Source organism: Mongoliibacter sp. (assembly GCF_007692705.1).
GTDB lineage: Bacteria > Bacteroidota > Bacteroidia > Cytophagales > Cyclobacteriaceae > Mongoliibacter.
The window spans coordinates 1-41,901 of the sequence record NZ_REBN01000159.1 but is presented as its reverse complement, the minus strand read 5'-3'; the positions used below and the strand labels follow the sequence as shown (position 1 = coordinate 41,901).

The 41,901-nt window shown below is 39.2% G+C and carries 42 protein-coding genes; 21 read left to right on the top strand and 21 right to left on the bottom strand.

Annotation, left to right across the window (positions count from 1 at the left end; translation table 11 throughout):
* The coding region (locus EA341_RS10280; RefSeq protein ID WP_293013771.1) for an alpha-L-fucosidase at positions 1 to 762 on the bottom strand (762 nt) is incomplete at its 3' end.
* A 165-nt stretch (positions 763 to 927) separates the two neighbouring features.
* On the opposite strand from EA341_RS10280, the gene EA341_RS10275 reads away from it, so the two are divergent.
* On the top strand, positions 928 to 1,725 hold the full coding sequence (locus EA341_RS10275; RefSeq protein WP_293013768.1) for an endonuclease/exonuclease/phosphatase family protein: 798 nt from the start codon (positions 928 to 930) through the stop codon (positions 1,723 to 1,725).
* Between the two features lie 145 nt (positions 1,726 to 1,870).
* Entirely contained in the window at positions 1,871 to 2,704 is an 834-nt protein-coding gene (locus EA341_RS10270) for a DUF1080 domain-containing protein (protein WP_293013779.1), read from the top strand.
* Between the two features lie 22 nt (positions 2,705 to 2,726).
* On the opposite strand, the gene EA341_RS10265 is transcribed toward EA341_RS10270, so the two are convergent.
* The 6 genes from EA341_RS10265 to EA341_RS10240 all read right to left on the bottom strand — a co-directional run bounded on the left by EA341_RS10265 (position 2,727) and on the right by EA341_RS10240 (position 7,947).
* A complete protein-coding gene (locus EA341_RS10265; protein ID WP_293013765.1) occupies positions 2,727 to 3,614 on the bottom strand; it encodes a dienelactone hydrolase family protein in 888 nt (295 codons plus the stop codon).
* Positions 3,615 to 3,772: 158 nt separating this feature from the next.
* Positions 3,773 to 4,714 (bottom strand): DUF4097 family beta strand repeat-containing protein, encoded by a 942-nt coding sequence (locus EA341_RS10260; protein WP_293013763.1) that lies wholly within the window; start codon positions 4,712 to 4,714, stop codon positions 3,773 to 3,775.
* 11 nt (positions 4,715 to 4,725) lie between these two features.
* On the bottom strand, positions 4,726 to 5,550 hold the full coding sequence (locus EA341_RS10255) for a hypothetical protein (protein WP_293013761.1): 825 nt from the start codon (positions 5,548 to 5,550) through the stop codon (positions 4,726 to 4,728).
* 21 nt (positions 5,551 to 5,571) lie between these two features.
* On the bottom strand, positions 5,572 to 6,609 hold the full coding sequence (locus tag EA341_RS10250) for an outer membrane beta-barrel protein (RefSeq protein WP_293013759.1): 1,038 nt from the start codon (positions 6,607 to 6,609) through the stop codon (positions 5,572 to 5,574).
* A 23-nt stretch (positions 6,610 to 6,632) separates the two neighbouring features.
* Positions 6,633 to 7,385, bottom strand: a complete 753-nt coding sequence (locus tag EA341_RS10245) for a hypothetical protein (RefSeq protein ID WP_293013757.1) — start codon at positions 7,383 to 7,385, stop codon at positions 6,633 to 6,635.
* Positions 7,378 to 7,947 carry a sigma-70 family RNA polymerase sigma factor gene (locus EA341_RS10240; RefSeq protein ID WP_293013755.1) on the bottom strand — a complete coding sequence of 190 codons (570 nt, stop codon included), beginning with the start codon at positions 7,945 to 7,947 and terminating at the stop codon, positions 7,378 to 7,380. Before EA341_RS10240 ends, EA341_RS10245 begins: the two co-directional genes overlap by 8 nt.
* 264 nt (positions 7,948 to 8,211) lie before the next feature.
* Here EA341_RS10240 and EA341_RS10235 point away from each other — a divergent pair, with 264 nt between their 5' ends.
* Entirely contained in the window at positions 8,212 to 9,741 is a 1,530-nt protein-coding gene (locus EA341_RS10235; protein ID WP_293013754.1) for a GH3 auxin-responsive promoter family protein, read from the top strand.
* On the opposite strand, the gene EA341_RS10230 is transcribed toward EA341_RS10235, so the two are convergent.
* The gene (locus EA341_RS10230) at positions 9,738 to 10,304 is read right to left on the bottom strand and encodes a hypothetical protein (RefSeq protein WP_293013752.1); all 567 of its coding nucleotides are present in this window, start codon (positions 10,302 to 10,304) and stop codon (positions 9,738 to 9,740) included. The genes EA341_RS10235 and EA341_RS10230 overlap by 4 nt on opposite strands.
* 267 nt (positions 10,305 to 10,571) lie before the next feature.
* Here EA341_RS10230 and EA341_RS10225 point away from each other — a divergent pair, with 267 nt between their 5' ends.
* The 3 genes from EA341_RS10225 (at position 10,572) to EA341_RS10215 (ending at position 13,182) form a co-directional block, all read left to right on the top strand.
* Positions 10,572 to 12,110 (top strand): DUF4394 domain-containing protein, encoded by a 1,539-nt coding sequence (locus EA341_RS10225; RefSeq protein ID WP_293013750.1) that lies wholly within the window; start codon positions 10,572 to 10,574, stop codon positions 12,108 to 12,110.
* Between the two features lie 138 nt (positions 12,111 to 12,248).
* Positions 12,249 to 12,704 carry a DUF4440 domain-containing protein gene (locus EA341_RS10220; RefSeq protein ID WP_293013747.1) on the top strand — a complete coding sequence of 152 codons (456 nt, stop codon included), beginning with the start codon at positions 12,249 to 12,251 and terminating at the stop codon, positions 12,702 to 12,704.
* A 22-nt stretch (positions 12,705 to 12,726) separates the two neighbouring features.
* Positions 12,727 to 13,182, top strand: coding sequence for a GNAT family N-acetyltransferase (locus tag EA341_RS10215; RefSeq protein WP_293013744.1), 456 nt, complete (start codon positions 12,727 to 12,729; stop codon positions 13,180 to 13,182).
* Positions 13,183 to 13,238: 56 nt separating this feature from the next.
* Here the strand turns inward: EA341_RS10215 and EA341_RS10210 are convergent, their stop codons facing one another.
* From EA341_RS10210 to mltG, 5 genes are all read right to left on the bottom strand, one after another.
* Positions 13,239 to 14,447, bottom strand: a complete 1,209-nt coding sequence (locus EA341_RS10210; protein WP_293013741.1) for an acetate/propionate family kinase — start codon at positions 14,445 to 14,447, stop codon at positions 13,239 to 13,241.
* A 57-nt stretch (positions 14,448 to 14,504) separates the two neighbouring features.
* Positions 14,505 to 16,601, bottom strand: coding sequence for a phosphate acetyltransferase (gene pta, locus EA341_RS10205; protein ID WP_293013738.1), 2,097 nt, complete (start codon positions 16,599 to 16,601; stop codon positions 14,505 to 14,507).
* 82 nt (positions 16,602 to 16,683) lie between these two features.
* Entirely contained in the window at positions 16,684 to 17,637 is a 954-nt protein-coding gene (locus tag EA341_RS10200) for a YihY/virulence factor BrkB family protein (RefSeq protein ID WP_293013735.1), read from the bottom strand.
* 11 nt (positions 17,638 to 17,648) lie between these two features.
* The gene (locus tag EA341_RS10195; protein WP_293013732.1) at positions 17,649 to 18,056 is read right to left on the bottom strand and encodes a thioesterase family protein; all 408 of its coding nucleotides are present in this window, start codon (positions 18,054 to 18,056) and stop codon (positions 17,649 to 17,651) included.
* A gap of 1 nt (position 18,057) precedes the next feature.
* Positions 18,058 to 19,101, bottom strand: a complete 1,044-nt coding sequence (gene mltG / locus EA341_RS10190; protein ID WP_293013730.1) for an endolytic transglycosylase MltG — start codon at positions 19,099 to 19,101, stop codon at positions 18,058 to 18,060.
* Positions 19,102 to 19,175: 74 nt separating this feature from the next.
* Here mltG and EA341_RS10185 point away from each other — a divergent pair, with 74 nt between their 5' ends.
* The 5 genes from EA341_RS10185 (at position 19,176) to EA341_RS10165 (ending at position 24,693) form a co-directional block, all read left to right on the top strand.
* Positions 19,176 to 19,586: a (deoxy)nucleoside triphosphate pyrophosphohydrolase gene (locus EA341_RS10185; protein ID WP_293013728.1), complete on the top strand. Its 411-nt coding sequence runs from the start codon at positions 19,176 to 19,178 to the stop codon at positions 19,584 to 19,586.
* 93 nt (positions 19,587 to 19,679) lie between these two features.
* The gene (locus tag EA341_RS10180) at positions 19,680 to 20,309 is read left to right on the top strand and encodes an L-threonylcarbamoyladenylate synthase (RefSeq protein WP_293013726.1); all 630 of its coding nucleotides are present in this window, start codon (positions 19,680 to 19,682) and stop codon (positions 20,307 to 20,309) included.
* A gap of 24 nt (positions 20,310 to 20,333) precedes the next feature.
* A complete protein-coding gene (locus EA341_RS10175) occupies positions 20,334 to 20,954 on the top strand; it encodes a WbqC family protein (protein ID WP_293013724.1) in 621 nt (206 codons plus the stop codon).
* An 81-nt stretch (positions 20,955 to 21,035) separates the two neighbouring features.
* Positions 21,036 to 23,567, top strand: a complete 2,532-nt coding sequence (locus EA341_RS10170) for an ATP-dependent Clp protease ATP-binding subunit (protein WP_293013721.1) — start codon at positions 21,036 to 21,038, stop codon at positions 23,565 to 23,567.
* A 151-nt stretch (positions 23,568 to 23,718) separates the two neighbouring features.
* Positions 23,719 to 24,693, top strand: a complete 975-nt coding sequence (locus EA341_RS10165) for a nucleoside hydrolase (RefSeq protein ID WP_293013717.1) — start codon at positions 23,719 to 23,721, stop codon at positions 24,691 to 24,693.
* A 301-nt stretch (positions 24,694 to 24,994) separates the two neighbouring features.
* Here the strand turns inward: EA341_RS10165 and EA341_RS10160 are convergent, their stop codons facing one another.
* A complete protein-coding gene (locus tag EA341_RS10160; RefSeq protein ID WP_293013715.1) occupies positions 24,995 to 26,089 on the bottom strand; it encodes an acyl-CoA desaturase in 1,095 nt (364 codons plus the stop codon).
* A 92-nt stretch (positions 26,090 to 26,181) separates the two neighbouring features.
* Positions 26,182 to 26,367 (bottom strand): hypothetical protein, encoded by a 186-nt coding sequence (locus tag EA341_RS10155; protein ID WP_293013714.1) that lies wholly within the window; start codon positions 26,365 to 26,367, stop codon positions 26,182 to 26,184.
* A 532-nt stretch (positions 26,368 to 26,899) separates the two neighbouring features.
* Here EA341_RS10155 and EA341_RS10150 point away from each other — a divergent pair.
* A complete protein-coding gene (locus EA341_RS10150; protein ID WP_293013713.1) occupies positions 26,900 to 27,808 on the top strand; it encodes a hypothetical protein in 909 nt (302 codons plus the stop codon).
* Between the two features lie 26 nt (positions 27,809 to 27,834).
* Positions 27,835 to 28,770 (top strand): citrulline utilization hydrolase CtlX, encoded by a 936-nt coding sequence (ctlX, locus tag EA341_RS10145; RefSeq protein WP_293013711.1) that lies wholly within the window; start codon positions 27,835 to 27,837, stop codon positions 28,768 to 28,770.
* Here the strand turns inward: ctlX and EA341_RS10140 are convergent.
* Both EA341_RS10140 and purB read right to left on the bottom strand, forming a co-directional pair.
* The gene (locus tag EA341_RS10140; RefSeq protein WP_293013709.1) at positions 28,762 to 30,324 is read right to left on the bottom strand and encodes a SulP family inorganic anion transporter; all 1,563 of its coding nucleotides are present in this window, start codon (positions 30,322 to 30,324) and stop codon (positions 28,762 to 28,764) included. The two genes, ctlX and EA341_RS10140, sit on opposite strands and share 9 nt — an antisense overlap.
* A 251-nt stretch (positions 30,325 to 30,575) precedes the next feature.
* Positions 30,576 to 31,922 (bottom strand): adenylosuccinate lyase, encoded by a 1,347-nt coding sequence (gene purB / locus EA341_RS10135; protein ID WP_293013707.1) that lies wholly within the window; start codon positions 31,920 to 31,922, stop codon positions 30,576 to 30,578.
* 154 nt (positions 31,923 to 32,076) lie between these two features.
* Between purB and EA341_RS10130 the strand changes: the two genes are divergently transcribed.
* From EA341_RS10130 to EA341_RS10120, 3 genes are read left to right on the top strand one after another with little or no spacing between them, the layout of a single operon-like run.
* On the top strand, positions 32,077 to 34,308 hold the full coding sequence (locus EA341_RS10130; RefSeq protein WP_293013705.1) for a DUF5916 domain-containing protein: 2,232 nt from the start codon (positions 32,077 to 32,079) through the stop codon (positions 34,306 to 34,308).
* A 12-nt stretch (positions 34,309 to 34,320) separates the two neighbouring features.
* Positions 34,321 to 35,427, top strand: coding sequence for a ferredoxin--NADP reductase (locus EA341_RS10125; RefSeq protein ID WP_293013703.1), 1,107 nt, complete (start codon positions 34,321 to 34,323; stop codon positions 35,425 to 35,427).
* The gene (locus EA341_RS10120; protein WP_293013700.1) at positions 35,420 to 35,929 is read left to right on the top strand and encodes a hypothetical protein; all 510 of its coding nucleotides are present in this window, start codon (positions 35,420 to 35,422) and stop codon (positions 35,927 to 35,929) included. The genes EA341_RS10125 and EA341_RS10120 overlap by 8 nt, the downstream gene beginning before the upstream one ends.
* A 2-nt stretch (positions 35,930 to 35,931) precedes the next feature.
* On the opposite strand, the gene EA341_RS10115 is transcribed toward EA341_RS10120, so the two are convergent.
* A complete protein-coding gene (locus tag EA341_RS10115; RefSeq protein ID WP_293013774.1) occupies positions 35,932 to 36,249 on the bottom strand; it encodes an iron-sulfur cluster assembly accessory protein in 318 nt (105 codons plus the stop codon).
* 128 nt (positions 36,250 to 36,377) lie between these two features.
* Between EA341_RS10115 and EA341_RS10110 the strand changes: the two genes are divergently transcribed.
* From EA341_RS10110 to EA341_RS10090, 5 genes are all read left to right on the top strand, one after another.
* Positions 36,378 to 36,899 carry a hypothetical protein gene (locus EA341_RS10110; RefSeq protein ID WP_293013695.1) on the top strand — a complete coding sequence of 174 codons (522 nt, stop codon included), beginning with the start codon at positions 36,378 to 36,380 and terminating at the stop codon, positions 36,897 to 36,899.
* A gap of 9 nt (positions 36,900 to 36,908) precedes the next feature.
* Positions 36,909 to 37,325 (top strand): YkvA family protein, encoded by a 417-nt coding sequence (locus tag EA341_RS10105; RefSeq protein ID WP_293013693.1) that lies wholly within the window; start codon positions 36,909 to 36,911, stop codon positions 37,323 to 37,325.
* 104 nt (positions 37,326 to 37,429) lie between these two features.
* A complete protein-coding gene (locus EA341_RS10100) occupies positions 37,430 to 38,146 on the top strand; it encodes an oxidoreductase (RefSeq protein WP_293013692.1) in 717 nt (238 codons plus the stop codon).
* A 4-nt stretch (positions 38,147 to 38,150) separates the two neighbouring features.
* Positions 38,151 to 38,603 carry a D-aminoacyl-tRNA deacylase gene (dtd, locus tag EA341_RS10095; protein ID WP_293013690.1) on the top strand — a complete coding sequence of 151 codons (453 nt, stop codon included), beginning with the start codon at positions 38,151 to 38,153 and terminating at the stop codon, positions 38,601 to 38,603.
* A gap of 16 nt (positions 38,604 to 38,619) precedes the next feature.
* Positions 38,620 to 40,092 (top strand): ATP-binding cassette domain-containing protein, encoded by a 1,473-nt coding sequence (locus EA341_RS10090; protein ID WP_293013687.1) that lies wholly within the window; start codon positions 38,620 to 38,622, stop codon positions 40,090 to 40,092.
* A 166-nt stretch (positions 40,093 to 40,258) separates the two neighbouring features.
* Here EA341_RS10090 and EA341_RS10085 read toward each other — a convergent pair whose 3' ends face one another.
* The 3 genes from EA341_RS10085 to EA341_RS10075 all read right to left on the bottom strand — a co-directional run bounded on the left by EA341_RS10085 (position 40,259) and on the right by EA341_RS10075 (position 41,481).
* Positions 40,259 to 40,642 (bottom strand): hypothetical protein, encoded by a 384-nt coding sequence (locus EA341_RS10085; protein ID WP_293013685.1) that lies wholly within the window; start codon positions 40,640 to 40,642, stop codon positions 40,259 to 40,261.
* 73 nt (positions 40,643 to 40,715) lie between these two features.
* Entirely contained in the window at positions 40,716 to 40,982 is a 267-nt protein-coding gene (locus EA341_RS10080; RefSeq protein WP_293013682.1) for a hypothetical protein, read from the bottom strand.
* 190 nt (positions 40,983 to 41,172) lie between these two features.
* Positions 41,173 to 41,481, bottom strand: coding sequence for a hypothetical protein (locus tag EA341_RS10075; protein ID WP_293013679.1), 309 nt, complete (start codon positions 41,479 to 41,481; stop codon positions 41,173 to 41,175).
* Positions 41,482 to 41,901: the final 420 nt, after the last annotated feature.

The following is a 41,901-nucleotide window of genomic DNA, read 5'->3' as shown; positions in this document are numbered from 1 at the left end:
ATCGGGATCACTGACAGGAAGACCTAAGCGGGAATTGATCAGGCAATTGGGTTGAAGTTCACGGACTAAGCGAATGACCTGCCTGAGTTGTTTTTCCTGCACAATGGTTTTTTCGTGTCCTATCCACATGTCAAACCACAGCAAAGCCACATCCCCATAATTGGTCAGTAGTTCTCTCAGTTGAGGGATTACTTTTTCCTGCCAATATTGATCAAACTGCTCATCCGTCAAGTCTCCGGTCAACTCCCTGTTATGGTCCCACCCATAGGGATGTTCCCAATCTACCCAATGGGAGTAGTAAAAGCCCAGTTTCATATCATGCTTTTTACAAGCAGCAGCCAATTCGGCGAGGATATCTCTGCTTTTGGGATCGTAATTTTTGAAACTGTAATTTCCTATTTGGGTGTCCCATAAGGCAAAACCATCATGGTGTTTCGCAGTGATGGTGATATATTGCATACCAGCTTTTTTTGCCTGTATCACCCATTCTTCCGGATTGATTTCATCCCAGACAAATCGCTTTGCCAAATCGCCATACTCCTCATTGGAAATTCGGTTTCTATATTTTATCCATTCAGCATAATTATTAAAATGCCTGTGTTTTTCACCTTTCCAAATCCCTTCCGCTCCGCTATAAAGCCCCCAATGAATAAACATCCCGAAGCGGGCTTCTGTCCACCAATCTGTTCTCAGCTCTTGAGCGAATACGAATTGATGGATTGAAAAGAAAATCAGTATTAATGTTGGGAAAATTTTTCTCATCTATTTTGGGTTTGTCAAGACAAAGCTAAGTGCTCAGGTAAGAATTATTTGGTATTAAATTAGCCTATTTCGTGATTTTGTTTTCAGACATATCCATAAATCATTAAATTTTACCTAGTTTAAAATTAATTCAAACCAGTCCTTACGAATTATTAGCAAAGCCCAATGAAAATTTTAGTCTCTTTAGCTACTTTATATTTCCTCATATTTCAATCACAAATGCTCTTTGCTCAGGATAATTTAATCAAGCTGATGTCTTATAATATTTATCATGGAGAAAACCCGTATAAGCCGGGCACTCCTAATGTAGAAGATATAGCAAACCTGATCAGAGAAATCTCTCCTGATTTCCTTGCCTTGCAGGAAGTAGATAGCATGACATTGAGAACGGCTGGATTTGCTGGGGAAAAACTTGACCTCACAGATGTATGGGCGGAGAAAACGGGAATGTTTGGTCATTTCGCCAAGGCCATTGATTTCAGTGAAGGTGGTTATGGAGAAGCAGTTCTGAGCAAGAAAAAGGGCCGCTTTGAATCCTTAAGCTTGCCAGTTCCCGAGGGTGGAGAGGGTAGAAGTATGGCCATTGCGCATGTGGAATTGGCTGAGGGGAAGCGCATGGCATTTGCAGGAACTCATCTTTGTCATGAAAACCCTATCAACAGGGCTGCTCAAGTCAAGGCAATACTAGATCACTTCAAAAACATAGACTATCCCGTAATCATCACAGGAGATTTTAATTTTGAATCAGACGAGGAAGGCTATGCCTTGATGGCAGAGAATTTCCGAGATGCTGCTTTGGAAGTTGATAATTTGGAAAATACTTACTCCAGCGATAATCCCAAAATGAGGATTGACTACTTTTGGGTACCCAAAAACAGCGGGATAGAGGTACTTTCAGTCCAAACCATATCTGTCAACTATTCAGATCATTTGCCTTTGGTCATGGAGGTTAATATTCCGTGACGCATCACATCGATTAATAGAGAATGAAAGGCGAGTTTTCGTAAACCGAAACTCTTTTTAATCTCTATACTTTCTTAAATTTTAACAAAAACCCATAAAAACTATGAAAATTCTCTTTACATACCTTTTGGTTTTCTCTTTTCTCATGACTTCCTGCGGACAGCGGCAGGCTCAGGAAAGTGCCAGTGTTGATCCAGCACCTGAATGGAAACAGCTTTTCAATGGAGAGGATTTGGATGATTGGATCATCAAGATTTCAAAACATGAGTTGGGAGAGAATTTTAAAAATACCTTCAGGGTAGAAGAAGGCATGATGAAAGTCAGGTATGATGGTTATGAAGATTTTGATCAGCAGTACGGCCACATTTTTTATAAGGAGCCTTTTTCTCATTATGTGCTTAGAGTAGAATATAGGTTTGTAGGGGAACAGGCAGCTGGGGGAGAAGGCTGGGCTTTTAGAAATTCAGGCGCCATGTTGCATAGTCAGGATCCCAACACCATGCTCAAGGATCAGGATTTCCCGATTTCGGTGGAGGGGCAAATGCTGGGGGGTGATGGTGTCAATGATAGACCGACAAGCAACCTCTGTACACCAGGAACTCACGTGGTGATCAATGGGGAGCTTTTTGAGCCGCATTGTATCAATTCCAGTTCCAGGACCTACCATGGAGATAGGTGGGTGACGGCAGAGTTTATGGTTTTAGGAGATTCGATTGTGCATCATATACTCGAAGGAAGGTCTGTAATGAGTTATGAAAAGCCTCAGATTGGTGGAGGAAATGTAAATCCTTATGATCCCGAAGTTAAAATCGATGGGAAATTATTGAACTCGGGATACATTTCTCTCCAGAGCGAAAGTCATCCGATTGACTTCAAGAGAGTGGAAATCCTAGACCTATCGGCTTATGGAGATCAACCGGATAAACTGACAGAATATCTCAAGATCCACGGATTTGATGCTTTTACGGGGGAAGATTAGATAGGATTTTAAATTCAAAATTTTATTTGAGATGGGTTTCAAAAAAGGCTATTGTTCTGCCCCAAGCCAATTTAGCAGCAGCTTCATCGTAGCGTGGAGTGGAGTGGTTGTGAAAACCATGATTGACTTCTGGGTAGAAAAAAGCTTCGTAAGTTTTATTATTTGCTTTTAAGGCTTCCTCATATTCAGGCCACCCCGCATTTACTCTAGTATCTAAATCTGCAAAATGAAGCTGAAGAGGTGCCTGGATACTAGGAACTTGATCAGCTGGGGCTTGTCCCCCGTAAAAAGGAGCTGATGCCCCAAGGTCTGGTAAGCGAACTGCCATCATATTTGAAACCCAAGCACCAAAACAAAAGCCTACCACACCCACTTTTCCATTGCATTCGGGATGGTTTTTAAGCAATTCATAGCCAGCAATAAAATCTTCTAGTATTTCATCTCTGTTTCGCTTTGCCTGCATTTCCCTTCCTTCATCATCAGTACCCGGATACCCCCCAAAAGGCGTCAAGGCATCAGGAGCAAAAGCAATAAACCCTGCTGTGGCTGCCTCATGTGCAGTATCTTCTATATAGGGATTGAGTCCTCTGTTTTCGTGCACGACAATGATTCCAGGAAGTTTTGCTTTATTTCCCTTTGGCCTGCTGAGCAATCCCTTCATCTTTCCAGCTCCTTTTGGAGAGTCATATTCCAGATACTCTGCATTTACCCTAGGATCATCAAGATCAAATCTTTTGGCTTCAGCATAATTTGGCATCAGGTAATTCATGAGGGCTGATACAGTCATTCCACCCACTGCAAAAACACTAAGCTTGCTTACAAAACTTCTCCGGTCAATCTTATTGTGACAATACTGGTCGTAAAGATCAAAAATTTCCTGCTTGAGATTTTCTTTTTTGATAGGTGTCATAGGTTTTTCGGTAGTTTATTCTTCTATTAATCAATAAACTAAGAAAATGTTATCAATATGAGATGTCAAAATCTAAGAGCGGAAGATTTCGGTGATCAGCGAAAAAAGCAAGAGCCCTTTGCTATCAAAGGGCCCTAATAATTGCAGTATGTTTTGATTTAATTTTCTATTGAGATATTCCCCGAGGTTACACTTCCCTTGATATCGTAGGGAGCTCCATTGTCCAAAGTCAGTGACCTACCTCCTCTGGAATTGCCAACTGTGATATTTCCGGATGTGGCTTTCATGTGAAAATTAAATTCTCTAAGATCGGAAGGGGTTTTAATCTTGAAATTGCCGGATGAACCATTGATACTGGTATCAGGACCAAGTCCTGCATTGTTGGCATTTAAGTTACCTGAAGTAAGCCTTAATGATCCAAGCTCTCCAATATTTTCTAATTTGGCGTTTCCGGAAGAAAGACTCACACTTAAAAGCCCTTGGACATTAGTTGCAGTGATGCCTCCGCTTCCCGATGAATATTTCACATTGCCCAGGATATCTTCGATTTTCGCACTTCCAGAACCCACGCTGCCCGAAACATCTCCTTTGATATTGCGGAGTTGAATGCTACCGGAACCCGCTTTGGTTTCTACCTCTCCGGAAATGTTTTTCCCTGTGATTCTTCCAGAGCCTACCTGTATGGTAGTCAGTTCTGATTTGACATTGTCTACCAATACACTACCTGACCCGCCTCTCATTTCCAAGTCCATTTCTTTAGGCCCTTTGATTTTGATATGGCCTTTGGTTTTCATATTTCTCCATCCAGAGCCAGAATTGTTGACTTTGTGAGAAATTTTCAGGATATCTCCTACAGTTACAAAGATGATATCCTGCTCATGGTTATTGGATTCCAAAAAGGCATTTACAGATACTTCCTCCAAAGCTGGATTTCCTTCATAGGCTATTTCCAAGGCACCGCCTGTAACTTCGATTTTAGTGATACCAGAGTAGTTCTTATTAATGTCTACAAGTGTTTTCATCTGTGCGGAAGCACCAAATGGCAGCATGATGAAGCCTATGAAAAAGAGGCTTAGGGGTATTGTAAAATAATTTTTCATGTCTTTGTAATTTAAAGTATGATTCCGAAACTTAAAGTATTGACTTGTGGACCTCTATTGGCTTGGAACATTTCATTAAGGTCGTAATTGACAAACAGATCCACATTGGCTACTCCTAATTCCAACCTGGCACCGTATCGGAAGTTATTGATGTATAGGTTTGTACGTTGGAATTCCTTTACTTTTCTACCTTCTTCATTGTTATATACAAACTTTCCTCTTCCACCCAAGCGCGTGCCAATGTAGGGGCCTGCACCTATTCTGATTTTACCGTTTCCTGTGGTAAAAGTGGGGATCAATCCAAGGTTGAGATAAGAAGCTGATATCTTGGATTTGGTGCCACCACCTGCTGCGAAATCCTGGAAAACAATACCCTCTTCACCTCTTAAAGCCTGAAGGTTTCTGTCCTCAAATTTAAAGTTGTACCAACTTACGCCGACCATACTTTTGAGACGGAAATTATTCCCAGCCCTATAAGTATAATCGAAATTGAGAGCAGGGCTCCAACTTCCCCAAGCCCTTACTTCGGGAGCATCATCACTTCCAATCCAGGTATTGATCCCAAGGTCGATTTGAAAATCCGTACTGTGGGTATTGGCTCTTTTTATGTACTTTTCCAGTTCTTCATCCTCGTAGACCTTGGAATTTGAAGTGATTTCATAAACCCTTCGTCCCTCATCATTTCTCGTAACTTCAATTTTTGTATTGAAAAGAGACCAAACAGTTACAGATTGCTTTGGTGTTGTTTCATTTTCTTTATCCTCTATTTCAGTCTGCGCACAAACGCTGAATGATATTGAAAGTAGGATAAGGGAAAAAATCAGATACTTTTTCATATATAATAGTTTAATAATTGGTTAGAAAATGATTCCGAAGGCGATTGGATTGAGTTCATACTGTGAACCTGCTCTAAAGAGTGTATTGAGATCGTAAGTAGTAAAGAAGTTTACTCTTCCTACTCCAAGTTCTCCTCTAATACCATATCTGAAATTATTGAGGTGAGAACCCACAGTTTCGAAGTCTTTTCTTCTCCCTCCTCCATCAAGGTCTCTGTACACAAACTTACTTCTACCTCCAAGACGGTAGCCTGCATAAGGGCCTGCAGCGATTCTGAATCCTCTTTTTCCCTGATCGTTCATTTGGCCAAAATCAAGTTTGAACAAACTCATAGCGGTCAGGTAGGAAGCGGATATTTTACTCTTGAAGCCATTGACATCAGTCCTTTGGATAAAATCAATATCTCCATCTCCTCTTACTGCCTGGAAGTCACGATTTTCAAACTTAAAGTTGTACCACTGAACACCCAGTCCAAGATCCCAATGGAATCCTTTGGAAATTCTCTGACTTGCCATCCAGTTGAGACCCACATTCCAGCTGCCCCAGCCTTTTACGGCAGGAGGTGCTGAACTGCCTCCAGGCATATTGCCTTGTGCATTTATGTAATTGTTTATTCCAAGGTCCAAGTTGAAGTAAGTTCTAAAAGGCGGATCGAGTTTTCTCCTTGTGCCGGTTTCCACTTTGACTTTGGTGTCTTTTCCAGACTCATCCACGTAGATTTTAATGCCCCCTATATGGACTTCTGTTTCAGGACCGTCTTCTCTGACCCTTACGATTTCGCGGGTTCCTTTTTTACTCTGTACTTCTACGACTACTAATTCTCCAGTCTTTTCATCTACTTCCAGATCCAATTCCCGAATGATTTGGTTGACATTCATGTTTTTGAGTCTTTCGAAGTCCTCCTTATTATCCACGACAAGGATGATCTTTCCTGATTTTCCAAACTCCACTATGATGGAGTCGTTCTGTGCATGATTTTGTGAAAATTCATGGGAGTCAAAGCCATAGGCTAGGGAAACCAAGCCCATTAAGCAAAACATTAAAAGGTATTTTTTCATAAAGTTTAAGTTCTAATAGTTGGTTACTTGCTTCTTTCTTTTCTAGGACTGTTGTTGGCAAATAGGTTTTCTTTTGCATCCTGCAGGTCTGCATATCCTTGGCCTATTTTATTCCACAAGCCCTCAATTTTCTCTACTTTTTCTTCGATTTCTCCGATCAACCCTTGTTTAGGTGCTTCTTCTTTTAATCCTCTGGACTTGATGATCACTTTATAAGCAGGTTCTTCTTCTACCGCTTGATTCATGGCTACAGCTTCTGTGATCTTCAATTCTGGAAGAGTGATTTCCGGAAGTTCCATTTCTACTATTTTATTTTCTTCTCTTGGTGCGATTGCTTCAGCCATCGTTTTTCCCAAGGCAGGATCTTTAAAAGGTGTAGTTGTGGGTCTTATTGGCTGTTTTTGAATCACATCGGGTTTTGGTTCTTTTGCAGTTACCGTTTCTGAATTATCTTCTTTTTGATTTGGTGAAGTTTCTGAAATTACTGACTCATCATTTTCTTGATTTTTACTAATACCTTCTTCCTTTAGAGTTGTCAGTTCGGCTACTTGCTGCGGCGTATCTTGGTCATCTCCTGACCACTTTAACAATACAATTCCTGCTGAAAGTAAAAGGACGATAGCAGCAGCTATTCTGAGTAGAGGATAAAATCCAGCCTTTTTCTTCTTGGGTAATTGGCTTTCCAGCCTTTCCCAAGCCAATGAGGATGGTTTTTCCTGATGTGATTCCAGTTTTTCTCTGAAGTACTGGTCAAAGTTTTTTTCTGTCTTAGCCATTGATTCTCCTTTCTTTTATCTGTTGATCGGCTATTTTCTGTTTCAATACATTTCTCGCCCTATTGAGTTGGGATTTGGAAGTGGACTCGGTGATTCCAAGAAGGTCTGCTATCTCAGCATGACTGTATCCTTCTACTGCATAGAGGTTAAATACTGTCCTATATCCCACGGGTAGTTCTTTGATGAGCTCCATGAGCTCTGCTGTTTCCAAGTGTTTGAGTTCGTAGATGGTGTCCGCCACCTGAAGTGTGCTGTCCATGGTGACTTCCATGTTCAGGTTTTTGTTATTTCTCAAGGTCAGAAGAGACTGTGTGACAATAATTCTCTTCATCCAACCTTCAAAGCTGCCTTTTTCCTCAAATTGGGTAAGTTTTTCAAAGATCTTCATGAAGCCTTCTATCATAACATCCTCTGCCAGATCCCTATCTTTCACATACCTGATGCAGATTGCAAGAAACTTTCCGGAATATTGTTCATAGAGCTGCTGTTGGGCCTTTCGCTCAGCCCTCAGGCAGCCCCTGAGCAATTCTTTTTCCGTGGTAAAAGTTTTCTTAAATAACATTTTGGTTGGCTTTCAAATAGGTAGATGCACCTTGTCAAAAATAGGTTGCATTCATTTCTAAAAAAAAGTTAAATATTTTTCTGTTTCCCGATTCACCTCATTTAAACACATCTTTTGTTGATGCCTACTTTTTTTTGATAATTGGAGCCTTCAATGGTTCGGTCTTTGCTTTTTGATTGCTATAATAATTTTCATTTGAGATCGGATTATTCCTGACATTAAAAATACAGGTAATCAAACAGGTCTTTTTTAAACTTATATTCTATGGCAATTATAGGAGAAATCATCAAGAAGGCAGTAGAAACGGCCGATAAGATTTTTACAAGTTCGAATCATGCTGATGCCCAGAAGGATGTCTTGATAGACTTATTGGATACAGCAAAAAAAACATCTTTTGGAAAGTACTATGAATTTGAAAGCTTGTTAGAAAATGAAGACCCCAGGAAGGCTTTTGCTGAAACCGTTCCCTACCATAGCTATGACGAATTGCGAGAAAGGTGGTGGCAACGTGTAATAGATGGAGCCCCCGATATTACTTGGCCGGGTAAGGTAGAGTTTTTTGCAGTGTCCAGTGGTACAACAAGTTCCAAAAAACATATTCCAGTTACCGATGAAATGGTAAAAGCGATTAGAAAGGGTGGCTTACAACAAATCAAAGCTTTGGCAGATTTTGACCTTCCGCCCGAATTTTATGAAAAAGAAATTCTAATGTTTGGCAGTAGTACCGATCTCAAAAAAGTCAATGGACACTTTGAGGGTGAAATTTCGGGTATCTCCGCCAGTCAGATTCCGTTTTGGTTTGAGGGAGTGTATAGGCCAGGGAAAGAAATTTCTTCCATTCAGGATTGGGATGAAAGGGTCGAAGCTTTAGCCAAAGAAGCACCCAATTGGGATATTGGTGGTATTTCCGGAATTCCTTCCTGGATCGAGTTGATGATGAAAAAGGTGATATCCTATCATGGGGTGGAAACCATTCATGATATTTGGCCCAATTTTCAGGTTTATACCTCGGGAGGTGTTGCCTTTGAACCATACAGGAAAAGTTTTGAAAAAATCACAGCTAAACCCATTACTGTAATTGATACCTACTTGGCATCGGAAGGTTATATAGCAACACAGATCAGAAAAGAAACCGATGCAATGGCTTTGATAACAAATAATGGGGTCTATTTCGAATTTGTCCCTTTTACACCAGAAAACATGGATGAAAATGGGTCTATTAAACAAGGAATCAAAGCCTTAAACATAGAGGAAGTTGAAGAGGACGTAGATTATGTTCTGATTATTTCTACAGTTTCCGGGGCTTGGCGGTATATGATAGGTGATACTATAACCTTTACAGATAAAGCGAAAGCAGAAATCAAAATCACAGGAAGAACCAAACATTTTCTAAATGTAGTAGGCTCCCATCTTTCAATTATTCAAATGAATAAAGCGATGGAGGTACTGGAGGAAAAATTCAATTGCGATATCAAAGAGTTTACGGTATCCGCAATACAAGAAGATGGTGAGTATTATCATTCCTGGTATTTGGGACTAGAAGGGGACTTTGATTTAGATGAGGAAAAAGTTGCCCAAAGTCTGAATGAAATTCTACAAAGAAGTAACAAAAACTACAAGGTTGCACGTAGCAAAGCGCTGAAGGGTGTCCGAGTAAAATTGATTCCTGCGTCTTATTTTCAAAAATGGACAGAAGAAACCAAACAAAAAGGAGGTCAGGTGAAGGTTCCCCGCGTAATGAAAGAGGAGGATTTTATAGATTGGAAAGAATATATAGGAGGCCTATTGGACTAATTTTTTTCCAGCTCTTCTATCATTATCATTACCTCTTCTGGTGGCAAATAGAGCCTATTGATTTTATCCAAATAACTAGGGCTCATTCCTGCCTGGTTTAAGATAAAATCTTTGGTTTTAAGGATATATTCTCCGAGACCATGATTGACAGCATAGGTATCCGCAGCCCTTTCAGCTGATATAATGAAACTTTTGGAAGTGAGGTAACCAATCCCGAATATTATCATAGACCAGGTATTTTTATGTAAATAATCCATAATATGTCCCAATTCGTGTCCGATCCAACCCAGCAAGACATCTTCGGGAAGATCGTCTATAGGAATCTTTTTACCTTTGAGTTTGAAATGTCGGCTTATTTTTATGAGGTAAGTTCTTTTTCCGAAACCCAACATTGATACAAATTTTGGCTGCGCCTGCATGACAGACTTGGTGATATTGTCATCGACCATGAATTCAATGGTATGCGATTCAAGTTCAGGGTAAAAAGACAGCGCTTTCAAACTGATCTCACTGATTCTTTTTGGAACATCATTTCTAAAAATTACCTTTTTTGAAGAAGTCATGCATATATTCTTGCAAAATTAATGCAAAATAAAATTGGGTCGTGAATTAAAATACCAAAAACCAGTAAAACCAATACTGTCTTAACCTGAATTTTGGTATAATTACTTTTTTGTAGTATGAATTTATGGTAAATATATTTTACTAATTACAGTTTTAGAGTTTAGTTATTAATAATAGATTAAAAATTTTAATTTTTTTACTTTTTCATCCAATCCACTGCTAAAAGCTGGTTCGTATTTATACGCATTAACTTAAACCAACTTACCATGAGAAATTATATTGAATCTTTGAGGACTTCGGTTCTATTGACAATGTTTGTGGCAGCTTTAGCTTTTGCTTGTAGTGATGATGAAAATCCGGCAATTCCTCCAGTAGGTGAGGAACCTATGCCAGGAATGGCTCCAGATGTGGATTTTATGGCGTTAACAGATGATAACAGAATCATGATGTTCAACGCACGCGATTTGGATTCACCCATGGAAATCAAATCCATTGCCGGACTCGAAAGTAACGAGATGATTGTAAGTATAGATTATAGGCCAGCCACAGGTCAATTGTATGCTTTGGGAAGTACCAGTAGGCTTTATTTTATCAATGAATATACTGGTGAAGCCACTGCTTTGGGAGATGGCCCTTTTTCTCCTGCCATCGATGGGGAAAATGCTTCGTTGGACTTTAATCCTACCGTGGATAGAATACGCCTAGTGACTGCTTCAGGTCAGAATTTAAGGTTACATCCCGAATTGGGAACAGTAGTGGCAGAAGATGGAATGATTAGCGGAGGAGATAATCCTCAGATTGGCGCTGTAGCATACACCAATTCGGTAGCAGGAGCCAATTCAACTGCTCTTTATGATATTGATTTTTCATCCAACAAACTTTTCATTCAGGATCCCCCAAATGACGGAGGTTTAAGAGAGGTTGGAGATCTTGGTGTAGATTTTATGGGCTTGGGTAATTTTGACATTAACCCTGATAACAGCGCAGCACTGGCGGTTACGTTAAAAGAAGGGGAATCTAAATTGTATACTATCAACCTTGAAAGTGGCGCAGCAGAATGGGTGGGGACATTTGGTAATCGTGTATGGGGAATTGCTTTTAAAACAAATCCTGTGGCTTTCGCAGTCACTGCTGATAACAAGCTTGAGCGATTTAATCCTTTGAATCCTTCCAGTAATGCCGTAGATCTAATGGGACTTAATGAGGGAGAAATAATAGTTGGACTTGATTTTAGACCAGCCAATGGGGCGCTTTATGCGATCTCTAACCAGAGCAGACTTTTGACAGTAAATACGTCTAACGGATCTTTAAGTCCTGTTGGAGACCCATTGTCACCATCGCTTGATGGAGAAAGCTTTGGCTTTGATTTCAATCCAACCGTGGATAGGATTAGGCTTGTCAGTAATACGGGACAAAACCTGAGATTACATCCGGATTTGGGTACAGTTGTCGCTGTCGATGGTGATTTAAACCCTGTGAATCCTTTTGTGAATGGGGCAGCTTATACGAATAACATAGCCACGGCAACCAGTACGGTCCTCTATGTCTTGGATAGTGAAACAGGGCTGCTTTATAGGCAAGATCCTCCAAATGATGGAGGTTTAGTAGAAATTGGATCCTTAGGTATTGAATTCACTGCTGAAAACGGTTTTGATATCGGAGGGATGTCGGATATGGCTTTTGCTCTGTTGACAGTCGATGGAATGACCAGTGTCTACAGCATCAATATCAGTACTGGTGAAGCCAGTAAAGTTTCAGACTTTAATGTTACAGCTACTGCAATGGCAGTTGGTTTGGGTTTTTAGAATAATTTAAACAGTTGTTTGAACACCCATATAGCCACCCGGAAATCCGGGTGGTTTTTTTGATGAATTCATTTTATTGACTGGTATATGGAAAAGTTATTTTGGATTCCAAGGAAATGACCATAACTTGATATTGATATGGGAAAACGGAAGATAAAAATAAATTTAGCCACTCTGGTGATTTTTTTAGTGCCTTTCTTTAGTCAAGCTCAGGGAAATTTTAGAAAAGAAGCTGATATTTCCATTCAGCAGTTGATTTCAGATTATAATTCAGCAAGAGAAAATAGAAATGAAGATTTGTTGAAGAGAGTTCTATTGGTAGATATTGATCAATTGGTTTCTTCTGGAGAATGGAGAAGGGGAATAGAGGAAGCCTTGGAAGGAATGAGAAGTAGCTCTACAAATAACCCAGGGAAGAGAGAACTCGAAATTGAGAAGATTCGCTACCTGAATGAGCAAAATGCAGTGGTGGATACCCAATATAGGATAATTTCGGAAAATGGTAATGAAAGGAATATGTGGAGTACTTTCATAGTGGTGAAGACTATAGAAGGTTGGAAAATAGCAGCGATCAGAAATATGCTTCCTGCTTAAATAGATTTTAAAAAGGTTCTATATGTTGGTATTAAATAGAACTCAGGCAATAGACCCTGACTTTATAGCACTTGTGATTGAATTGGACCAGGAATTGGCCATTACGGATGGGGAAGACCATGCTTTCTATGATCAGTTTAACAAGTTGGACAATATTCATCACGTTGTGGTAGCTTATCTTTTTGGAGCACCCGTTGGCTGTGGTGCGATCAAAAAGTTCGATGATGAGCGAGTAGAAATCAAACGTATGTTTGTCAGACCTGATAGGCGGGGGATGGGGATTGCAGGCAATTTGCTAGCAGATTTGGAGATATGGGCAAAAGAATTGGGCTATAAGAGCTGTATACTGGAAACGGGGAAAAACCAGCCTGAAGCCATCAAGCTTTACCAAAAAAGTGGATACAAGCAAATTTCAAATTATGGACAATATGAAGGGGTTGAAAACAGTTTTTGTTTTGAAAAGGTGATAAAAACTTAACTTTCAGTTTTTCATTTGGGTCAAATCAATGCAGAACTCAAAAAGCGGAAAAGTATTTAGCTATATCCTTCGGTCACCACCTTGTAAGTCTGTTGTCCTATTTCCAATTCCTCATTGGTAGGAATCACAAGAATCTTTGTTATGGAACTAGGGATGTTGATTTCCCTGATTTCAGAAGAACGATTTTGATTTGCATTTGGATCAAGAAGAATTCCAAAGTAATCCATATCCTTACATACAGCTGCCCTCATATCAGGATCATTTTCTCCAATTCCGGCAGTAAAGACAATAGCATCTAAGCCATTCATGGCAGCAGCATAAGCACCTATATATTTTTGAATCCTGTAGGCGTAAATCTCATAGGCCAACCTGGCCTCGTCGTCTCCATTTTCAATTGCTGCCTTCACATCTCTCATATCGCTATGACCAGCCATACCTAACATCCCACTCTTCTTGTTCAGTATATCATTGACCTCTTTTGGACTGTAACCTTTTTCGTTGATCAGGTAAAAAATAATGGAAGGATCAATATCTCCACAGCGAGTACCCATCATCAGCCCACCCATAGGGCCAAGCCCCATACTGGTGTCAATAGATTTACCTGATTTAATGGCAGCCATACTGGATCCATTACCAAGGTGGATTGTAATTATTTTTGCTTCTGGATTTTTCATGTATTCCAAAGCCCTCTTTCCTACATACTGATGCGAACTTCCATGAAAACCATAAGCTCTTATACCCAAATCGAAATACATTTCTTTGGGAATGGCAAAGCGGTAGGCACGGGGAGGCATACTTTGGTGAAAGGCTGTATCAAACACAGCTACCTGTTTTGCTTTTGGGAATATTCTTTCAGCAACCTCTATCCCACGGTAGTTTGGCGGGTTATGAAGTGGAGCAAGTTCAAATAGTGTCTTGATCTTAGCTTTTACTTCTTTGGTGATCAGCGTTGTAGAGGCAAATTGTTCCCCTCCATGAACTACTCGGTGACCTATTGCTTTCACTTCGTCAATATTTTTGAGTACTCCTTTTTCTGAGTCCATTAACAATGAAGTAACAAGCTGAAGAGCATCTTCATGATTTTTAATGGGTTTGGAAATATTATGTTTATTCTCCTTTCCTTTGAGGTAAACCAAGTGTCTGATTGAGGCTTCTTCTGAACTTATTCTTTCAACTAAGCCTGTACAGATTGGATTTTCATCGGGCATATCAAAAAGCTGATATTTCAGTGAGCTACTTCCGGAATTGAGTACGAGAATTTTCATTTTGTGTGAGGTTAGATGCGAGAGCAAAAATCTAAAATCTAAAATCTAAAATTTTATTCACTCCTGTGCCTGTATGGCGGTAATGACTACCGTATTGTAAATATCATCTACAGTACAACCACGGCTTAGGTCATTGACAGGTTTGTTCATACCCTGCAACATAGGCCCGATGGCTATTGCTCCAGTTTCTCTTTGTACTGCTTTGTAGGTATTGTTGCCAGTATTTAAGTCAGGAAATATTAAAACAGATGCATTTCCGGCAACTTTTGAATCAGGCATTTTTTGTTTTCCCGTTTTTGGGTCCACAGCAGCATCATACTGTATGGGTCCTTCCACCAGGATGTCTGGCCTTTTTTCCTTGACTATTTGCGTTGCCGAGCGAACTTTGTCTACATCTTCTCCCGAACCTGATGCTCCTGAAGAATAAGATAACATGGCTACCCTTGGCTCGATTCCGAATTTAGCACTGGTGTCGGCAGAGGAAATGGCTATTTCAGCCAATTCTTCAGCTGATGGGTTGATATTAATGGCACAATCCCCGAAAATGGTCACCCTGTCTGGAAGACACATAAAGAATACCGAGGAAACGAGGGAAATTCCAGGCTTGGTTTTGATAAATTGTAAAGCTGGTCTAATGGTGTGTGCAGTGGTATGGACCGCGCCTGAAACCATGCCATCTGCATGGCCTTTGTGTACCATCATGGTGCCATAATAGGCTACGTCAGTCATCAGGTCTCTGGCTATACCCAACGGTAGTTTTTTACCTTTTCTGATTTCAAAGAGAGTGTTGGCATAATCATCAAAGTATACAGATTCCTGAGGGTTGATGATTTGACAGTTTTCCTGGCTGAGTCCCAAACCCAATCGGTTGATAGAGGCTGTGATTTCGTCCAAGTTACCCAATAAGGTTATGTTTACAATGCCATGCCTGACAAGTCTATCGGCCGCTTTAAGAATGCGCTCGTCATGACCTTCAGGAAGTACGATGTGTTTCTTTTTGTTTTTGGCCCAGCTCACCAATTGGTATTGGAACATTCTCGGAGTCATACCTGAAGCTTTGAAGGATGCAATATTGTTTTCCAAGGCTTCCATGTCCATATATTTATTGAAGGTATTGATGGCAATATGGATTTTCTCAGGATTGGAAGGGCTGAACTTTGAATGAATAGCAGCAACTTTGGTGGCTGCATAAAAGGATGGTTCCTCTACCCTGAGAATTGGAATGAGGGTATTGGTTCCCTGTATCAGCCTGATGACAGAATCAGGAACTTCAAATCCACCAGTAAGTACAATCCCAGCTATTTTGGGATAGTTTTTGGAAAGACTAGCTTGTAAAGATGCCAGCAGGATATCCGATCTGTCACCTGGAGTGACAATCAACACATTCTGCTTGATATGATTGAGGAAGTTGGCAATATGCATCGCCCCAAATATAAAGTGATCGGCCCTGTTGCTCATCTGTTCATCACCAAACATAACTTCAGCATTGAGATGCTCCTTTACCTCATACATAGAAGGACTTTTTAAAGCAGTGATTTTAGGGATGACAGCTATCTGAATATCATTTATTACCTGATTTTGAAGTGCCTGCTGTACATTATTGAGATCTGATTCATCTACTTTATTGACTACAACAGCAATCACTTTCACTTTTCGCTGCAGGAAATTATTGATGGTAACATTGACGTTACTGCAAATTTGAGATATTGATTTTCCATCCCCTGAGGCCACTATGATCACTGGCGTGCCCAGATTTTTGGCTATGGCTAGGTTGGCATCAAATTCAAAAGCCGTACCCTCTCCCAGAAAATCACTTCCTTCAATTATGGTGAAATCATACTCTTCTTCTAAGCTTTTAAACTTGGAAATAATATTATCTATAATTTCATTTTGCATTCCAGACTGGGCTAGAATATTTGCCTGTTCCCTGGTGTAAGAAAAGGTTTTTTCAATCTGTAGTGGCAGTTTGAAATATCCAATTAAAGTCTCAATATGACTGTCAGGCTTGATGGCTGGTTCATGGTTTATGATAGGTTTGAAATACCCGATCTTTTGCGTTCTTGCCAAGAGCATATCTACCAGGCCAAGAGCGACGATAGATTTTCCACTGAAAGGTTCCGCAGTAGCTATAAAAATACTTTTATTTGGCTTCATAATCTTTGAATTTGATAGGGCAAAATTAACTCTGATATCAGACGGTTTACCTGATGACAATAACCTAAAATGATGATTTAAATCATGTTGTTTTTCTTTTGAGTGTTTTGGAAAACCACCTTCTGTCGGCTGCTTTATCCAAGCTGACATTAATTTCAAAACACACTAATATAATCAGGGAGGTGATAAAAAGCCAAAGCATCACGGCAATCATTGCTCCAATGGAGCCATACAGTTTGTTGTAAGTAGCGAAATTATTAAGGTAAAAAGAAAAAAGGTAAAAGCTGAAATTGATCAAAAAGCCTGCGGTGACAGAACCTACCGAAAAGAACCTCCATTTGTCATGGACAGCAGGTGCAAACCTGAAAATATATGCTGTGGCAATGGTAAAGACAGATAATAAAACCAAAAATCTAAATCCTGTCAACATATAATAGTATAGGCTACTGGATACAATTTCCCATTCCGAAATCTGATACAATACACTGCCACCAAGGATCATGATGACAACAGCTCCACAAATCGTCAATACCAAAACCACTATAATCGAAACAGCGAGAACCCTGGTTTTCCAAAAACTCCTATTCTCTTTTGTCCTATAAACTGCATTAAAAGCATTCATCATGGAAACCACACCATTGGTAGCCAAAAACAAGGCTAGAAAAAAACCAATGGATAACAAGCTCTGTCTTGGTTTACTTACAATATCCATTATTGTGGCTTCTGCCTCCTGATAGATGCTTTCAGGAATAAATTCATTGATAAAAAGCAGGATATTTTTAGTCGTTACATTTTTGAAAAAGAGTCCTATATAGGGAATGATATTCAATAAGAACAGCAATAAGGGAAACATGGCAACGGTAAAACTAAACGCCATGGCGCCAGCTCTTTCATTGATCTCATCCTTTTTTACTTGTTCCAAAAAAATCCTACCCACATCATAGAGGTTTTGGTCAGGATTTCCAAAGTGGATATTCCTTAAAAGCTTAGCCTTTCTGGTAAGTTTGATTGAGAATAAGCGTAGCCATTTTTTCACTGAAAAATCTATTAATCAAAATATGGTCGTAATAAATCTAACAAATATTGGGGAGGTCTGCAGGGTCTATGGTTTTCTTTTTTCAGAAAAGTGAGGGTCGTCCATCCTTTGGTCAGTATTTCATGTGCTTCATTGAGTACTTCATACTCGAATCTAATGCGGATACCGGGCAATTCAGGAATACTTGTTTTGATTGTCAAAAGCTCGTCATATTTTCCTGGTTTGATGAATTGTGTATGTAATTCCAGGACAGGCATGATGACGCCATCCTCTTCCATTTGCTTGTAAGAAAAGCCAGCTGCCCGCAAGGCTTCTACCCTGGCCACTTCAAAATACATTGCATAATTCCCGTAATAAACATAGGCCATTTGATCTGTTTCAGCGTACCTGACGCGCACTTGTGTTTCAGCTTGGAACATATCAGTAAATTTTTGAACGATTGAGTGCGGCCTGATATCTTCTGGCGTTACTTAGGTGCTCAGTTAGGTTGGTCGCAAATGCATGATAGCCAGAAAAGTCCTCCTTGGCACAGAAATATAAGTATGCATGATCTTCGTAGTTCAACACTGCTTCCAGGGCAGTGATTTCCGGAAGGTTGATGGGACCTGGAGGAAGTCCGGCATATTTATAAGTATTATAAGGGCTTTCTATCTCTTTATGTACATTGAGTACCCTTTTGATATTGAAATCCCCTACAGCAAAAACCAAGGTAGGATCTGCTTGAAGAGGCATATTGATTTTGAGTCTATTGAGATATACACCTGCAACTTTTGGTCTTTCATCTGCTTTTTGGGTTTCTGCCTGTACAATAGAAGCCAGTGTGGAGACTTCATTTGGGCTCAGACCCAATTGACTTGCTTTGTTCTTCCTTTCCTCTGTCCAAAATTTATTGTATTCATTGTACATTCTATCAAAAAGTTTTTCGGCAGAAGTATTCCACCACACTTCATAAGAATTGGGAATGAACATGGCCATGATGGTCTCTTCCTCAAATCCAAATTTCCTGATATTGACAGAATCGGTAAGAAGATCGAGGAATTGCTGCTCGTTGATTTCTAAATTCCTGGTGATCTTCTCGGCGAGGTCTTCTTTTACCCTTACATTATTAAAGGTCACCATTACTGGAGTTTGCCTTCCAGACCGAAGTAATTTAACCAGGTTGAGGTTATTGGTTTTGGCTGGAATCGTATATAACCCCGGCTTCACATTTTCCTGATACTTCATTACCTTGGATACAAAACTAAAGGTGAGCACATCATTGATGACATCAGTTTTATCAAGTATATCCACTACCATTTGGAAGGTAGCATTGCTTGGAATCCGTATCATTCGTCCTTCTTCTTTATCCACAAGGGCATTCGGGCTGAAAAAAGCCTGATAAAAATAAAAAGAAAGTGATGACAATAGCACCGAGAAAGTGATAATGAAGACCAGAAGGAATTTTGTTTTTTTGTCTCCCAACATAATTTTAGCTTAAGTACTGGAATAACGGCAAAAATAGAGATTTTTGTTCAAGGGGCTAATTAACTTTACAATCTATGGAAAAACCTATACAGGTTATTTGTGCGATAATCATCAAAAATAAGAGGGTCTTAGCCGCCCAAAGGAGTGAATATATGCACCTGCCATTGACTTGGGAATTTCCAGGAGGCAAGCTGGAAGGGGCTGAGTCAGAGGAGGAGTGCCTTAGAAGGGAAATTAAAGAGGAACTTGATATAGACATAAAAATCCATCAAAGCTTGAGTAAAAACATTCATCAATATCCAGGGAAAAAACAAATTGAACTCATCCCCTATGTTTGTTATTTTTCAAGTGGGAAAATTTCTCTAAAAGAGCATAAAAAAGCTGATTGGTTTAACTTGGATGAACTCAGGGCATTGGATTGGGCAGCAGCAGATATTCCTATATTGAATGAGTTTATAAAACTATTTCAAAATCAGCTTGGTTGAATTAGTGAAAGAATGAAAGGACTAAAACCATAATGCTTCTTAAAATTTATAATTACCTTTAATAAGCTTTAATCATTTTTAACCTATTGAAATATGCCTGCTGAATTTATTAAACTGTATCCGGAAAATCCCGAGATTAAGAAAATAGAAACCATAGTCAATATCCTGAGAGATGGTGGCGTAATCATTTATCCTACAGATACGGTCTACGGGATGGGTTGTAATATCCACAATCAAAGGGCCATAGAACGCATCTCACAGATCAAAGGTATCAAGCCTAAAAAACATAATTTTTCCTTTATATGCTATGACCTAAGCAACATATCTGAGTATACCAGGGCTTTAAGCACGCCGGTATTCAAGGTTATGAAAAAAGCTCTTCCAGGACCATATACCTTTATTTTGGAAGCCAACAACTCGGTTCCTAAAATCCTTAACAGCAATAAAAAAACAGTGGGTATCAGGGTGCCTGATCATCCTATCCCAAGACTTTTGGTAAAGGAATTGGGATACCCTATTTTGACCACATCTATTCATGATGAAGATGAAGTTGTAGAGTATAGCACTGACCCGGAATTGATTTATGAAAAATACAGGGACTTAGTTGATGTCGTTATCGATGGAGGTTATGGAAATAACGTGGCTTCAACTGTTTTGGATTGTACAGGACAGCAGATAGAAATAGTCAGAGAAGGCCTTGGCCCGATTGATGATTTATTCTGATATTTGTCTCATAAATTTCACATAATGGGGATTATTACCGAGCTTTTTTATCTGCCATCAATAGAGTATTTTGCTGCTGTTCAGGGGAATGGAATAATTTGTCTTGATGATTTGGAACGATACCAAAAGCAAAGCCTTAGAAACAGAACTTCTATACTTTTGGCCAATAAAACTGAAAAGCTATCCGTTCCTGTATATGGAGGGAATAAAAACCAACCATACCGCGATATTCGTATAGATTATGAACAAAAGTGGTTGAACGTACATCTGCGTGGTATGCAGTCCGCTTACGGAAAAGCCCCTTTCTTTGAATTTTATTACCCTTACCTTGAACAAGTGTATTTGAAGAAACTGCCGTTTTTGATAGATATGAACCAGCAACTACTGACAGTTTGTCTGAAATTGTTGAGGTGGGATACAGAGGTAAAATATTTAAGTGAGTTCGGTGAAAAGTCAGGTTTGAGCGATCTGAGAGGGGTAATCAAGTCTAAAGAACATTTTACCGAAAGGGATATCTATGAGGCTAGACCATACAGTCAGTTGTTTGGCGTAGACTTTGTCCCTAACTTAAGCATAATAGACCTTTTGTTTTGTGCAGGTCCGGAGGCTGAAGCCATAATTACCGCATCAAAAAAAATTGAATGAACAATAGCGGATTGGATTGTGTTTTTAAAACAAATTAGGTAACATTAGTAAAGATTTCAAATCAAATCAGAAAGGATATAAATGGAGGCAAAATTTTCAAACAGAGTCAAAGAGGTGATCTCTCTTAGCCGCGAAGAAGCTTTGCGATTAGGGCACGATTACATAGGTACGGAGCACCTCTTGCTGGGCATGATTCGTGAGGGAGAAGGAGTGGCTGTTTCCATACTCAAAAAAATGGGAGTTCCATTAGACGAGCTTAGAAATTCAATTGAGAGGGCTGTCAAAGGTACCGCAAACCATAATGTGAAAAATCTTGCCAATATTCCATTGACAAGACAATCTGAAAAAGTATTGAAAATCACTTATTTAGAGGCTAAAATTTTTAAAAGCCAGTTGATAGGTACAGAACATTTGCTGTTATCCATTCTCAGGGATGAGGATAATATAGCAACGCAGATATTACATAAATTTGACACTAATTACGACTCGGTAAAAGAGATGCTGGAATTTCAAACAGATGCAGGTCCAAGATCAAAAGCAGAAGCTGACGATCCGGACGAAGATGGATCAAAATTGTTCGGCTCTTCATCGGGCAGTTCATCAGGTAGTTCGTCCAAAGGTTCTGGAGAAAAATCCAGAACCCCGGTTTTGGACAATTTCGGGAGAGACTTGACCAAAATGGCCGAGGACGACAAACTTGATCCTATCATTGGTAGAGAAAAAGAAATTGAGCGTGTAGCGCAGATTCTATCGAGAAGAAAGAAGAATAATCCAATCCTTATCGGTGAACCTGGCGTGGGTAAAACGGCAATAGCTGAGGGGCTCGCGTTGCGTATCGTTCAGAAGAAGGTTTCAAGAGTGCTTTTCAATAAACGTGTTGTAACTTTAGATCTTGCTTCTTTGGTGGCCGGTACTAAGTACAGAGGTCAATTCGAAGAAAGGATGAAGGCGGTTATGAACGAATTGGAAAAATCACCTAATGTCATCCTGTTTATAGATGAATTGCACACAATAGTAGGTGCAGGTGGCGCCAGTGGTTCATTGGATGCGTCCAACATGTTCAAGCCAGCCCTTGCAAGGGGTGAAATACAATGTATTGGAGCAACGACTTTAGATGAGTACAGACAGTACATTGAAAAGGATGGTGCTTTGGCACGTAGGTTCCAAATGGTAATGGTAGACGCTACCACTCCAGAAGAAACCATTCAAATTCTCAACAATATCAAAGACAAATACGAAGATCATCACAATGTAATTTATACCGACGAGGCAATAGATGCTTGTGTGAAATTATCGGATAGGTACATTTCTGACAGGTTCTTGCCTGACAAAGCTATAGATATCTTGGATGAGGCCGGAGCTAGGGTCCATATTAATAATATCCATGTACCTGAGGAAATTCTCAAACTTGAGCAAGAAGTAGAGGATATCAAGGTGGAGAAAAACAGGGTAGTGAAAAGCCAGAAATATGAAGAAGCTGCCCAACTTCGAGACAAGGAGAAAAAACTTCTAGAGCAGCTTGAAAATGCCAAAACCCGTTGGGAAGAAGAAAGCAAAACCAAGCGCTATACTGTTGAGGAAGAAAATGTGGCGGAAGTTATTGCAATGATGACTGGTATTCCTGCCAAAAGAATTGCCCAGAATGAAGGAACTAAGCTGTTGAGTATGGCTGATGAACTTCAAGGTAAGGTGATTGGACAGGAGCAAGCTATCAAGAAATTGACTAAAGCTATTCAGAGAACGAGGGTAGGATTGAAGGATCCTAAGAAACCAATCGGCTCCTTTATCTTTCTAGGTCCAACTGGTGTTGGTAAAACTGAGTTGGCTAAAATATTGGCAACCTATCTTTTCGATAAAGAAGACTCCTTGATAAGAATTGATATGTCTGAGTACATGGAGAAATTTAGTGTTTCCAGATTGGTAGGAGCACCTCCAGGATACGTTGGATATGAAGAAGGTGGTCAATTGACCGAAAAGGTCAGGAGAAAGCCATATTCAGTAGTATTGCTTGACGAAATCGAAAAAGCTCATCCAGATGTTTTCAATATCCTTTTACAGGTGTTGGATGACGGTATACTTACCGATGGCTTGGGCAGAAGAGTAGATTTTAGAAACACCATCATTATTATGACTTCCAATATAGGTGTCAGAGATTTGAAAGATTTTGGAGCAGGAATTGGATTTGCTTCAAAAGCCAAGTCTCAAAGTATGGATGAAGTTATGAAATCTACAATTCAAAGTGCCTTGAAAAAGGCGTTTAGTCCAGAATTCCTTAATAGGCTGGACGACGTGGTAGTTTTCAATTCACTTGATAAAGATCACATTCATAAAATTATTGATATCAGCTTAGGAAAGCTCTTTAAAAGAATAACCGATTTGGGTTATTCCATAGAATTGACCGAGAAAGCGAAAGATTTCCTTGCAGAGAAAGGATATGATCAGCAATATGGAGCCAGACCTTTAAATAGGGCCATCCAGAAATATCTGGAAGATGCTCTTGCGGAGGAAATTCTCAAAGGAGAATTATCAGATGGAGACGTTATTATTGCAGATTATTCCGGAGAAGGGGAGGAGTTGACCATTAAGGTTGACAAGAAGGAAAAAGCCGGATGAGTTGTTTAACACCAGATTGATTGAGACGGTCAGCGCAAGCTGACCGTTTTTTTGTGGGCTTTTCGTACTTCAGATAAAAAAATTAAAGAAAATATAAATGTGAAATGAAAAATGCTTGTTTAGGGATTCACTTGATTCAAACCATTCGAATATGATTATGAGGATACGATTTATAGCCCTTCTTTACTTTTGTGTATTTTCTATTATATCAAATGCCCAAAGTTACAAGGTAATACTGGATACAGATATTGATTCTGATGTGGATGATGTGGGTGCATTGGCGATGCTACATACTTTGGCAGATTATGAAGTAGTGGATATTTTAGGGGTAATTGTTACGAGTGATGACCAGTATGCTGCACAATGTACAGATGCTATCAATCATTATTTTAAAAGAGGGAATATTCCGATTGGCGTGGAGAAAGGAGTCACTTTAACGTCCTTTTCAAAATACACCAAGGAAATCAGTGAAGAGTTTAATCACACTTTGACATCTTCTGATGATGCTGAGGATGCGACTTCTCTTTATCGCAGACTGCTTTCTACTCAATCTGATTCAAGTGTCATCATTATTACCATCGGGCATTTGACAAATTTGAGAAACTTGATAGAGTCCAAAGCGGATGAATATTCAGACCTTTCAGGTATTGATTTGGTCAAGAAAAAAGTCAAATTTTGGTCTTGCATGGGAGGGATGTTTCCAGAAGGTAAGGAGGCTAATTTCTATCGGCCCGATCCAGAATCCACCAAAATAGTAGTTGAAAATTGGCCGGTAAGGGTAGTGTTTGCAGGATGGGAAATTGGAAATGAGATAATAACTGGAGCAGATTATCTCAAAAAGTCATTGCCAAAGGATAGCCCTGTGTGGAGAGCATATCAGCTATACAATAATTTTCAAGGAAGGCAGAGTTGGGATCAGGCATCCATACTTTATGCTGTCTCCAACTCAGAAGATTACTGGGGTTTGAATGAAGAGGGTAGGTGCGTGGTGATGCCAGATGGTAGTAATACGTGGGAAAATGGAGAAAGAAGTAATCATTCCTATCTGATTCAAAAGATGAATCCCAATGAAGTAGCCAAGATTATTGATGCGTTGATGGTAGGTTTTTATAGCGCTGACTTTTGATTATAGTGCTATGAAGGTGGTTTGATTTACGCACTTTTCAGTAAATTAAAAGACTTTCATTTAGAGTGTTTTACTGAAAAGCCCAGCCTACAAATACCCCATAATTTGGCTTGAAATCTTTTTCTGGGCCATATTGGTCAAGGTTTGCACCCAGTCCAATACTTCATCGCTGGCATTTGTGTGAAACCTGAAATACTCTTTAAGCAAAGGATGTATAATTCAAAATTGGCAATAATTCCGAAATTTGAAGCATGTCTTCTTCCTTTTCACCCCTGATGACTGTCAATAATCAAAGGATACCCTATGCGCTTTGAAGTTCCTGAACTGTCCCCATTTTTTTTAAGAAGTTGTAGTGAGAATTCACCGCAGAGAAAAAGGATTCATTCTCATGATAAGGAAGGTCAAATTCTTCAGCCGTTTTTTTGACAATTTCAGAGATCGCAGGATAATGGATATGGCAGATATTTGGAAAAAGGTGGTGTTCTATTTGGAAATTTAAGCCACCAAATGCAGAAGTCACTAATGGATTTGTTCTTGCAAAATTTGCAGTGGTTTTCATCTGATGTACTGCCCAAGCATCTGAAATACTTTTGTCTGAGTTGGGTTCAGGCATATCAGTTTCCAGCACCAGGTGCGCCAGTTGAAAAACATTACCCATAACCATTCCTTCTGCAAAGTGCATTACCATCAAGATAAGTAAAACAGTCCACCAAGCAAACGGCATAAACACCAGTGGAAACACCAGGAACAAGGTGTAGTAAAGCGCCTTATATGCAAAGAGTTTAACGTATTCCGATGTAGGGGGAGTATGGTCTTTTTCTCGTAATGATTTGTCAAAAAACTTCTTATAATCTTTCCTGAAAAACCAAGAAAGAGAAGATAAGGAGTAAAGCATAAAAGAATAAATATGCTGGTAACGGTGTATTGGTTTCCATTCTTCAGTACTGTTAATCCTAATGAGGCCGGGAGCTACTTCCAAATCCGCATCATGTCCTATGACGTTGGTGAAAGTATGATGTATTTGGTTGTGTGTAATTTTCCAGATATAAACATTTGCTCCGATCAGGTTAAAAAACCAACCTAAACTTGAATTGACCCATTTTTTATCCGAGTAAGAGCCATGTAAGGCATCATGGCAGATATTGAAACCAATAAGTGTCATGGTGATTCCCAATGCGGCAGCCAAGAAAAAGTGTACGATAAGAGGGAAATGACCAAAAACCAAAAGCACATAAAACCCAACAAAAAGCGCTAGAAGAACAATGGTCTTCAATACCATTTTCCAATTGGCTTTTTTGGAAATATTATTTTCTTCAAAATAGCTGTTCGTATTTTTTCTAACTGCTTGAAGAAATTGAGATTTTTCATTCTCAATAAATTTTAGTTTTCTGGACATGCCTAAATACTATCTAAGGTTAATTTTGATTAATGGTTTCACCAGTATAATGCACCTCAAAAAATGGTGGTTTGAGTAAGGTTGGATTTAAATCAAAATAGTTGAAGCTCAGCAAAGATGGCTTCAAGTTCAGGTCGTGTTTTTACAAGTTTTGCAGAAAGGCGATCCAGCATAGTGTCACGGGAGCCCTCTTGAAAATCAAAATCTTGGTCAACCAAAATAGGGAATCTTCTTTTTAACATGATTTTTTGTTCTCTCCAACTTCTTAGGATATTCATATATTTATTTTAAGTATAATAAAGGGGTATGTAACGTATGCTTAAGTCAGGATTAGTAACTCATAGTACCTACTTTTGATTGATACAATGATACAATTCAGTTTAATATTCTGCAAAGATAAATTTAAACTCACAGGTTAAATAAGCATAACTACTAGTTTCATACAATATAACACATATTAGCCTGTAATAAGTTTAACTTTGAAGTAATTACTTTTTTCAAGAAGAAGGTTTGATGGTTTTCATTTTTTTATTTGGAAGTTTCGTTTTAGAGAATTAATTGTTAAAAGTGTGTCTCCACGAAGATGTGAGTATCGTATGCATTGGGTATTCAATTATTTTAAGTTTCAGGATGCGGATTTATCATCATAATCTTGAAATTTTTAGGCCTTTAAGGAAATCCTATTCTTGATCAGTTTTCGATCTTCATTTTGTTAGAAATCTTTCAAATTTGAAAGGTTTGTTTAACAATCCTTAACCAACCAATTTAGTATTGGGCTTAGTCTTTGCGTAGAACACAGACATGAACAGCATGAACTATTACCTTTTTAAGGTTTTATTGATTTTTGTATCCCTGCCCTTTTTGATATCTCAAAAAGTACCTCAGGTAAAATATCTTCCTTTGATACCCATGTATCAGGATTCTTTATTCTCAGGTCCCAAAACTATTGGGAAATTGAAAAATAAAGCAATTGATGAAGCAAGTGGTTTGGCATTTTCCCAGATGCACCAAGGCATTCTTTACACACATAACGATAGTGGGGGAGACCCTTTTGTGTTTCTCTTAGATACATTGGGTAAAGACCGTGGTAAAATTATTCTTGAGGGAGTGAAGAATAGGGATTGGGAAGATATTGCGGTGGGACCTGGTCCTTTAGATAACACATCCTACATTTATGTGGGTGAAATTGGAGACAACAGAGCTGAATATCCTGAGATCAAAATCCATCGGTTTCCAGAGCCCAAGACTATTGAAAAATCAGTAAAAGTAACGCCTGAGACTTTGACTTTAGTCTATCCGGATGGTCCAAGAGATGCTGAAACCCTGATGATAGATCCACTTTCAAAAGATATATTTATCCTATCCAAAAGGGATAGCGCCAATACCCTGTACAAAACAACCCAGGACGCTTTTTTAAAAAATGATATAGTAACACTTGAAAAGGTAATGACAATAGACCTTACCATGTCAGTGGCAGGTGATATCTCTATGGATGGAACCCAAATCCTGATCAAAAATTACCTTGTTGTATTTTACTGGGAAAGAGATCCTTCAGAAAGTATTCCAGAAGCCCTGGCAAGAAACCCTGTTATCCTTCCTTACAAACCAGAACCCCAAGGTGAAGCAATTGCTTTTGCTCCAAATGGGAAAAGTTATTTCACGCTGAGTGAAAAAAGATCTGGAATTGATCCGGTATTGTATCGGTATTACAAAAAATAACTAATTTGAGGATTCAACAGAAACTTATGCCCCTACAGACAACTTCAAGTATACTCATGGTCAGACCGGCCAATTTTGGTTTTAATATTGAAACAGCTGAAAGTAATTTTTACCAGAAAAGAGACGCAAGGACAGACCGGGAATTGAATAGGGCTGCGCAAAAAGAATTTGATGATTTTGTAATTCTCTTGGAGAAAAATGGGGTTGAAGTAATAGTAGTAGAGGATACTGTTGAACCCAAAAAAACAGACTCAATTTTTCCAAATAACTGGTTTAGTACGCATGAATCCGGCAAAGTTGTCCTTTATCCTATGTTTTCCCCTAATAGGAGGTTGGAGAGGCGGATGGATATTGTGGAAATGCTGATGAAGAAAGGATTCAGGGTTGATGAAATTGTGGATTTGACTTTTTTTGAAAAAGATAATCAATATTTAGAGGGAACAGGCAGCCTGGTTTTGGATAGGGTTAAGAAAGTTGCTTATGCATGCAAGTCAGTCAGAACACATGAGATTCCATTGGAGTATTTTTGTAGACTGATGGGCTATGAAGGGGTTGTTTTTGGGGCTGCTCAAACGATAGATGGTATAGTATCCTCTATTTATCACACCAATGTCATGATGCATATTGGTTCTGAATTGGCAGTTGTCTGCTTGGATAGTATTCGGGTGGCGACTGAGAAATTAAGGGTGCAGGAATACCTTGAGAAGACCGGTAAGAAAATGATACCGATCACAGAAAAGCAGAAATTTAACTTTGCTGGTAATATGTTGGAAGTAAAGTCAAAGTCAGGAGAAAAAATCACTGTAATGTCTAAGGCTGCATGTGAGTCTTTAGGCGATGTACAGCTTAATACGATCAAACGATATACTGAAGTTATCAGTGCAAGCATTCCAACTATTGAAAAGCTCGGAGGAGGTTCAGTAAGATGTATGATGGCGGAGAATTTCCTGCCCTTAGTGTAAGCTGGAGATTTTGATAGACCTGATATTGATCGTTTCTACCTCAATATTTTTGTTTACTGCAGTAATTTTAAAATTCTCTATTACTTCCAAAACATCATAATCAATAACCTTGGAATTGCTGCCGTCAATGATCACATGTCTGCCTTCAGGAATCTCGTCCAAAGTTTTGATCAGTGCACCTTTATTCAGAAAGCTGACTTCTTCTGAGAGTCTGATTTTGATAGTATTGCCCTTAGTGGTCGTGTTTTCTTCCAAAATATGGGAGTTTTGATAATTCCTCAGGAGTATAATCATGATGGCTACTCCCATACCTAAACCAATTCCGATAAGTAAGTCAAAAACGACAATGCCAATAATGGTCACTGTGAATGGCAAGAACTGATCCCAACCGAGTTTAGCTTGGGTTTTGAAAAGAGAAACTTTGGTCAGCTTATAACCCACCTGTAAGAGTATCGCCGCAAGGCAAGCTAATGGGATAAGATTCAGAAGTCCAGGAATGAACATGACTGAGGCAAAAAGTAATATTCCATGGAAAATAGCTGACATTTTTGTACGTGCTCCGGAGGTCACATTTGCAGAGCTTCGGACTATTACTGCTGTCACGGGAAGTCCACCGACTAAGCCATTGATAATATTTCCAACTCCTTGGGCAAATAATTCTTTGTTTGGAGGAGATATTCTTTTGAAACTGTCAATCTTATCTGCGGCTTCTAAACTGAGTAAGGTTTCCAAACTTGCGATTATCGCGATGGTAATGGCTACAAGCCAAACTTCTGAATTTAACGTCTGAGAAAAGTCAGGAAATGTAAATAGATTGGTAATATCTCTAAAGCTGCTCAATATTGGTAGAATTACCTTGTCTTCATTGTCTAAATACAATACTGGTATATATAACTTAAAAAGCTTATTGAGACCTACACCAAACAATACTACTACCAAAGGACCTGGTACAAGTTTTCCAACAAAGCCTCTTTTGAATCTTGGAAGGTCCCAGATAATCAGAATGGTTAGGGAAACTGCAGTGATAATAATGGCCCCAATATCAATATCACCGGCAAGATTACCCAAATCCAGAACAGCCTCCCAGTCGTTGATAAAGGGAATGTACTCTGCTATACCTTTGGCTTCGTTTACTCCAAAAGCATAAGGAATTTGTTTGATGATCAGGATAATTCCAATTCCCGCCAGCATACCTTTTATGACAGATGTGGGGAAGTAATATCCAATAATACCTGCTTTGAGGATACCCAAGATAATTTGGAATATTCCAGCAAGAAAAACGGCAGTAAGAAATACTTCAAAAGACCCCAAATCCTGAATGGCATTGAGTACAATAACCGTCAATCCTGCAGCAGGTCCTGAAACCGATGTGTTAGAACCGGAGAGGCTCCCCACTACTATACCACCTATCACTCCAGCGATGATTCCGGAAAATAAAGGAGCCCCTGATGCCAAAGCAATGCCAAGACAAAGGGGTAAAGCCACAAGGAAGACCACAAGTCCGGCTGGAAGGTCACTGTTCAAGTGGCTGAATAGGTTCTGGGTTGATTTCACTGAAATTCGGGATTTGGTAAGTGTTATGACTTCACTAAAAATATCAATTTAAAATAACAAAATAATTAATTTTTAAATCTCTGGTTTAGGCTTAGAAAAAGTTGGCAATTTAGGTTCAAGTATACCTAGGTCTTCTTGCTTAGAGGCAATACTACAAATAGATACACCAACTGCTTTTATCTACGAAGACTGTAAAGCTGAAAAAACATCCACCCAAAGCCTCAAGGCCCCGAGTGGATGAAAAAAAAAGATCAATAAATTCCTGTATAATTGAAAGGACTGATTTGTCTTAATTCAGCCTTTATACTTTCACTTACCTGGAGGGTTTCTATAAATTCTCTGATGGAGGTCTCCGTGATTTTAGTGTTGGTTCTTGTGAGTTCTTTCAGCGCTTCATACGGTTTAGGGTAGCCTTCCCTTCTCAAAATAGTCTGAATTGCTTCGGCCACAACAGCCCAGTTTTCTTCCAAATCAGCTTCTATGGCGGCCTTGTTCAGTTCAAGTTTACCAAGTCCTTTTTTTAAGGACTCAAAACTTATTAGCATGTGGGCAAGAGGGACGCCAATAATACGCAATACTGTGCTATCAGTAAGGTCTCTTTGAAGCCTACTGATGGGAAGTTTTGCAGCAAGGTGCTCTAATAAAGCATTGGCAATTCCCAAATTTCCTTCAGCGTTTTCAAAGTCAATGGGATTGACCTTGTGCGGCATGGCCGAGGAACCGACTTCACCGGCTTTTATTTTTTGCTTAAAATAATTCATAGCTACATATTGCCATATGTCTTTGGAAAGATCCAAGAGAATTGTGTTGATTCTTTTTAATCCATCAAAGCAAGCAGCAAGGTTGTCATAATGCTCAATTTGGGTGGTAGGATAGCTTCTTTCCAGTCCCAGGTAATTAGATACAAAGTTGTTGGCAAAAGTATTCCAATCCGTTTCTGGATAAGCGACGTGATGGGCATTCATATTTCCGGTAGCACCACCGAATTTAGCAGAGTAGGGAACTTGTTGCAGTAGTCCCAATTGCTTTTCCAATCGATTTACAAATACCTTTATTTCTTTGCCAAGTTTGGTTGGGGAAGCAGGCTGGCCATGTGTCTTGGCAAGCATGGGGATGTCATTCCATTCTTTTGCATTCTCATCAAGCTTATTGATGATAGCATTCAATTCCGGTAGAATTACATCAGTCAACCCTTCTTTCAACATCAGTGGCGTCGCAGTATTGTTGATATCTTGGGAAGTAAGACCGAAATGTATAAATTCCTTATAGGCTTCCAATCCCAATACATCAAACTTTTCTTTGATAAAATACTCAACAGCTTTAACATCATGATTGGTGATTTTTTCAGTATCCTTGATCACTTCTGCATCAGCTATGCTGAAATCTGATGTAATTTTTCTTAGTGCCGGGAAAAGATTTTTATCCAGGTCTTTGAGTTGAGGAAGAGGGAGTTCACAAAGGGCAATAAAGTATTCTATTTCTACATGAACCCTATATTTGATCAGGGCAAATTCTGAAAAATATTTTCTTAAAGAAGTGGTTTTGGAACCGTATCGGCCGTCTATAGAAGAAACAGCACTCAGGTGGGTCAAGTCCATTATAGCTTGGGTTTGATTTGAGTTTGCAATTTAGCCCTAAGCTTTGAAAAACCTGCCTTCCGTTTAAATTTAAATCAATATTATCAAGCACGGATTTCTGCCTTAGGAAAAATTAGATTGGTCAAACCATTTACTTAGATGTATCATTGCGGCAATGAAGCCTATTTACCAACTACTTGTTTTTATTGCCTTTTTACTTTCTCAACCGGTTCTTTCAAAAGATGGAAAGGATAAGGAATCAAAGGCAAATGCTGCCAAGGACAAAGAATTTGGATTGGAGATTGGTTATGCCGTCAAGGCGGTGAATCTAGACGGTATTTTGGAAGAGGGGGAGTGGGACGATTCCCAAATGATTTCTGGTTTTGTACAGCAAATTCCAAATGAAGGACTTCCGGCAACCGAACGAACAGAGGTCAGGTTAAAGTATGATGATGATTTTTTATACGTAGCAGCTACTATGTATCAGACCACAGGAGGAGACTATGTGGTGTCATCCTTAAAAAGGGACTTTAGGTTTTATGAAAATGATGCATTTGCTATAGTTTTAGGACCATATGATGATGGTAATAACGGCTTTATGTTTTCTGTCAGTCCTTACAATATACAAATGGAGGGATTGATTTCTAACGGAGACAGGGTGTCTGATGTATGGGACAATAAATGGTTCTCGTCTGTAAGGAGGTACGATGACCGATGGGAAGTCGAAATGGCTATTCCTTTCAAAACCTTGAGGTTTACTGAGGGCTCGGAATATTGGAGGGTGAATTTTTTAAGGAATGATCGAAAGAATTTCGAACGCTCCTCATGGGTGCCAGTTCCACTAAATCAAAGGATTCAGGGTATTGCTTTCTCCGGATACCTTAACTGGGATAAGCCCCTGAAAAAGCCTGGATCTAATATTGCCGTAATTCCTTATATGGCTACAAATGGCTCTAAGGATTACCAAGCGGAAGGTGGAGTCAATTCGGGCGTTGCAGCAGGTTTTGATGCTAAAGTGGCCCTTAGTCCATCTATGAATCTCGACCTTACCTTCAATCCTGACTTTTCTACAGTGGAAGTGGATCAGCAGCAAACCAACCTGAATCGTTTCGAGCTCTTTTTCCCTGAAAGAAGACAGTTTTTCCTAGAAAATGCTGACTTGTTTGGAGACTTTGGTTTTTCAAGTATCAGGCCCTTCTTCTCTAGAAGAATAGGGATTGCAACCGACAGTATGGGAAGGAGTTCCAATAATAGAATCCTTTACGGGGCCCGGCTGAATGGTAATGTAGGCGATAATACACGTGTGGGCCTACTCAATATGCAAACGGCTACAGAAGATGCGGTTGGTTATCCTGGACAAAATTACACAGTAGCTACTGCCCAGAGGAAAGTCTTCAGCCGCTCAAGTATAGCTGGGGTTTTTGTCAATAGACAAACAACCGGCATGGTGGATGAACCAGGTAGGAATGTAGCCAATTACAACAGGGTACTCGGTATTGATTACAATTTAGCCTCTGAAGACAATAAATGGAATGGAAAGTTTTTTTACCATCAATCTTTTAGTCCTGATGTGAGTGGAGATGCAAAAGCACATGCCAGCCATTTAAGTTACAATACTAAAAAATGGATCCTTCGCTGGAACCACGAATACGTGGGTGAAAACTATAATGCGGAAGTTGGATTTGTTCCGAGGTCAGCGTATTGGAGATTTGAGCCAAGTATGATGTATAGGCTTGTTTCGAATAACAGCAAGATTTTTCAGCAAACGTTTCAGCTGGCTTACGATGTGTATACAGACAAGGATTTTGGTCTGAAAACAGATGAGAGAATGACATTTGCTTATAGGTTGTATTTTAAAAACACTTCGACTTTACAGTTACGTTTATTCAACGAATATGTGTACCTGTTCAACTCTTTTGACCCCACGCGAACAGGGGGAGAACGCTTGAAGGCAGGAACGGACTATTCCTACACCAGGATGGGAGTGACTTACAGATCTGATGCGCGTAAGCTATTTAATTATTCCAGTACGGTGTATGCCGGAGAATATTTCAATGGAGAAAGACTCTTTGTCAATACCGATATCAATTACAGGTTTCAGCCCTATGGGAATATTTCCCTTTTTGCGGAGTACAATAAAATCGACATGCCAAACCCCTATAATGACGCAAGGCTTTGGTTGGTTGGGCCAAAAATGGACGTCTCCTTTACGGACAAACTTTTCCTGAGTACTTTTGTGCAATACAATTCTCAGATTGAAAATATCAATATCAATACCCGTTTTCAGTGGAGATTTAAACCAGTTTCAGATTTATTTGTTGTTTACACAGACAATTATCATCCGGAGAGCTTACAAATTAAAAACCGTGCATTAATTTTGAAGCTGACATATTGGATTAACGTGTAAAGAAAAGTGGGAATGTTTAATTTATTCAAAAAGAAAAAAGAAGATAATAATAAAGGCGATCAGTATTTGTCTCTCAAAGTGAGAGAGGTGGTGAAAGAAACCCCGGATACCGTCACTATATTTTTCGAGCAGCCAGAGCCTTACCTCGACTATAAAGCCGGGCAATACCTTACAGTAATATTTGATATCAACGGAAAGGAAGAAAGACGTTCTTACAGTCTGTGCACCTCTCCGTTTGTAGATGCTTACCCAGGCATTACCGTCAAAAGGGTAAAAGGAGGTGTCGTTTCGAATTATCTCAATGAGAAGATTCATCCTGGAAAAACCATTGAAATCATGAAACCCTTGGGGAATTTCATAACAGATTACCATTCCAAGTTCAAAAGGGATTTTGTGATGATTGCAGGTGGATCAGGTATTACGCCCATTATGGGAATTACCAAGTCTGTATTGGTTAATGAACCAGAATCCAAAGTTACCTTGCTGTATTGTAGTAGGTCAGAAGAGCAGATCATTTTCAAAAACGAACTTGAAAAACTTGAAAATAAATATGAAGGTAGGTTGATGGTCATCCATAATCTCAGTCAACCTGAAGATACCTGGACAGGATTGAAAGGTAGGTTGAATGCAGCCAAAATCAAGGATGTGCTAGACAGCACAGTGGATATCAAATCGCAAAACAATAAATTTTATGTCTGCGGTCCTGAAGGATTGATGGATACAGCGCTTGAAACTCTCAAAAACCTTGGAATCCCTAAAGACAGGGTTTTTGAAGAGAGTTTTTACAATGATTTGGAGGCAAAAGAAAAAGAGCTTAAAGCTGAAGGAAAACTTTCCCCTGAATTGACCAGAGAGGTCTCAGTAGAGGTGGAGGGAGAAACATTCGTCTTTGAAGTTCCAGCAGGGAAAACAATTCTTGAAGCAGGTTTGGATGAAGATGTAGATATGCCCTACAGTTGCCAAAGTGGACTTTGTACAGCTTGCCGAGGTAGGTTGATTACAGGTAAGGTAGATATGATAGAGGATGCAGGCTTAAGCGAAAGTGAAATTGCTGAAGGATATATACTTTGCTGTTCTTCCAAACCAGCCAGTTCGGATATTAAAATTATAATTGAATAAGAAAGTTTTGGATAAGGATCTCATTAGAAAAAAATACGAAAAATTGGAACGGAATGCGCTCATCATGATGGCCATTCCGCTTCCTTTTTTTGCACTGTCTTATTTATATACTACCAGTAGCACGATTTCTTATCAAGCACCCGATCTCCCATTGATTTTGGATACTATTTTATTGACTTTGGTAATCGTGATGTTGGGTATTCATTACGTCAATTTTCAATCTTCTATCAAATCGGCAAGGACTGAAGGAAGGGACTTGGAGGACAAAGTAATGCGCTATACCCAAGCTACCATGAGAAGGCTTTGGGTCCTATTTGTGGTGGTATTTCTTTGTGCAGGAGGGTTACTGATTTACGAGAATCCCGGATACACGATTTCATTTGCAGTGGCCTTGGTGTTTTTTTCATTGGGGAAACCAACACCAGATAGAATTATTCGATTGTTGAGGCTAAAAGGCGAGGAAAAGGAAGCCATCGAGGCGTTAAAAATACGTGCTGATTAGCACTATTCTGCATCATGCCTTTTTGGGACATCAGGATTGATAAAAGTAAAACCCCTTGCTTCATTTCCTTCAAAGAAATCTACCTGCATGCCCATTAAAAACATGTAATGTTTCTTTTCTATCAATACGGGAATGTCCGCAACTTCAAATTGCTGGTCTCCTTCTTTGGGTTTATCAAAACCTAACATATACGCCATACCACCACAGCCACCGCCCTTTACACCTACACGTAAGGAATAATCAGAGGGGATGTTTTTATTGGCTATAATGTTTTTGATTTCTGCCTGAGCCTTTTCAGTAATTATAATTGGGATCAACATGTATTCTAAATGCAATTATTCGTTATTGAGTTCAAATTTAGGAGCTAAATCAGGATAATTAAATATCAATTCCCAAAGTTTTAAAGCATTCATTAATTTCGGATATTCGACCCAAACTAAAACAGACTATGGAGTACTTGGCAGATTTGTTGAAAATTATATTACCTGCGGGTTTAGTGATTTATGGTATGTACATCACTATCATGAGTTTTCTAAAAAAAGAAAGGGAAAAAATGTTGGTGGACATCAAAACCCAAAGTACCAATACCATATTACCCATCCGCTTGCAAGCTGGAGAGCGGTTATGCCTACTTCTGGAAAGAATTACCCCAAATAACCTGGTAAGGAGGGTGAGTAACCCAGAATATTCAGCAAGGGATTTGTATCAGGTTTTACTGCAAGAAGTGAGGGAGGAGTTTAATCATAACCTCGCTCAACAAGTATATTTTTCTGATGAGACTTGGGAAAGTGTCAGAAGAGGAGTGGAAAGTGTCATCACCATGATCAATCAGGCCATGCAGGAAATGCCGGAAGAGGCCCGTGGTTTGGATTTGGCTAAAAAGATTTTCCAAATTTCATTGGACCAAAAATCTGATGCTATACAAAAAGCATTAAGAAATGTGAAGAACGAAATCAGGATATTTTTCTAAATTGAGCATATGAGTACATTCAAAGACATGTCTATAGATTTTTTTTCCAAGGCGAAGCTGCTTTATCAGGAAAAGGCAAATGAAATTGCCGGTGAGGATGGCAAGCTGAAAAAATTGATCGAAAAGGTAAAAATCAGGCTTGAACAAGTGTCCCATAACCCCAAAATCAATGAAGCCCTTGAGCCGATTTTGGTTTTCAAAAGAATGATTGTCGCACATCGACGTAAGGAATTCAAAGTGTCAAACCGGACTTTGGGCTTGATTGTGCTGGGCTTGGTTTATTTTGTCACACCGCTTGACCTTATACCGGATTTTATTCCTGTGATTGGTTACGTAGATGATTTATCTGTTTTATTGGCTGTTTTTGGAACAGTCAAAGACGAAGTAGATGACTTTAAAAAGTGGGAAAAGTCCAAATTACTTTAAAATAAAAACCTTTTTAAAATTGGCACAATCCTAAATCGATATTTTGAATATGGGGAATGAGGCCGGAAATGAAGGTGAGATCTTTGAAAAATAAATATATACAGATGAAAAAAATAGCTTTTTTGGCAGGTACTTCAGGGTTGGTTGGGATGCAGTTGCTTCACCAGCTGATCCAAGACCCTGAATACGATATGATAGTGTCTGTAGGTAGGAGGAAACTTGCCCTCAAACATGGTAAATTGGTACAAATAGAGGCTGACTTTAAGACGATCAGAAAGTTGGACTTGGAGGAAAAGCTCAAAGAAGAAGATTTGGGAGGTGCTTACTTCCCATTGATTCAGGCTATCAAAAATAAGTCAGTAAATATTCATGCATTTTGCACCTTGGGTACCACCATCAAAGCAGCAGGTTCTAAGGAGAAATTCTACGAGATTGACCATGATTATGTTATTAATTTTGCTCTTTGGGCGCATCAGAATGGAGCTAGAATTTTCATGTACGTCAGTGCTCTAGGGGCTGATCCTCAGTCTAAAGTATATTATAATCAAGTGAAGGGAGAAGTAGAGGAAGATCTCAAAGTGGTTCCTTTTGAATACTTAGGACTTTTTGAACCATCCCTGTTATTGGGGAACAGAAATGAATTCAGATTTGGAGAAGAAGTGGCTAAAATAGTTACCAAACCGCTTGTCTGGTTGAAATTGGCAAAGAAGTACAGACCTATTTATGACCACCAAGTAGCCAAATCCATGATATTTCATGCCAATCAAGTCAAGTCTGTCAAAGCAGAAGTGATTCCATCCAAGGACATGCAGGCCTTTTAGCATCATGATCGTAGTAATTCAAAGAGTATTAGAGTCTGCGGTCAAGGTAGGCGGAAAGACCATCGGAGAGATAGGATATGGGTTGATGGTCCTTTTAGGGATTGAGGATGCCGACACTCAGGAAGATATAAATTGGTTGAGCAAAAAAATTGTGAACCTACGTATATTCCCTGATGAAAATGGTGTGATGAATAAAAGCCTATTGGACGCCGGAGGAGAGGTTTTACTGATCTCTCAATTTACCCTTCATGCCAGTACCAAGAAGGGTAATCGCCCATCTTATATCAAAGCGGCAAAACCCGATTTTGCCATTCCTATGTATGAAAAGTTTAAGGATGCACTGGAGGGAGAACTCGGAATAGAGGTAGAAACAGGAGAATTTGGTGCTGATATGAAGGTTTCATTGATCAACGATGGCCCTGTAACCATTACAATTGATTCCAAAAATAAAGTTTAAATAAAATAATAATTCTTTGTCAACCCTGATTTCTATTAAGAATGCCACTGTCAGACACTTGGACAAGGTGTTGTTTGAAAATATGGATTTTGAGTGGGATCAAGGTGAGCATTGGGCTATTATAAGTCAATCTGGGGCGGAACTGACAGCGTTTTTGGAAACCTTATACGGTAGGGCCATGGTCATTGCTGGGACAATTGAAAGACCATTTTCCAAAACATACCAAAAGCAGATGTCAGATGAAGGGAAAGTAAATTCCTTCCGTGACCTGATAGCGGTAGTTTCGCAGAAGTACACTTTTAGAAATAAATCCAACCTACAGAATTTCTATTACCAGCAGCGCTTCAATTCCATGGAGTCGGAAGAAGCGGCTACCGTAGAAGAGTTTCTACTAGAAGTTCCTGTTCGCAATTCAGGGAATTGGACTCTTCAAAAAGTGATGCAATTGCTTCAATTGGAAAAACTAAAAGACAAATCCCTGATCAAATTGTCCAATGGAGAAACAAGGAGGTTGGCCATCGCCCAAGCATTGCTGCAGAATCCTATTTTGCTGTTGATGGACCAACCTTTGACTGGACTGGATGTACAGACCAGGGCTGACTTTGGTGCAATCCTAAAGGAAGTGGTGTCCTCGGGTATTCATATTGTAATGGGTACCAATCCAGAGGAAATCCCAGAATGTATTACGCATATTGCATTTCTTGGTAAAAAGAAAGTATTGAAAGCCTTTCATGCTGATGAGAAAGATCGGATTTACTTTGACCTTGATGGAGCTGGGGGATTTGAAATGCAAGCATTGAAAGACTTGGTTTTGCCCTATCCGGATTCCCATGTAAATACCATTATCCAGCTGAAAAACGTGAACGTCAAATACGGGGAGAAGCAAATACTCCAAAATATCAATTGGCATGTAGAATCTGGGGAAAGATGGAGCCTGAAAGGTCCCAATGGCGCTGGTAAATCAACTTTGTTGAGCCTTATCCTTGGAGAAAACCCCCAAGCTTATGCCAATGAGATATGCCTATTTGACAGAAGGAGAGGAACAGGAGAGAGCATTTGGGACATTAAAAAGAAGATAGGTTTTGTGGCTCCTGAGTTAAGCAGATTTTTCCCTCCTAATCAGACATGTATTAAAGTAGTTTTATCTGGCTTATTTGATACTATGGGCTTGTTCAGGAAAGCTTCAACAGCACAGGAAAAGTTGGCTTTGGACTGGTTAGGTTGCTTTGGTTTAGAAGATACGGCGGGCAAGCTTATGAAAAATGTTTCTTTAGAAAATCAACGCTTTATTCTACTAGCCCGTGCGATGATCAAAAAGCCTGAATTATTGGTGCTGGATGAAGCCTCTCAGGGAATGGATATGATACAGCGGAAGATTTTTAAAGAGACGATTAACCGGATCTGTCAGCTTATTCCGGTGGCATTGATCTATGTGAGTCATTATGCAGAGGATATTCCAGAGGTGGTGGATAGGGAGTTTTTACTTTAGATTTTAGATTTCAGATTGTAGATTTGGCTCTTGTGTTATTGTTGAAATATAGAGTTTAGGGAAGGATGAAGGATAAGGGAGGAAGGATGAAAAAGTTTTAGTGGGAATTGTTTCTGGACACGGAGTGATCATACTTTTTAGCCCAATTTGGCAACCTATGGATTTACTATCCAAATTCATCTAAAAGCATTTTTTTAAATTTAAAAGGGGATACTCTGTAAAACTTCTTGGAAGTATGGTATACTATATTTTCCATATCCACCAGAAGAACAACACAATTCCAGGTAATCGGGTTATGAACCAAGATTTGATCACTTGCTGCATATTGTGGATCTCTATAGATATTGTGCCCTATTTCCAAGTCTAACTGATTGAAAAAATAGACCAAAATTTCGCCATTTTCACCATTGTCTATGATCATATGGGCTTCGCCTAGGTGCAATTGTAGAATATCTTTAGGTGTTCCTACGTAATGTTTGGCTCGGGTTAAGGTTCTGTCACAAGACGAGAACAGAATCAAAAAAAACGATATGACAAAAAACCTTTGCATTTACTGTTGATTTAATTACCCCATACTAAACAGACGGTTTGATTAAGGAAAGGATTATGAACCTACATGATTTTCAATGGCCTCTATATTTTTCCAATACCATGTATTCTAGATTGTAAGGAGTGGCATGATAGAATTTTTTAGAGCTGTGATATACCCTGTCGTCTAAGTCAACCAGGAAAACCACATAGTTCCATTTTTTCTTACTAAAGGCTACATTTGTCCCACTAAAATTTCCATTGCCATGGATATCATCTTCCTTACCATAGAATTTGATTTTACCGCCTTCACTTAAAGTATAAACTAAAAACTCACCTTTTTCTCCATTAGGAATAATCAAGCGTGGATGGCCTATGTTAGAGATAAGGGCTTCTTTGGAAGAACCTAAGTATTGTTTGGTCTACACCAGGTTTTTATTACAACCAAAGGAAAAGACCAAAATGATTAGGAGCGGAAGGCATTTTTTCATTCGTATATCATAATTCTTTAAATCAATAAGGGAACTACATGAATACACTCATATATTTTTTTTATCCATACTGTTCTTTCATCATTCTTTTTAACTGTTGTGGGGAAACCCTGTAAAATTTCTTGGCGGTGTGGTAAACAACATCTTCGGGATCAACGAGAAAAATGACATAATTCCAGGAAACCATGTCATTCACCATGCTCCCATCACTTTTCAAAAACTGTGGTGTATTGACTGAATTTCCATTTGGAGCCATTACCAAATTCCTTTGATTGAAAAAATACACCAAAATTTCCCCTTTCTCTCCATTGTCAATAGCCATATGAGCTTCTCCAATATGCAATTTCAATATATCTTTGGAACTGCCCACATAATGCCGCGTTTGTGTAAGCGACCTGTCACAGGAGCTAAAAACAATCAAAAACGTAAAAAAGTACAAAAGCCTTTTCATAGCAGGAAGGAATTACAAGAATTATACCTACTAATACACACGTTGTTAATGTCTTAGGGTTTCAGTAATTTCAATTATCCCAATTATGAATTTTCAATTATGATTTATGGATTGGGTTTGAGTTGCTCATCAACATTCCGATTTTGGAGCTTAAATCAGGGAATTGTTTATCTGTATTATTTTGAAAGCAATTACCTGATAATTTATTTTCATTAAACTTAAACATCGGTGGTATTTTGTTATTGTATTTTTAGTTTTTCGAATTACTTTCAGGTATGAAAACTCTTGTTCTCCTTTCCATATTCTTTTGCTTGGGATTTAGTATTCAAGCTCAGCAGC

Bases quoted from the DNA above. Each gene is read 5' to 3' on its own strand.
- EA341_RS10275 (WP_293013768.1), top strand. From the start codon at position 928: ATGAAAATTTTAGTCTCTTTAGCTACTTTATATTTCCTCATATTTCAA.
- EA341_RS10270 (WP_293013779.1), top strand. From the start codon at position 1,871: ATGACTTCCTGCGGACAGCGGCAGGCTCAGGAAAGTGCCAGTGTTGAT.
- EA341_RS10265 (WP_293013765.1), bottom strand. From the start codon at position 3,614: ATGACACCTATCAAAAAAGAAAATCTCAAGCAGGAAATTTTTGATCTT.
- EA341_RS10260 (WP_293013763.1), bottom strand. From the start codon at position 4,714: ATGAAAAATTATTTTACAATACCCCTAAGCCTCTTTTTCATAGGCTTC.
- EA341_RS10255 (WP_293013761.1), bottom strand. From the start codon at position 5,550: ATGAAAAAGTATCTGATTTTTTCCCTTATCCTACTTTCAATATCATTC.
- EA341_RS10250 (WP_293013759.1), bottom strand. From the start codon at position 6,609: ATGAAAAAATACCTTTTAATGTTTTGCTTAATGGGCTTGGTTTCCCTA.
- EA341_RS10245 (WP_293013757.1), bottom strand. From the start codon at position 7,385: ATGGCTAAGACAGAAAAAAACTTTGACCAGTACTTCAGAGAAAAACTG.
- EA341_RS10240 (WP_293013755.1), bottom strand. From the start codon at position 7,947: ATGTTATTTAAGAAAACTTTTACCACGGAAAAAGAATTGCTCAGGGGC.
- EA341_RS10235 (WP_293013754.1), top strand. From the start codon at position 8,212: ATGGCAATTATAGGAGAAATCATCAAGAAGGCAGTAGAAACGGCCGAT.
- EA341_RS10230 (WP_293013752.1), bottom strand. From the start codon at position 10,304: ATGACTTCTTCAAAAAAGGTAATTTTTAGAAATGATGTTCCAAAAAGA.
- EA341_RS10225 (WP_293013750.1), top strand. From the start codon at position 10,572: ATGAGAAATTATATTGAATCTTTGAGGACTTCGGTTCTATTGACAATG.
- EA341_RS10220 (WP_293013747.1), top strand. From the start codon at position 12,249: ATGGGAAAACGGAAGATAAAAATAAATTTAGCCACTCTGGTGATTTTT.
- EA341_RS10215 (WP_293013744.1), top strand. From the start codon at position 12,727: ATGTTGGTATTAAATAGAACTCAGGCAATAGACCCTGACTTTATAGCA.
- EA341_RS10210 (WP_293013741.1), bottom strand. From the start codon at position 14,447: ATGAAAATTCTCGTACTCAATTCCGGAAGTAGCTCACTGAAATATCAG.
- pta (WP_293013738.1), bottom strand. From the start codon at position 16,601: ATGAAGCCAAATAAAAGTATTTTTATAGCTACTGCGGAACCTTTCAGT.
- EA341_RS10195 (WP_293013732.1), bottom strand. From the start codon at position 18,056: ATGTTCCAAGCTGAAACACAAGTGCGCGTCAGGTACGCTGAAACAGAT.
- mltG (WP_293013730.1), bottom strand. From the start codon at position 19,101: ATGTTGGGAGACAAAAAAACAAAATTCCTTCTGGTCTTCATTATCACT.
- EA341_RS10185 (WP_293013728.1), top strand. From the start codon at position 19,176: ATGGAAAAACCTATACAGGTTATTTGTGCGATAATCATCAAAAATAAG.
- EA341_RS10180 (WP_293013726.1), top strand. From the start codon at position 19,680: ATGCCTGCTGAATTTATTAAACTGTATCCGGAAAATCCCGAGATTAAG.
- EA341_RS10175 (WP_293013724.1), top strand. From the start codon at position 20,334: ATGGGGATTATTACCGAGCTTTTTTATCTGCCATCAATAGAGTATTTT.
- EA341_RS10170 (WP_293013721.1), top strand. From the start codon at position 21,036: ATGGAGGCAAAATTTTCAAACAGAGTCAAAGAGGTGATCTCTCTTAGC.
- EA341_RS10165 (WP_293013717.1), top strand. From the start codon at position 23,719: ATGATTATGAGGATACGATTTATAGCCCTTCTTTACTTTTGTGTATTT.
- EA341_RS10160 (WP_293013715.1), bottom strand. From the start codon at position 26,089: ATGTCCAGAAAACTAAAATTTATTGAGAATGAAAAATCTCAATTTCTT.
- EA341_RS10155 (WP_293013714.1), bottom strand. From the start codon at position 26,367: ATGAATATCCTAAGAAGTTGGAGAGAACAAAAAATCATGTTAAAAAGA.
- EA341_RS10150 (WP_293013713.1), top strand. From the start codon at position 26,900: ATGAACTATTACCTTTTTAAGGTTTTATTGATTTTTGTATCCCTGCCC.
- ctlX (WP_293013711.1), top strand. From the start codon at position 27,835: ATGCCCCTACAGACAACTTCAAGTATACTCATGGTCAGACCGGCCAAT.
- purB (WP_293013707.1), bottom strand. From the start codon at position 31,922: ATGGACTTGACCCACCTGAGTGCTGTTTCTTCTATAGACGGCCGATAC.
- EA341_RS10130 (WP_293013705.1), top strand. From the start codon at position 32,077: ATGAAGCCTATTTACCAACTACTTGTTTTTATTGCCTTTTTACTTTCT.
- EA341_RS10125 (WP_293013703.1), top strand. From the start codon at position 34,321: ATGTTTAATTTATTCAAAAAGAAAAAAGAAGATAATAATAAAGGCGAT.
- EA341_RS10115 (WP_293013774.1), bottom strand. From the start codon at position 36,249: ATGTTGATCCCAATTATAATTACTGAAAAGGCTCAGGCAGAAATCAAA.
- EA341_RS10110 (WP_293013695.1), top strand. From the start codon at position 36,378: ATGGAGTACTTGGCAGATTTGTTGAAAATTATATTACCTGCGGGTTTA.
- EA341_RS10105 (WP_293013693.1), top strand. From the start codon at position 36,909: ATGAGTACATTCAAAGACATGTCTATAGATTTTTTTTCCAAGGCGAAG.
- EA341_RS10100 (WP_293013692.1), top strand. From the start codon at position 37,430: ATGAAAAAAATAGCTTTTTTGGCAGGTACTTCAGGGTTGGTTGGGATG.
- dtd (WP_293013690.1), top strand. From the start codon at position 38,151: ATGATCGTAGTAATTCAAAGAGTATTAGAGTCTGCGGTCAAGGTAGGC.
- EA341_RS10085 (WP_293013685.1), bottom strand. From the start codon at position 40,642: ATGCAAAGGTTTTTTGTCATATCGTTTTTTTTGATTCTGTTCTCGTCT.